51 protein-coding genes (1 of these 51 cut by a window edge) are annotated in these 57,671 nt (G+C 74.2%); 32 read left to right on the top strand and 19 right to left on the bottom strand.

Going from position 1 to position 57,671, the window contains the following annotated elements; genetic code table 11:
- Window positions 1-72 precede the first annotated feature (72 nt).
- The gene (locus tag ACL02T_RS14470) at window positions 73-942 is read left to right on the top strand and encodes a heme o synthase (RefSeq protein ID WP_412831210.1); all 870 of its coding nucleotides are present in this window, start codon (window positions 73-75) and stop codon (window positions 940-942) included.
- A 64-nt stretch (window positions 943-1,006) separates the two neighbouring features.
- On the opposite strand, the gene ACL02T_RS14465 is transcribed toward ACL02T_RS14470, so the two are convergent.
- The 5 genes from ACL02T_RS14465 to mptB all read right to left on the bottom strand — a co-directional run bounded on the left by ACL02T_RS14465 (window position 1,007) and on the right by mptB (window position 7,826).
- On the bottom strand, window positions 1,007-3,049 hold the full coding sequence (locus tag ACL02T_RS14465; RefSeq protein WP_412831209.1) for a S9 family peptidase: 2,043 nt from the start codon (window positions 3,047-3,049) through the stop codon (window positions 1,007-1,009).
- Window positions 3,050-3,493: 444 nt separating this feature from the next.
- Window positions 3,494-4,453, bottom strand: coding sequence for a COX15/CtaA family protein (locus ACL02T_RS14460; protein WP_412831208.1), 960 nt, complete (start codon window positions 4,451-4,453; stop codon window positions 3,494-3,496).
- A 24-nt stretch (window positions 4,454-4,477) separates the two neighbouring features.
- Window positions 4,478-5,194 (bottom strand): ABC transporter permease, encoded by a 717-nt coding sequence (locus tag ACL02T_RS14455; protein ID WP_412831292.1) that lies wholly within the window; start codon window positions 5,192-5,194, stop codon window positions 4,478-4,480.
- A 59-nt stretch (window positions 5,195-5,253) separates the two neighbouring features.
- Window positions 5,254-6,180, bottom strand: coding sequence for an ABC transporter ATP-binding protein (locus ACL02T_RS14450; protein ID WP_412831291.1), 927 nt, complete (start codon window positions 6,178-6,180; stop codon window positions 5,254-5,256).
- Between the two features lie 77 nt (window positions 6,181-6,257).
- Entirely contained in the window at window positions 6,258-7,826 is a 1,569-nt protein-coding gene (mptB, locus tag ACL02T_RS14445) for a polyprenol phosphomannose-dependent alpha 1,6 mannosyltransferase MptB (RefSeq protein ID WP_412831207.1), read from the bottom strand.
- Between the two features lie 229 nt (window positions 7,827-8,055).
- On the opposite strand from mptB, the gene ACL02T_RS14440 reads away from it, so the two are divergent.
- Genes ACL02T_RS14440 through ACL02T_RS14410 form a run of 7 tightly spaced genes read left to right on the top strand, consistent with a single transcriptional unit; the run spans window position 8,056 to window position 14,404 of the window.
- Window positions 8,056-8,826: a helix-turn-helix transcriptional regulator gene (locus ACL02T_RS14440; RefSeq protein ID WP_412831206.1), complete on the top strand. Its 771-nt coding sequence runs from the start codon at window positions 8,056-8,058 to the stop codon at window positions 8,824-8,826.
- Window positions 8,823-10,259 (top strand): Fe-S cluster assembly protein SufB, encoded by a 1,437-nt coding sequence (gene sufB, locus ACL02T_RS14435; RefSeq protein ID WP_412831205.1) that lies wholly within the window; start codon window positions 8,823-8,825, stop codon window positions 10,257-10,259. Before ACL02T_RS14440 ends, sufB begins: the two co-directional genes overlap by 4 nt.
- Entirely contained in the window at window positions 10,256-11,461 is a 1,206-nt protein-coding gene (sufD, locus tag ACL02T_RS14430) for a Fe-S cluster assembly protein SufD (RefSeq protein ID WP_412831204.1), read from the top strand. The genes sufB and sufD overlap by 4 nt, the downstream gene beginning before the upstream one ends.
- A 20-nt stretch (window positions 11,462-11,481) precedes the next feature.
- Complete coding sequence (sufC, locus tag ACL02T_RS14425; RefSeq protein ID WP_412831203.1) at window positions 11,482-12,246, top strand: Fe-S cluster assembly ATPase SufC; 765 nt, start codon at window positions 11,482-11,484, stop codon at window positions 12,244-12,246.
- Entirely contained in the window at window positions 12,243-13,562 is a 1,320-nt protein-coding gene (locus tag ACL02T_RS14420) for a cysteine desulfurase (RefSeq protein WP_412831202.1), read from the top strand. Before sufC ends, ACL02T_RS14420 begins: the two co-directional genes overlap by 4 nt.
- Window positions 13,563-14,003 carry a Fe-S cluster assembly sulfur transfer protein SufU gene (gene sufU, locus ACL02T_RS14415; RefSeq protein ID WP_412831201.1) on the top strand — a complete coding sequence of 147 codons (441 nt, stop codon included), beginning with the start codon at window positions 13,563-13,565 and terminating at the stop codon, window positions 14,001-14,003.
- Complete coding sequence (locus ACL02T_RS14410) at window positions 14,000-14,404, top strand: metal-sulfur cluster assembly factor (protein ID WP_412831200.1); 405 nt, start codon at window positions 14,000-14,002, stop codon at window positions 14,402-14,404. The genes sufU and ACL02T_RS14410 overlap by 4 nt, the downstream gene beginning before the upstream one ends.
- A 155-nt stretch (window positions 14,405-14,559) precedes the next feature.
- On the opposite strand, the gene ACL02T_RS14405 is transcribed toward ACL02T_RS14410, so the two are convergent.
- The 3 genes from ACL02T_RS14405 to ACL02T_RS14395 form a co-directional block, all read right to left on the bottom strand.
- Entirely contained in the window at window positions 14,560-15,009 is a 450-nt protein-coding gene (locus tag ACL02T_RS14405; RefSeq protein ID WP_412831199.1) for a universal stress protein, read from the bottom strand.
- 82 nt (window positions 15,010-15,091) lie between these two features.
- Window positions 15,092-16,240 (bottom strand): lycopene cyclase family protein, encoded by a 1,149-nt coding sequence (locus ACL02T_RS14400; RefSeq protein ID WP_412831198.1) that lies wholly within the window; start codon window positions 16,238-16,240, stop codon window positions 15,092-15,094.
- 47 nt (window positions 16,241-16,287) lie between these two features.
- The gene (locus ACL02T_RS14395) at window positions 16,288-16,641 is read right to left on the bottom strand and encodes an SDR family NAD(P)-dependent oxidoreductase (RefSeq protein ID WP_412831197.1); all 354 of its coding nucleotides are present in this window, start codon (window positions 16,639-16,641) and stop codon (window positions 16,288-16,290) included.
- Window positions 16,642-16,798: 157 nt separating this feature from the next.
- Between ACL02T_RS14395 and ACL02T_RS14390 the strand changes: the two genes are divergently transcribed.
- From ACL02T_RS14390 to ACL02T_RS14370, 5 genes are all read left to right on the top strand, one after another.
- On the top strand, window positions 16,799-18,421 hold the full coding sequence (locus ACL02T_RS14390; protein WP_412831196.1) for an ABC-F family ATP-binding cassette domain-containing protein: 1,623 nt from the start codon (window positions 16,799-16,801) through the stop codon (window positions 18,419-18,421).
- Window positions 18,422-18,640: 219 nt separating this feature from the next.
- Window positions 18,641-18,850, top strand: coding sequence for a helix-turn-helix domain-containing protein (locus ACL02T_RS14385; protein WP_028932228.1), 210 nt, complete (start codon window positions 18,641-18,643; stop codon window positions 18,848-18,850).
- 225 nt (window positions 18,851-19,075) lie between these two features.
- Window positions 19,076-20,989: an ABC transporter ATP-binding protein gene (locus ACL02T_RS14380; protein WP_412831290.1), complete on the top strand. Its 1,914-nt coding sequence runs from the start codon at window positions 19,076-19,078 to the stop codon at window positions 20,987-20,989.
- 64 nt (window positions 20,990-21,053) lie between these two features.
- Window positions 21,054-22,499 carry an MFS transporter gene (locus ACL02T_RS14375; RefSeq protein ID WP_412831195.1) on the top strand — a complete coding sequence of 482 codons (1,446 nt, stop codon included), beginning with the start codon at window positions 21,054-21,056 and terminating at the stop codon, window positions 22,497-22,499.
- Window positions 22,496-22,960 carry a MarR family winged helix-turn-helix transcriptional regulator gene (locus ACL02T_RS14370; protein WP_412831194.1) on the top strand — a complete coding sequence of 155 codons (465 nt, stop codon included), beginning with the start codon at window positions 22,496-22,498 and terminating at the stop codon, window positions 22,958-22,960. Before ACL02T_RS14375 ends, ACL02T_RS14370 begins: the two co-directional genes overlap by 4 nt.
- An 83-nt stretch (window positions 22,961-23,043) precedes the next feature.
- Here ACL02T_RS14370 and ACL02T_RS14365 read toward each other — a convergent pair whose 3' ends face one another.
- Window positions 23,044-24,012 carry an AraC-like ligand-binding domain-containing protein gene (locus tag ACL02T_RS14365; protein WP_412831193.1) on the bottom strand — a complete coding sequence of 323 codons (969 nt, stop codon included), beginning with the start codon at window positions 24,010-24,012 and terminating at the stop codon, window positions 23,044-23,046.
- A gap of 241 nt (window positions 24,013-24,253) precedes the next feature.
- Here ACL02T_RS14365 and ACL02T_RS14360 point away from each other — a divergent pair, with 241 nt between their 5' ends.
- The gene (locus ACL02T_RS14360; protein WP_412831192.1) at window positions 24,254-26,383 is read left to right on the top strand and encodes a molybdopterin-containing oxidoreductase family protein; all 2,130 of its coding nucleotides are present in this window, start codon (window positions 24,254-24,256) and stop codon (window positions 26,381-26,383) included.
- A gap of 70 nt (window positions 26,384-26,453) precedes the next feature.
- On the opposite strand, the gene ACL02T_RS14355 is transcribed toward ACL02T_RS14360, so the two are convergent.
- A complete protein-coding gene (locus ACL02T_RS14355) occupies window positions 26,454-27,062 on the bottom strand; it encodes a TetR/AcrR family transcriptional regulator (protein WP_412831191.1) in 609 nt (202 codons plus the stop codon).
- A gap of 107 nt (window positions 27,063-27,169) precedes the next feature.
- Here ACL02T_RS14355 and egtA point away from each other — a divergent pair, with 107 nt between their 5' ends.
- The 5 genes from egtA (at window position 27,170) to ggh (ending at window position 33,553) form a co-directional block, all read left to right on the top strand.
- Window positions 27,170-28,555, top strand: coding sequence for an ergothioneine biosynthesis glutamate--cysteine ligase EgtA (gene egtA / locus ACL02T_RS14350; protein ID WP_412831190.1), 1,386 nt, complete (start codon window positions 27,170-27,172; stop codon window positions 28,553-28,555).
- A gap of 2 nt (window positions 28,556-28,557) precedes the next feature.
- Window positions 28,558-29,907 carry an ergothioneine biosynthesis protein EgtB gene (egtB, locus tag ACL02T_RS14345; RefSeq protein WP_412831289.1) on the top strand — a complete coding sequence of 450 codons (1,350 nt, stop codon included), beginning with the start codon at window positions 28,558-28,560 and terminating at the stop codon, window positions 29,905-29,907.
- A 2-nt stretch (window positions 29,908-29,909) separates the two neighbouring features.
- On the top strand, window positions 29,910-30,740 hold the full coding sequence (egtC, locus tag ACL02T_RS14340; RefSeq protein WP_412831189.1) for an ergothioneine biosynthesis protein EgtC: 831 nt from the start codon (window positions 29,910-29,912) through the stop codon (window positions 30,738-30,740).
- A gap of 50 nt (window positions 30,741-30,790) precedes the next feature.
- Window positions 30,791-31,777 (top strand): L-histidine N(alpha)-methyltransferase, encoded by a 987-nt coding sequence (gene egtD / locus ACL02T_RS14335; RefSeq protein WP_412831188.1) that lies wholly within the window; start codon window positions 30,791-30,793, stop codon window positions 31,775-31,777.
- A gap of 357 nt (window positions 31,778-32,134) precedes the next feature.
- Window positions 32,135-33,553 carry a glucosylglycerate hydrolase gene (gene ggh / locus ACL02T_RS14330; protein WP_412831187.1) on the top strand — a complete coding sequence of 473 codons (1,419 nt, stop codon included), beginning with the start codon at window positions 32,135-32,137 and terminating at the stop codon, window positions 33,551-33,553.
- Between the two features lie 63 nt (window positions 33,554-33,616).
- On the opposite strand, the gene ACL02T_RS14325 is transcribed toward ggh, so the two are convergent.
- The 3 genes from ACL02T_RS14325 to ACL02T_RS14315 form a co-directional block, all read right to left on the bottom strand.
- Window positions 33,617-34,327, bottom strand: a complete 711-nt coding sequence (locus tag ACL02T_RS14325; protein ID WP_412831186.1) for a TSUP family transporter — start codon at window positions 34,325-34,327, stop codon at window positions 33,617-33,619.
- Between the two features lie 325 nt (window positions 34,328-34,652).
- Window positions 34,653-37,499, bottom strand: a complete 2,847-nt coding sequence (locus tag ACL02T_RS14320) for an aconitate hydratase (RefSeq protein ID WP_412831185.1) — start codon at window positions 37,497-37,499, stop codon at window positions 34,653-34,655.
- Window positions 37,500-37,767: 268 nt separating this feature from the next.
- Window positions 37,768-39,207, bottom strand: a complete 1,440-nt coding sequence (locus ACL02T_RS14315) for a flagellar basal body protein FliL (RefSeq protein WP_412831184.1) — start codon at window positions 39,205-39,207, stop codon at window positions 37,768-37,770.
- A gap of 253 nt (window positions 39,208-39,460) precedes the next feature.
- Between ACL02T_RS14315 and ACL02T_RS14310 the strand changes: the two genes are divergently transcribed.
- The 8 genes from ACL02T_RS14310 to ACL02T_RS14275 all read left to right on the top strand — a co-directional run bounded on the left by ACL02T_RS14310 (window position 39,461) and on the right by ACL02T_RS14275 (window position 48,210).
- Window positions 39,461-40,777, top strand: a complete 1,317-nt coding sequence (locus ACL02T_RS14310) for an NlpC/P60 family protein (protein ID WP_412831183.1) — start codon at window positions 39,461-39,463, stop codon at window positions 40,775-40,777.
- Between the two features lie 77 nt (window positions 40,778-40,854).
- The gene (locus ACL02T_RS14305) at window positions 40,855-41,949 is read left to right on the top strand and encodes an AAA family ATPase (RefSeq protein ID WP_412831288.1); all 1,095 of its coding nucleotides are present in this window, start codon (window positions 40,855-40,857) and stop codon (window positions 41,947-41,949) included.
- Complete coding sequence (locus ACL02T_RS14300) at window positions 41,946-42,884, top strand: DUF58 domain-containing protein (RefSeq protein ID WP_412831182.1); 939 nt, start codon at window positions 41,946-41,948, stop codon at window positions 42,882-42,884. Before ACL02T_RS14305 ends, ACL02T_RS14300 begins: the two co-directional genes overlap by 4 nt.
- Window positions 42,881-43,876: a VWA domain-containing protein gene (locus ACL02T_RS14295; protein WP_412831181.1), complete on the top strand. Its 996-nt coding sequence runs from the start codon at window positions 42,881-42,883 to the stop codon at window positions 43,874-43,876. Before ACL02T_RS14300 ends, ACL02T_RS14295 begins: the two co-directional genes overlap by 4 nt.
- Window positions 43,877-43,922: 46 nt before the next feature.
- The gene (gene fabG, locus ACL02T_RS14290) at window positions 43,923-44,633 is read left to right on the top strand and encodes a 3-oxoacyl-ACP reductase FabG (RefSeq protein ID WP_412831180.1); all 711 of its coding nucleotides are present in this window, start codon (window positions 43,923-43,925) and stop codon (window positions 44,631-44,633) included.
- Between the two features lie 32 nt (window positions 44,634-44,665).
- Window positions 44,666-45,454, top strand: a complete 789-nt coding sequence (fabI, locus tag ACL02T_RS14285) for an enoyl-ACP reductase FabI (RefSeq protein WP_412831179.1) — start codon at window positions 44,666-44,668, stop codon at window positions 45,452-45,454.
- Between the two features lie 36 nt (window positions 45,455-45,490).
- Window positions 45,491-46,528 carry a ferrochelatase gene (locus ACL02T_RS14280; protein WP_412831178.1) on the top strand — a complete coding sequence of 346 codons (1,038 nt, stop codon included), beginning with the start codon at window positions 45,491-45,493 and terminating at the stop codon, window positions 46,526-46,528.
- Between the two features lie 104 nt (window positions 46,529-46,632).
- Window positions 46,633-48,210, top strand: a complete 1,578-nt coding sequence (locus ACL02T_RS14275) for an alanine/glycine:cation symporter family protein (RefSeq protein WP_412831287.1) — start codon at window positions 46,633-46,635, stop codon at window positions 48,208-48,210.
- A gap of 4 nt (window positions 48,211-48,214) precedes the next feature.
- Here ACL02T_RS14275 and ACL02T_RS14270 read toward each other — a convergent pair whose 3' ends face one another.
- Window positions 48,215-49,036: an Rv1486c family protein gene (locus ACL02T_RS14270; RefSeq protein WP_412831177.1), complete on the bottom strand. Its 822-nt coding sequence runs from the start codon at window positions 49,034-49,036 to the stop codon at window positions 48,215-48,217.
- Window positions 49,037-49,205: 169 nt separating this feature from the next.
- Here ACL02T_RS14270 and ACL02T_RS14265 point away from each other — a divergent pair, with 169 nt between their 5' ends.
- The 3 genes from ACL02T_RS14265 (at window position 49,206) to ACL02T_RS14255 (ending at window position 51,892) form a co-directional block, all read left to right on the top strand.
- Window positions 49,206-50,039 (top strand): DUF3097 domain-containing protein, encoded by an 834-nt coding sequence (locus tag ACL02T_RS14265; protein WP_412831176.1) that lies wholly within the window; start codon window positions 49,206-49,208, stop codon window positions 50,037-50,039.
- A 69-nt stretch (window positions 50,040-50,108) separates the two neighbouring features.
- On the top strand, window positions 50,109-50,540 hold the full coding sequence (locus tag ACL02T_RS14260) for an NfeD family protein (RefSeq protein ID WP_412831175.1): 432 nt from the start codon (window positions 50,109-50,111) through the stop codon (window positions 50,538-50,540).
- Between the two features lie 11 nt (window positions 50,541-50,551).
- Window positions 50,552-51,892 (top strand): SPFH domain-containing protein, encoded by a 1,341-nt coding sequence (locus ACL02T_RS14255; protein ID WP_412831174.1) that lies wholly within the window; start codon window positions 50,552-50,554, stop codon window positions 51,890-51,892.
- 184 nt (window positions 51,893-52,076) lie between these two features.
- Here ACL02T_RS14255 and ACL02T_RS14250 read toward each other — a convergent pair whose 3' ends face one another.
- From ACL02T_RS14250 to ACL02T_RS14230, 5 genes are all read right to left on the bottom strand, one after another.
- The gene (locus tag ACL02T_RS14250; protein ID WP_412831173.1) at window positions 52,077-52,853 is read right to left on the bottom strand and encodes an energy-coupling factor ABC transporter ATP-binding protein; all 777 of its coding nucleotides are present in this window, start codon (window positions 52,851-52,853) and stop codon (window positions 52,077-52,079) included.
- On the bottom strand, window positions 52,850-53,614 hold the full coding sequence (gene cbiQ / locus ACL02T_RS14245; protein WP_412831172.1) for a cobalt ECF transporter T component CbiQ: 765 nt from the start codon (window positions 53,612-53,614) through the stop codon (window positions 52,850-52,852). Before cbiQ ends, ACL02T_RS14250 begins: the two co-directional genes overlap by 4 nt.
- Before the next feature lies 1 nt (window position 53,615).
- Complete coding sequence (locus ACL02T_RS14240; protein WP_412831171.1) at window positions 53,616-53,993, bottom strand: PDGLE domain-containing protein; 378 nt, start codon at window positions 53,991-53,993, stop codon at window positions 53,616-53,618.
- Window positions 53,990-54,679 (bottom strand): energy-coupling factor ABC transporter permease, encoded by a 690-nt coding sequence (locus tag ACL02T_RS14235; RefSeq protein ID WP_412831170.1) that lies wholly within the window; start codon window positions 54,677-54,679, stop codon window positions 53,990-53,992. Before ACL02T_RS14235 ends, ACL02T_RS14240 begins: the two co-directional genes overlap by 4 nt.
- Window positions 54,680-54,834: 155 nt before the next feature.
- Window positions 54,835-55,728, bottom strand: a complete 894-nt coding sequence (locus ACL02T_RS14230; RefSeq protein ID WP_412831169.1) for a glycosyltransferase family 2 protein — start codon at window positions 55,726-55,728, stop codon at window positions 54,835-54,837.
- 371 nt (window positions 55,729-56,099) lie between these two features.
- Here ACL02T_RS14230 and ACL02T_RS14225 point away from each other — a divergent pair, with 371 nt between their 5' ends.
- Window positions 56,100-57,395, top strand: coding sequence for a glycosyltransferase family 2 protein (locus ACL02T_RS14225; RefSeq protein WP_412831168.1), 1,296 nt, complete (start codon window positions 56,100-56,102; stop codon window positions 57,393-57,395).
- A 184-nt stretch (window positions 57,396-57,579) separates the two neighbouring features.
- Window positions 57,580-57,671 carry the 5' portion of a hypothetical protein gene (locus ACL02T_RS14220; protein ID WP_412831167.1) on the top strand. 286 nt of this gene lie beyond the right edge of the window, so the window shows 92 of its 378 coding nt (coding positions 1-92); the start codon lies at window positions 57,580-57,582; the stop codon falls past the right edge of the window.

Genomic DNA, 57,671 nt, shown 5'->3' with positions numbered 1-57,671 from the left:
CCCGACCGGACGGGACCCCCGGGGTCGGCGGGCGCACCCGCTCGCGGGCGGCTCGCGCGGTGGCGGGAGACGGTGCGGGCCTATCTGGGGCTCACCAAGACGCGGATCATCGAGCAGCTGCTCGTGGTCACGGTGCCGGCGATGATCCTCGCCGAACGGGCGATCCCGTCCGTGTGGCTGATCCTCGCCACCCTCGTCGGCGGGGCGATGGCCGCGGCCAGCGCGCACGCCCTCAACTGCGTGGCCGACGCGGACATCGACGCCAAGATGAAGCGCACGTCACGGCGGCCCACCGCCCGCGGCGAGGTGCCCCGGCGCAACGCGCTGATCTTCGGCCTGGTGCTCGGGGCGCTGTCGGCGGCCTGGTTGTGGGCCACGACGAACCTGCTGTCCGCGGTGCTGTCGGTGGCCGCGATCGCCTTCTACGTGCTGGTCTACACGCTGGTGCTCAAGCGGCGGACCTCGCAGAACATCGTGTGGGGCGGCGCCGCCGGCTGCATGCCGGTGGTCATCGGCTGGTCCGCGGTCACCGGCACGGTCGGCTGGCCGGCCCTGGTGATGTTCGGCGTGATCTTCTTCTGGACGCCGCCGCACTTCTGGGCGCTGGCCATGAAGTACCGGGACGACTACGCGGCCGCCGAGGTGCCGATGCTGCCGGTCGTGGCCACGCCGCGGCAGGTGTCGGTCCGGATCGTCGCCTACTCCTGGGTGATGGCGGCCTGGAGCTTCCTGCTGCTGCCCGTCACGTCCTGGATCTACACGGCGTTCGCCCTGGTGGGCGGGGTCTACTTCGTGGTCATGGCGCACCGGCTGCACGCCGGGGTGAAGGCGGGCCGGGAGGTGGCGCCGATGCGGTTGTTCCACCTGTCCAACCTCTACCTCTGCGGTCTCTTCCTGGCCATCGCCGTCGACGCCGCGATCGGCCTGCCCACCGTCCTCTAGCGGCCCCGCCGTCCGTGCGTGGTCGGTGGTGCTCCGAGCACCGCCGACCACGCACGGGCACGCGTCAGCGCAGCAGGTCGGGCGTCTGCCAGGGCTCGCCGAGGACGTGGTGGGCGAGGAAGGCATGGACCGTCTCGTACCAGATCACGGCGTGCTGCGGCGTGAGCACCCAGTGGTTCTCGTCCGGGAAGTACAGGAACCGGTGCGGATTCGCGGCCGGGTCGGTCACGCGGGACTGCAGGTCCCACCACAGCCGCAGGCCCTCGCCGATCGGCACCCGGTAGTCCTTGTCGCCGTGGATCACCAGCATCGGCGTGGTGATCGCGTCGGCGTGCCGGTGGGGGCTGTTCTCCGCGGCCATCTCCGCCGTCATCTCGGTGAGCCAGTAGTCCGCGAAGTCCGTGGTCGGGCCGAACTGGTCGAGCGCCCAGAGACTCGCGTGCGTGACGACCGCCCGGAAGCGGTCGGTGTGCCCGGCGATCCAGTTGGCCATGTAGCCGCCGAAGGAGCCCCCCATGGCCGCGGTGCGCGAGGCGTCGACCTCGGGCAGCGTCTCCGCGGCGTCGGTGAGCGCCATCAGGTCGGTGTAGGGCGGACCGCCCCACGCGCCCCAGCCGCGCTGCACGAACGCCTGGCCGTAACCGGTGGACAACGCGGGGTCGGGCAGCAGCACGGCGTACCCCCGGGCCGCCATCAACCACGGGTTCCACCGCCACTGCCAGGCGTTCCAGCTGTTCAGCGGGCCACCGTGCACCCACAGCAGCAGTGGGACGGGGTCCGTCGACGTCGCCGACGCGGGCAGCACCAGCCACGCGCGCAGCGGCCCGCCGTCCTCGGCGGTCGTCGTGACCTCGGTGAGCGTGCCCGGCAGCGCCGGTGGCTCGGCCGGACCGGGCAGCGCGGTGGGCTGCTGGCCGGGGGTGTGGGCGTCGAGCCGAACCGGCGCCGGCGGGCTGTCCACCGCCGAGCGCAGCGCGTAGACGTGGCCGCCGTCGGGCGCGACGACCGGATCGGTGTAGGCGCCGTGGTCGCCGGTCAAACGGGTGACCGAACCCGAGCCGGTCTCGATCCGGAACAGCGGGCCGCGGCCCTGCTCGTCGGCCACCACGACCAGTGCGGACGAGTCCGGCGTCCAGGCCAGGTCCACCGGCCAGCGGTCCCAGTCGCCGGCGAGCTCGCGGGGCCCTCGGTCGGGCCCGTCGCCGGCGAGCGGCACGAGCACCAGGGTCGGGCGGGGGGCGCGGTCGGGCGTCGAGCGGCGCGTGCGGACGGCGGCGACGGTCCGGCCGTCGGGGCTGACCCGCGGGGAGCCGTAGTCGTGGTCGGCGTCGTCGAGCAGCGTGCGGCGCTCCCCGGTCGCCGTGTCGAACGCGACCACGACCGCGCGGGAGACGCCGTGGCCGTCGGACACGGTCCACCCGCTGACAGCGGTCCGCCCGTCGGGCGCGATGTCCGCCGTGGTGTCCACGAGCGCGCGGCCCGGTGCCGGGGTGAGGTCGGTCCACGGCTCGCCGGGGCGGGCGGTCAGCAGGCGGGCCTCGTCGGGCCCCAGGTCGTGGTCCCAGAACCGGACCGGGTAGCCCGCGTGCAGGATCGCCGAGATCTTGTTCTCGCGGCGTGCCCGGCGCCGGGCGGCGTCGTCCTCGCCGGTCACGGCGCCGGGCAGGGTCGCCGAGGTCACGAGCAGCGTGCCCGCCTCGCGGGCGACGTGCGGGGCGGAGATCCCGCCGGGCCGGGTCCGGACGACGTGGGCCTCGCCGCCACCGGCCGGCAGCGACCACAGGGCCGCGGCCTCCGGGGCGTCGGGGGCCGCGTCGGGGTCGGCGCGGGCGGAGACGAAGAGGAGGTCGCCCGCCGGGGTGAAGACCGGTGCGGACTCGCCCGTGGCGCCGCGCGTGAGCCGGCGGGCCGGTGCCTCACCGTTCGGGTCGATCTCCCAGAGCGCGGGGCGCCACGCCGTCCGCTCGCGGTCCAGGGCCGCCACGGTGGTGACGAGCCGGGACCCGTCGGGGGAGAGGGCGAGCCCGGCGAGGCGGGGGAGCGCGACGAACGCCTGCAGGTCGTCGGTGAGGGGGGTGGCGGACGGGTCCGTGAGGGGATCGGGCACGTGCCATACCTACACCGTCCCCCTCCGTCGGGAGGGGAGGGTTCCGCGGCCCTGCGGTGTCGGCACGGACAATGGGCGGGCAGGAGCGGGACGTGACACGGCGGAGGGGACTCGGGTGGGACCAGTGACCGCGGCGGCCGGGAGGGCGGCACGGCCGGTGACGAGCAATGCTGGGCCTGGGCCTGGGCCTGGGGCTGGGCCTGGGGCTGGGCCTGGGCGCGGCACGGTGGTCGCGACGTTCTTCCTGGTCCTCTACGTGGCGATCTCGCTGCCCTGATCGGTGTCGGCGCGGCGGCACGGGCCTTCGGGCTGGTTCCGGCCGGCGTGGTGTTCTCCGGGATCGTGGCGGCGCTGGCGCTGGTCGCGCTGGTGCTGACCGTCCGGGCGAGCCGCCGGGCGGCGTGAGCTCCCGCTCGCCGCCCGTCGGGCGAGGGCCGCCGCCGGTCAGCGGCTCGCGGCGAGCGTGGGCTCCGAGGAGGCCGGCGACGCGACCGGCGACGGGGCGGGTGCGCGGTGGCTGGTGGCCGTCCACACGGCCGCGGCGGCGGCGGTGGTCAGCGCCGCACCGAGGACGTGCAGGGCCACCAGCACCTCGGGGACACCGAGCGCGTACTGGACCCCGCCCAGCGCGCCCTGGGCCAGCACGACGGTGACGAGCACGGCGTAGCGGCGCTTCAGCCGGGCGTCGGCACCGGCCGTCCACAGCGCGAAGCCGAGGCCGACGAGCAGGCCGAGGTAGGCGAACAGCAGGTCCGCGTGCAGCTGGGCCAGCACGGGCACGCCGATGCCCAGGCGCGGGGTGGCCGCGTCGCCCGCGTGCGGGCCCGCGGCCGTCACGAGCGTGCCGGCGACCAGCAGCGCGCCGAGCACCACGCTGGCGACCAGGGTGAGCATCCGGACGGGCCGCGGGACGGTCCGCGTCACCGGGCCGCCGCCCGTGGCCTCGTCGACCAGCTCGACGGCCAGCCACACCAGGATCGTCGAGGCCAGGAAGTGCGGCATCACGCTCCACCACACCAGGCCCGCGAGCACCGTGAACCCGCCGATGACGGCCTGTGCGACCACCCCGAGCGGCATGGCGAGCGCCAGCCAGGTGAGCCGGCGGCGGCGGGGCCGCACGTTCAGCGCGGCGAGGAGGGTCAACCCGGCCACGACCACGAGGAACACCGACAGCAGCCGGTTGCCGAACTCGACCCACTGGGTGAGCGGCGCGATCTCGGGGTGCGGTTCGGGGACGAGCGAGCCGGGGAAGCAGTTCGGCCAGGTGGGGCAGCCCAGGCCGGAGCCGGTCACCCGGACCACGGCGCCGGTGACCATGATCCCGGCCTGCCCGAGGAGCGACAGGATCGCCAGCCGCCGCATCCACCGCGGGGACGTCGCCGGCACGCGCCGCAGGAGGTTCACACTACAGATGGTAGAAGATGCGGCTCAGCGCAGGCGGACGGCCTTCACCGCCACCCCGCCGGCCACGACGGCCCACCCGACCAGCACCAGCACCGGGCCGATCCCCGGGGCGGTCCCGGCCACGAGCGGCGCACGCAGCCCCTCGGCCAGGGCGCCCGACGGCAGGGCGGCGGCCACCGCGGCGATCCCGCCGGGCAGCTGGTCGAGCGGGATCACGATGCCGCCGCCGAGCAGCAGCACGAACCACACGAGGTTGGCCACGGCCAGCACGATGTCGGCCCGCAGCGTGCCGCCGAGCAGGATCCCGAGGGCACCGAACGCCGCGCAGCCGAGCAGCAGCATCAGCAGGGCCCAGCCCAGACCGGCCGCGCCGGGCCGCCAGCCGAGGAACGCCGCGACGGCGCCGAGGATCACCAGCTGCACCACGACGACGGCCAGGACGGCCGCGAGCCGCCCGGCGACCAGCAGCCAGCGGGGGAGTGCGGTGGCGGCGAGCCGCCGGATCACGCCGTAGCGACGGTCGAAGCCCAGCGCGATGGCCTGGCTGGTGAAGGCCGTCGACATCACGGCGAGGGCCAGCACGGCCGGTACCACCGACGCCACCCGCGGCTCGGGCAGCGGGACCACCCGCAGCACGGTGAGCCCGACGAGCAGCACGACGGGGATGAGCAGGGTGAGCAGCACCTGCTCGCCGTTGCGCAGCGCCAACCGGGTCTCGGTGGCCGCCTGGACCAGCAGCATCCGGCCGAGCCGGCCCCGGCCCGGCGCCGGGGTGAAGGTCCCGGGCGCGAAGAGTTCGTTCACGACCGCAGCTCCCGTCCGGTCAGGTCCAGGAAGACGTCCTCGAGGCTGCGCCGGGCGACCTGGACGTCGTCGGCGAGGGCACCCTGGCCCGCACACCAGCCGGTGATCGCGGACAGGACGTGCGGGTCGATGCGCCCGCGGACGACGTAGCGCCCCGCGACCGTCTCGGCCGCGCGGTAGCCCGCGGGCAGTGCGGCGGCGAGGGCCGCGACATCCATCCCCGTGCGGGCGCGGAACCGCAGCTCCTGCTCGTCGCCGCCGGCGGTGAGCTCCGCCGGGCTGCCGGCCGCGACGACCGCGCCACGGTCGACGATGACGACCTCGTCGGCGAGCGCCTCGGCCTCTTCCATCAGGTGCGTGGTCAGCAGCACCGCGACCCCGTCCCGGCGCAGCGCGGAGACGAGCTCCCACACGACCCGGCGGGCCTGCGGGTCCAGGCCCGCGGTCGGCTCGTCGAGCACCACCAGCTCGGGCCGTCCGACGATGGCGCACGCGAGCGCGAGCCGCTGCTGCTGGCCGCCGGAGAGCCGCTTGTAGGGGGTGCGGGTGGCGCCTGCGAGCCCCAGCACGTCGATCAGCCAGGTGGGGTCGAGCGGGTTCGCGGCACAGGCGGCGACGAGCCGCAGCATCTCGCCGGCCTTGACCCCGGGGTAGGCGCCGCCGCCCTGCGGCATGATGCCGATCCGCGCGCGCAGCGCGTCAGGGGCGCCCGCCGGGTCGAGCCCGAGCACCCGGACCTCGCCCGAGTCGGCGCGCAGGAAACCGGTGCAGACCTCGATGGTGGTCGTCTTGCCGGCGCCGTTCGGGCCGAGCAGCGCGAGGACCGTGCCGCGGCGCAGCGTCAGGTCGAGTCCCGCGACGGCGGTCGTGGCGCCGAAGCGCTTGACCAGCCCACGTACGGACACGGCGGTGGCCGCAGGCACCTCCGCGGCGGGCGCGGCGGCGTCCGAGGCGGCCTCGTCCGACCGGGCCGACGGGGGGATCTGCACAGCGGTCGAGTCTAGGCAGGGGTCCGGGAGGCGGGCGCGGCGCCCGGATCCCGGGCCGCCTCGCGGCGCAGCGCGTGCCGGACCAGCGCCAGCCCGACGAGCAGGATCACCGCACCCGCCACGATCCCGAACGGGAGCTGGTAGGCGCGGAAGCTGAAGTCGGCCCCGGTGGGCGGGACCATCACGGCGATCACCGCCGACGCGGCCAGCGCGACCCGCCGGTAGCGCGGCATCCCCCGGGTGGCGGCGAGCGGGATCGCGGCCCACAGCAGGTACCAGGGGTGCACCACCGGCCCCAGGAGCACCACGGCACCCAGGCCGGCACCCACGCCCGTCACCGGGTCGACCCGGCCCCGCAGGCACAGCCACAGCAGCCAGCCGCAGGCCGCCGCCGCGGCGAGACCGCCCAGCCCGCGGGTGAGGGTGAGGGTGGTGTCGGTGTGGTCGCCGAGCCCGGCGAGGATGCCGATCTGCCCCGACAGCTGGCCCAGGTCGGTGGACAGCGACATCCAGCTGCGGATGGTGTTGGCCGTGCCCTGCGTGGACACCCAGCCGAAGCCCAGGCCGGTGCCGAGGCCGATGGCGGCGTAGACCGCGACGGCCACCCCGGTGAGGGCGGCGGCCGCGGCCACGACGTCCCAGGCCCGGCCGCCCCACCGCCGGGCGAGGTCCGTCCCGAGGAACCCGAGCGCGAGCAGCGCGGGCAGCTTCACCGAGGCGCCCAGCGTGATCAGCACCGCCCCCGCGACCCAGCGCGGCCACGGGACGGCTTCCTCCCGGTCGCCGAGCGCCAGGTGCAGGCCCGCCAGCAGCAGGCCGAGCATCAGCGCCTCGTTGTGGATGCCGCTGACCAGGTGGAACAGCACCAGTGGGTTGGCCGCACCGAGCCACAGCGCGAGCCCCGGTTCGACGCCGCAGCGGCGGGCCAGCTTCGGCAGCGCCCAGAGGACCAGGGCGACGCCGCCCAGTGCCAGCATCCGGTGGGCCAGGACGCCGAACACGACGTCGTTGCCGGTCAGCGCGGTGATCCCACGCCCCACGACGAGGAACAGCGGCCCGTACGGCGCCGGCGTGTCCCGCCAGATGGTCGGGATCGTGCGGGTCAGCGGGTCGTCGACGCCGAGCGCCTGTGCGGGTCCGAGGACGTACGGGTCCAGCCCCCGGGCGACGATCGCCGACTGGGCGAGGTAGCTGTAGACGTCCTTGGAGAACATCGGCGGCGCGAGCGCCAGCGGCAACGCCCACAGGATCCCGGCGCGGCCGAGCGAGAGCCGGTCCGGCGCGGGCGGCACCGCCCCGCGCGCCGAGAGCATCCGCCCGATCCACAGCCAGGCGAGCACGAGCATGCCCATGCCCGCGTAGGTCAGGGCGAGGGCGAGGGTGGCGTTGCGGGCGGGAAGCCCGATCAGCCGCAGGCCGTTGAGCGGATTGGGGACGGGCAGCGCCCCGGCGCCCAGGGCGCCGACGGCCATGAGCAGGGCCCCGGCCAGCCCGAGCCGCCGGGCGAGCCGGGCCGGATCGGCCGCGACGGCCCGGTCCACCGGCGGTGACCCGGTGGGGTCCAGGGCGGGGGCGGCCATGCCCGCGAGCGTATCGACCGGCCGCACGGCGGCCGTCCGGAGCCGGGATCCCGCACTGCGGGCGGCTCCGTACGGGCCGACGAACGGCGCCCGTCCGGCGGTGGTGGTGAGTCCGGTCACCCCCCGGGGGGCCGCCTTTGCCGACGCGGGGCATATACGCAACACTGGTGTTGTGAAAACAGCCGGACCGAGCATCGCGACCCGGGCGCCTCAGGCGTCCGCCGTCGCCGTGCCCGGCGCACCGGCGGGGCACCCGGGGTCCGTTCCCGCTCAGCACGAGGGCCGGACGCGGCTCGCCGTCGCCCGGCTCCTGCTGGAGCAGGGGCCCGTGACGGCCGCGGAGGTCGCCGCCGAGCTGGAGCTCTCGGCCGCCGCCGTGCGCCGGCACCTGGACGCCCTGATCGCCGACGGCGAGGCGGAGACCCGGGACGCGCCGCGCCGTACCCGGCGCTCGCGCGGCCGTCCGGCCAGGCACTTCCTGCTCACCGACGCGGGCCGGGTCCGCTTCGGGCACGGGTACGACGACCTGGCCACCTCGGCGTTGCGGTTCCTCGCGGCACACGCGGGGGAGCAGGCCGTCGGCGAGTTCGCCCGGTCCCGGGTGCACGACCTGCTCGGCGGCGCCGAGGACGAGATCCACGCGGCGGGCTCGCCGGAGGAGCGGGCCGAGGCGCTCGCGCGGGTGCTCACCTCGCGCGGGTACGCCGCGGCGGCCCGCGAGGCCGGGCACGGCGTGCAGCTGTGCCAGCACCACTGCCCGGTGGCCCACGTCGCGGCCGAGTTCCCGGAGCTGTGCGAGGCCGAGACCGCGGCCTTCGCGGAGGTCCTCGGCACGCACGTGCAACGCTTGGCCACCATCGCGCGCGGCGACTCCGCGTGCACCACCCACGTCCCCACCGTGTTCCCGGAGGCTCCCGAACGCCTCCGTACCGGGCAGCGCCCGGGAGCGTTGGGACAGCAAGCGACCACCACGTCCCCGAGAGGGAGGCAGTCTTCATGACGACCACTCCTGAGGTGAAGCCAGGGCTCACGCAGGAGGAGACGCTCGCGACGCTCGGCCGGTACGACTTCGGCTGGTCGGACCCGGACGTCGCCGGCGCGTCCGCCCGTCGCGGCTTGTCCGCCGACGTGGTGGCCGACATCTCCCGCCTCAAGAACGAGCCGCAGTGGATGCTCGACTTCCGGCTCAAGGCGCTGGACCTGTTCGAGCGCAAGCCGATGCCGCGCTGGGGTTCCGACCTCTCCGGCATCGACTTCGACAACATCAAGTACTTCGTGCGGTCCACGGAGAAGCAGGCCTCCAACTGGGAGGACCTGCCCGAGGACATCAAGAACACCTACGACAAGCTGGGCATCCCGGAGGCCGAGAAGGCCCGCCTGGTCGCCGGCGTCGCCGCGCAGTACGAGTCGGAGGTCGTCTACCACCAGATCCGCGAGGACCTGGAGGAGCAGGGCGTCATCTTCCTGGACACCGACACGGGGCTGCGCGAGCACCCGGAGCTGTTCCGGGAGTACTTCGGCTCGGTGATCCCGAGCGGTGACAACAAGTTCTCGGCGCTGAACTCCGCCGTGTGGTCGGGCGGCTCGTTCATCTACGTGCCGCCGGGCGTGCACGTCGAGATCCCGCTGCAGGCCTACTTCCGGATCAACACCGAGAACATGGGCCAGTTCGAGCGGACGCTGATCATCGCGGACGAGGGCTCGTACGTGCACTACGTCGAGGGCTGCACCGCGCCGATCTACAAGTCGGACTCGCTGCACTCCGCGGTCGTCGAGATCGTCGTCAAGAAGAACGCCCGGGTCCGGTACACGACCATCCAGAACTGGTCGAACAACGTGTACAACCTGGTCACCAAGCGGGCCAAGGCCGAAGAGGGCGCCACCATGGAGTGGGTCGACGGCAACCTCGGTTCCAAGGTGACCATGAAGTACCCGGCCGTGATGCTGATGGGCGAGCACGCCAAGGGCGAGGTCCTGTCCATCGCGTTCGCCGGCGAGGGCCAGCACCAGGACGCGGGCGCGAAGATGACGCACCTGGCGCCCAACACGTCGTCGACGATCATCTCGAAGTCGGTCGCGCGCGGCGGCGGCCGGACCTCGTACCGCGGCCTGATCCGGGTCAACCCGCGGGCCAAGAACTCGAAGAGCACGGTCAAGTGCGACGCGCTGCTGGTCGACACGATCAGCCGCAGCGACACCTACCCGTACGTCGACATCCGCACGGACGACGTGCAGATGGGGCACGAGGCCACCGTCTCGAAGGTCTCGGACGACCAGCTCTTCTACCTGATGAGCCGCGGTCTCACCGAGGACGAGGCCATGGCGATGGTCGTGCGCGGGTTCGTCGAGCCCATCGCGCGCGAGCTCCCCATGGAGTACGCCCTCGAGCTGAACCGCCTGATCGAGCTGCAGATGGAGGGTTCCGTCGGATGACGACCCCGGAAGTCGCGGGGCTCGCCCCCGAGCTGGCCGGCGCGAAGGAGGGGCAGGGCGAGAAGCCCGTCCTCTCCGCCGGCGAGCGTTTCACCTCCTACGACGTCGACGCCTTCGAGGTGCCGGGCGGTCGTGAGGAGAACTGGCGGTTCACCCCGCTCAAGCGCCTCAAGGGCCTGCACGACGGCTCCGCGGACCTGAGCGGCACCGTGCGGGTCACCGTGACGGGGGCCGGGGCCGATTCGGTGACCGTCGAGACCGTCGGTCGGGACGACCCGCGGATCGGCGCGGGCGGCACCCCCGCGGACCGCGTGGCCGCCCAGGCCTGGAGCGCGTTCCGCGAGGCCACGATCGTCACGCTGGACGGCACCCCCGACCCGGTGACGATCGCGGTCGAGGGTCCGGGCGCCGGTGCGGCGGCCGCCGGGCACCTGCAGCTGCGCACCACCACGCACGCCGAGGCGACCGTGGTGCTCGAGCACCGCGGGTCGGGCGTGCTGGCGGACAACCTGGAGGTCGTGCTCGCCGACGCCTCCCGGCTGACGCTGGTGGTCACCGAGGAGTGGGCGGACGACGCGGTGCACGTGTCCGCGCAGCATCTGTCGATCGGGCGGGACGCGACCCTCAAGGTGGTGTCCGTGTCGCTCGGCGGGGACCTCGTCCGGGTCAGCCCCACGGTGACCTACCGGGCCCCGGGCGGCGACGTCGACCTCGTCGGGCTGGGCTACGCGGACGCCGGGCAGCACCTCGAGCAGCGCCTGCTGGTCGACCACGCGGTGCCGCACTGCACGTCCAACGTGCTCTACAAGAACGCCCTGCAGGGCAAGGAGGGCACGCCGGACGCGCACACCGTGTGGATCGGCGACGTGCTGATCCAGGCCGCGGCGGAGAACACCGAGACCTTCGAGTTCAACCGCAACCTGGTACTCACCGAGCACGCCCGCGCGGACTCGGTCCCGAACCTGGAGATCGAGACCGGCGAGATCGTCTCCGCCGGGCACGCTTCGGCGACCGGCCGGTTCGACGACGAGCAGCTGTTCTACCTGCAGAGCCGCGGCATCCCCGAGGACGCGGCCCGCCGGCTGGTCGTCCGGGCGTTCTTCGGCGAGATCCTGCAGCGCATCCCGAACACCACCCTCCCCGAGCTGCGTGAGCGGCTGGAGCAGGCCATCGAGGCCGAGCTCGCCGTGACCGGCGTCTGACCCACCACAGGAGTTACGAAGTGGCCACCCTGGAGATCAAGGACCTGCACGCGTCGGTGAGCACCGACGACGGGCCCAAGCCGATCCTGCGCGGCGTCGACCTGACCGTGAAGGCCGGCGAGACCCACGCGATCATGGGGCCGAACGGCTCCGGCAAGTCGACCCTGGCCTACGCGATCGCGGGCCACCCGAAGTACGAGATCACCTCCGGTGAGGTGCTGCTCGACGGCGAGTCCGTGCTGGACATGACCGTGGACGAGCGCGCCCGCGCGGGCCTGTTCCTCGCCATGCAGTACCCGGTCGAGGTCCCCGGCGTGTCCATGGCGAACTTCCTGCGCTCGGCGGCCACCGCCGTCCGCGGCGAGGCGCCGAAGCTGCGCACCTGGGTCAAGGAGGTCAAGGGCGCCATGGCCGACCTCGACATCTCCGAGGAGTTCGCCGACCGCTCGGTCAACGAGGGCTTCTCCGGCGGTGAGAAGAAGCGCCACGAGGTGCTGCAGCTCGCGCTCCTGAACCCGAAGATCGCGATCCTCGACGAGACCGACTCCGGACTCGACGTCGACGCCCTCCGGGTCGTGTCCGAGGGCGTCAACCGCTTCCGCAGCAGCGAGAACGGCGTCCTGCTGATCACGCACTACACGCGGATCCTGCAGCACATCACCCCGGACCACGTGCACGTGTTCGCGGGCGGCCGGGTCGTCGAGTCGGGCGGCCCCGAGCTGGCCGACGACCTCGAGAAGAACGGCTACGAGCGGTTCGTCCGGGAAGCGGCGGCGGCGTCGTGACCGCCGTCCAGGCCCCCCAGGGTCTGGACCTCGCCGCGATCCGCGACGACTTCCCGATCCTGTCGCGCACCGTCCGCGAGGGGCGCCCGCTGGTCTACCTGGACTCGGGAGCCACCTCGCAGCGCCCGCGCCAGGTGCTCGACGCCGAGCGGGCCTTCCTCGAGACGCACAACGCCGCCGTGCACCGCGGCGCGCACCAGCTCGCGGAGGAGGCCACGGACGACTACGAGGCCGCGCGGTCGAAGATCGCCGTCTTCACGGGGGCCGAGCCCGAGGAGCTGGTGTTCACCAAGAACGCCACCGAGGCGATCAACCTCGTGGCGTACGCGATGAGCAACTCCTCGGTCCGCACGGGCCTCGGGCCGGAGTCGGAGCGGTTCGCGGTCGGGCCGGGGGACGAGATCGTCGTCACCGAGCTGGAGCATCACGCCAACCTGGTGCCCTGGCAGGAGCTGTGCCGGCGGACCGGAGCGACCCTGCGCTGGTACTCGGTCACTGAGGACGGCCGGATCGACCTCGACTCGCTGGAGCTCTCGGAGCGGACCAAGGTCGTCGCGTTCGCCCACCAGTCCAACGTCCTGGGCACGATCGCCCCGGTCGAGGGGCTGGTCCGGCGGGCCCGGGCCGTCGGCGCTCTCACCGTGCTCGACGCGTGCCAGTCGGTGCCGCACATGCCGGTCAACCTGACTGCGCTCGGCGTCGACTTCGCCGCGTTCTCCGGGCACAAGATGCTCGGCCCGTCGGGGGTCGGCGTGCTCTACGGCCGCACCGAGCTGCTCGACGCGATGCCGCCCTTCCTCAGCGGCGGATCGATGATCGAGATGGTGCGGATGGAGGCCTCGACCTACGCCCCGCCGCCGCAGCGGTTCGAGGCCGGTGTGCCCATGACCTCCCAGGCCGTGGGCCTGGGCGCCGCGGTGGACTACCTGTCCGCGATCGGCATGGACCGGGTCTTCGCCCACGAGCAGGAGCTCACGCGGGTCGCGCTGGACACGCTGCGCGAGGTCGAGGGCGTGCGGATCGTCGGCCCGGACTCGCTCGAGCAGCGGGGCGGCGCCGTGTCGTTCGTGGTCGACGGGGTGCACGCGCACGACGTCGGGCAGGTGCTCGACGACCGGGGCATCGCCGTGCGGGTCGGGCACCACTGCGCCTGGCCGTTGCACCGACGGTTCGGGATCGCGGCGACCGTCCGAGCGTCCTTCCACGTGTACACCACGCCTGCGGAGGTGGCCCAGCTCGCCGACGGCGTGCGGGCCGCCCGGGCGTTCTTCGGAGTCGACGCTCCCTCCGGCAGGCCCGCGGGAGGTGTCGGGTAGGTGCAGCTCGAGCAGATGTACCAGGAGATCATCCTGGACCACTACCGGCAGCCGCACGGCGCGGGCCTGCGGGAACCGTTCGACGCCGAGACCCACCACGTCAACCCCACCTGTGGGGACGAGGTGACCCTGCGGGTCAAGCTGGACGGGGAGAACGTCGAGGACGTCTCGTACGAGTCGCTGGGCTGCTCGATCAGCCAGGCGTCGACGTCGGTCCTCACCGACCTGGTGGTCGGCAGGAGCGTCGACGAGGCGTTCCGCATCCTGGAGTCCTTCCAGGAGATGGCGCAGAGCCGCGGGAAGATCCCGGGCGACGAGGCGGTCATCGGCGACGGGATCGCGTTCGCCGGGGTCGCCAAGTACCCGGCGCGCGTCAAGTGTGCTCTGCTGGGCTGGATGGCGTTCAAGGACGCGGTCGCGCGGGTGAAGGAGGAGGCATGAGCGACAACACCACCGGGACGACCGACACGGAGGTCGTCCGGGGGGCCGCCGGGATGCCGGAGCCGCCGGCCGCCGGCGAGGGCCCCTCGCTCGACGACCTCGAGGAGGCCATGCGGGACGTGGTCGACCCCGAGCTGGGCATCAACGTCGTCGATCTCGGCCTGGTCTACGGGATGAAGGTCGAGGACAACACGGCGGTCATCGACATGACCCTGACCTCGGCGGCCTGTCCGCTGACGGACGTGATCGAGGAGCAGGCCCGCTCGGCCCTGACCGGCCCGAGCAACGGCGGCCTGGTCGAGGACATCACGATCAACTGGGTCTGGATGCCGCCGTGGGGTCCGGAGAAGATCACCGAGGACGGCCGCGAGCAACTGCGCGCCCTCGGCTTCCGCGTCTGACCCAGCGCAGTACGGAACCATGATGCGCTGAGCCGACCGTCAGTTGCGCATCATGGTTCCATGATGCGCTGAAGCGGCCGTCAATCACGCATCATGGTTCCATGACGCGCTGAAGCGGCCGCCGAATGCGCGTCGGCCCTCGCCCACGGGCCCGCTCAGGTCGTGTGCACGATCAGGACGTCGACGCCGGAGCGGCGGGCGACGTCGGACGGCACCGAGCCGAGGATGCGGCCGCTGAGGGTGTTGAGGCCCTTGTTGCCCACCACGAGCAGGTCGGCGTTGCGCTCGGTGACGGCCTTGCGCAGCACGTCGGCCGGTGCGCCGTCCTCGGCGACCTTGCTGATCTTCGTGGCACCGGCCGCGGCGGCCTTGTCCTCGGCGGTGCGCAGCACCTCCTCGGCGGGCGTCCAGCCGCGGACCTGGTAGGCCTCGTCGCCGAGGGCGTCCTCGGCCTCCAGGGTCTCCTCGCGCGAGGCGGGCGTGTAGGCGGAGACCAGGACGAGCTCGGCGTCCGAGTCGCGCGCGACGGCGGCCGCGCGCTCCACGGCGAGGTACGAGGTCGCGGACCCGTCCGTGCCGACGACGACGGTGGTGTAGGCGGACATGTGACCTCCGGGGGACCGGTCGCACGATGGTGCCGGCAGATTACCGACGGGTAGCCTGCTGAGCTGCGCCGGCTCGCGCGAATCACCTGGTCGTGGCGGGGCGGGCCCGGGGCAGCAGGGCCGGACCCACGAGCCGGGCGCGCAGCGGCCAGTCCGCGCGGGCCCACAGTGCCCGCATCGCCGCGGCGGTGCCGGGCAGGTCGGCGCGACCGGTGAGGTAGGCCCAACGATGGGGGGCGGGCAGGCCCAGGAACACCTCGAAGAAGGCCGGCACCTGCTCCGGCGGCATGCGGAGCAGGGCCTCCAGGCCGCGGTGCCGCAGCGCGTGTACCGCCCGTGCCCGTGCCGGCCAGACGACGGAGCGCGCCGCGCGCCGGGGCGCCGGGCCGGCGAGCGCCTCCGCGAGCCGCGGCGCCAGCCGCAACGCGGTCGCGACCGAGAACCCGGTGGCGGGGTGGACCAGCGCGCCCGCGGCACCGAACGCGGGGCCGGGAGCCAGTGACGCGCCGATCGGGCCCTCGACGGGGAACCGGACGCGTTCCTCCTCGGCGTCGGCGGGCGGGCGCACCCCGTGCCGGGTGAGTCGGGCGTGCAGCCGCTCGCGCAGCTCGGGCAGCGGCAGGCCGGGCCGGCGCGCCAGCGAGGTCTCCTCGAGCAGCACCCGCCCGCCGCCCAGCGGCACGGCGTAGAGGAAGGTCGGCCAGCCGGTGCCGCCGTGCTGCTGCCGCCAGTCCATGAACAGCGCCTCGCCCGCCGCCACGACCGGGGCGGCCGTGGCCGCGTCGACGACCAGCCCGTACGCGGTCTGCTCCGCGGCGGGCCGCCGATCCCGGGCCGGCCGGTGCCCCGTGGCGTCCACGACCAGGCGTGCGGGGATCCGCCCGTCGGCGAGCAGGGCGTACCCGGGCTCGCTGCCCACCACCTTCGCCCGGTGGACGGTGACCCCGGCCAGCCCTGCGTCGAGGTGGGCCCGCAGGGCCGCGGTGTCGAGGACCGCGTACTCCCAGCCCAGCCGGTGCTCGGTGAGCGCGACGGCCCGGCCGCTCGCGCGGGCGGCCACGACCGCGGCCGGGACGTCGGGGGGCAGCTCGCCGGTCCAGGCCGCGTACGTCGCCCGCCAGGGGCGGTCCGGGGCGGGGTCGGCCAGTGCGGTGCGCAGCCCGATCCGCGCGCAGGCGGCCGCCAGCGCGCGACCGGCCGGGCCGCCGCCGGCGACCAGCACGTCGGTCACGCCGGGGTGCGGGGTCGCCGTACCCCGGGTGGCGGGGTCCCGGACGTTCAGGCGTTCCTCCCGGAGGCCAGGGCGCCGCCGTCGATCCGGACGGTCTCGCCGGTGATCCAGCCCGACGTCACCAGGATCGCGAGGTTGCCGACCTCCTCGACGGTGCGGGCGACCCCCTCCTCGCGGTGGGCGGCGTCGCCGGCGTTGCCCGCCACGGTCAGCACGCGGCCGGGGGCACCGAGCTCCGTGGCCGCGGCCTCGAGGTCGGGCTGCTTGCGGCCGGTGATCGCGACGGAGGCCCCGCGGGCCAGCAGCTCCGCGGCGACGGCGAGCCCGGTCCCGCGGCCGGCTCCCGTGACGAGCGCCGCCCGACCGGCCAGATCACCCGTGGCGTCGGTGACTTCGGTCATGACGGTGACCCTACGGGGCGAAACGAGATGCGCGGACCGGTAGCCTGGAGTCGTGATCCTGATCGAGTAGGCGCCGCGCCGCGGGACACCCACGAGGATCGGGTGGCGCCCGCAGGTCGCCCCTCTCGTCGTCGACCCCGTCCCCGGAGTCCCCTTCATGATCACCGCCACCGATCTCGAGCTGCGCGCCGGCTCCCGCATCCTGCTGTCCGGCGCCACGCTGCGCGTCCAGCCCGGGGACCGGATCGGCCTCGTCGGCCGCAACGGTGCCGGCAAGACCACCTCCATGCGCGTCCTGGCGGGGGAGGGCGAGCCCTACGGCGGCGCCGTCTCCGCGAACTCGCCCGTCGGCTACCTGCCCCAGGACCCCCGCGAGGGCGACCTCTCCGTCACCGCGAAGGACCGGGTCCTGTCCGCACGCGGGCTCGACGAGCTGCTGCGCAAGCTGGAGAAGGTCCAGACCGCGATGGCCGAGCTGGTCGACGGACCGGAGAACGAGAGGGCCGTCCGCGAGTACGGGCGGCTGGAGGAGCGCTTCGCCGCGCTCGGCGGGTACGCCGCCGAGAGCGAGGCCGCCCGGATCTGCACCAACCTCGGCCTTCCGGAGCGGGTGCTGAACCAGCGGATCGCCACGCTGTCCGGCGGCCAGCGCCGGCGCGTGGAGCTGGCTCGGATCCTGTTCGCGGCGTCGGACGGCGGCTCGCAGAGCGCCACGACGCTGCTGCTCGACGAGCCGACCAACCACCTCGACGCCGACTCGATCACCTGGCTGCGCGGGTTCCTGCAGGCGCACGAGGGCGGCCTCGTGGTGATCAGCCACGACACCGACCTGCTGGCCGCCGTGGTGAACAAGGTGTGGTTCCTCGACGCCACCCGCGGCGAGGTCGACCAGTACAACATGAACTGGAAGCGCTACCTCGAGGCGCGGGCCACGGACGAGAAGCGCCGCCGCCGCGAGCGGGCCAACGCCGAGAAGAAGGCCTCGGCCCTGCATGCGCAGGCCGCCAAGATGGGCGCGAAGGCCACCAAGGCCGTCGCCGCCAAGAACATGGCGCGCCGGGCCGACGAGCTGCTGGCCGGGCTGGAGCCCGAGCGGCAGGCCGATCGTGTCGCGCGGATCCGCTTCCCCACGCCGGCCCCGTGCGGGCGCACCCCGCTGACCGCGGAGAACCTGTCGAAGGCCTACGGGTCGCTGGAGGTGTTCACCGGCGTCGACCTGGCCGTCGACCGCGGCACGAAGGTCGTGGTGCTGGGTCTCAACGGCGCGGGCAAGACCACCCTGCTGCGGCTGCTGGCGGGGACCGAGTTGTCCGACTCGGGCGAGGTCGTGCCCGGCCACGGCCTGCGCACCGGGTACTTCGCGCAGGAGCACGACACGCTCGACATGGACGCCAGCGTGTGGGAGAACATCCGGCACGCCTCGCCCGACGCCCCGGAGCAGCAGCTGCGCACCGTCCTGGGTTCGTTCATGTTCTCGGGCGAGCAGTTGGAGCAGCCGGCGGGCACGCTCTCCGGCGGCGAACGGACCCGGCTCGCCATGGCCGGGCTCGTGTCGAGCGCGGCCAACGTGCTGCTCCTCGACGAGCCCACCAACAACCTCGACCCGGCCAGCCGCGAACAGGTGCTCGACGCCCTGCGCCGCTTCGAGGGGGCCGTCGTGCTGGTCACCCACGATCCCGGCGCCGTCGAGGCCCTCGAACCCGACAAGGTGATCGTGCTTCCGGACGGTACCGAGGACCACTGGTCCGCGGACTACCTGGAACTCGTCCAGCTGGCGTAGGCCACGCGCCCGTGACGGCGAGGTGACCGACGCGTGACTTCCGGGTCCACCTCGATCACCCGTCCGCGTGATCCGAACGGGCGAACCGTTCACCGATCATGCGGGATGTTGCGCTGGCCACATCCCCGCAGAAGGATCATCATGGCTCGCACCGACGAGCCGACGGGCGGCTCCGGTCCGCGGACGGGGGTCCGCGATGGGCAGAGGAGGTCAACTGTCGTGGCCGACCTGAAGAAGGGCGCCCGGATCACGGGCACCCAGCGGGACAAACTCGCCACCGACCTGAAGAAGAAGTACGAGAAGGGCGCCAGCATCCGGGCCCTGGCCGAGCAGACCGGGAGGTCGTACGGCTTCGTGCACCGCGTGCTCAGCGAGACCGGGGTGACCCTGCGCGGCCGGGGCGGTGCCACCCGCACCAAGAAGAAGTAGGGACCACCGCACTCGACGGCGAACGCGCACCCGCCACCGTGACCGGCGCACGGCGGCGGGTCGGCGCGCGTCCAGCCGGACCCGGGCGCATCATGGACCCGACAACGACGCGCATCGGGCGGTCGGAACGCATCGTGGAGCCGTGATCCGCCGCGGGCCCGCCCGTACGCACGACGGCTCCATGACGCGGTTCGGGTGAGGTGTGTGGACAGGCCGTTCACGATCATGCGCGGGATGACGCGGGCGGCGGACGCCCCGCGCACCCTCGCGCCGGGCACCGTCGCGCGGATCTGGCGTTTCGCCCGCCCCTACCGGCTCTGGCTGCTGGCGTTCCTGCTGCTCACGACGGGAACGGCGATCATCGGCGTGCTGACCCCGATCCTCGCCGGCCGGGTCGTCAACGCGATCGTGGCGGGCGGCAGCGGCGCCGGGCGGCAGGTCGTCACCCTCGCCCTGGCCATCGCCGCCCTCGCCGTGGGCGAGGCACTGATCGGGCTCGCCGCGCGGTGGTTCTCCTCGCGGATCGGCGAGGGCCTGATCGTCGACCTGCGCACCGCCGTGTTCACGCACGTCCAGCGGATGCCGATCGCGTTCTTCACCCGCACGCGCACGGGCGCGCTGGTGAGCCGGCTGAACAACGACGTCATCGGGGCGCAGTCGGCGATCACCACCACGCTCGCGAGCGTGCTGTCCAACGTCATCCAGCTCACCCTGGCCCTCGCCGTGATGATCGGGCTGGCGTGGCAGGTCACCGTGCTCGCCTTGCTCCTGCTGCCGATCTTCGTGGTGCCCGCCCGGCGGATGGGGCGGCGCATCGCCGACCTGCGGCGGGACTCGGCCGACCTCAACGCCGCGATGAGCACGCAGATGACCGAGCGGTTCTCCGCAGCGGGTGCCACGCTCGTCAAGCTGTTCGGGCGGCCGCGGGAGGAGGCGCGGGAGTTCGGTGAGCGCGCCGAGCGGGTCCGCGACATCGGCGTGCGGACGGCGATGGTCTCCCGGGTCTTCGTCACGTCCCTGTCCCTGGTCTCGGCGCTGGCCCAGGCGCTGGTCTACGGGCTCGGCGGCTGGATGGCCGTGACCGGGCGGATCGAGCCGGGCACCGTGGTCACCCTGGCCCTGCTGCTCACCCGGCTGTACACGCCGATGACCGCGCTGGCCAACGCCCGGGTGGACGTCATGACCGCGCTGGTGGCCTTCGAGCGGGTCTTCGAGGTCCTCGACCTGCGGCCGATGATCTCCGAGCGGCCGGACGCCCGCGGCCTGCCGGCGGGGCCCGTCTCGGTGCGGTTGCGGGACGTGCGCTTCTCCTACCCGACGGCCGAGCAGGTCTCGCTCGCCTCGCTCGAGGACGTCGCCGTGCTGGACCGCCGCGCGCCGGGGGAGGTGCTGCACGGTGTGGACCTGCACGTGCCCGCGGGCTCGCTGCTGGCGCTGGTGGGGCCGTCCGGGGCGGGGAAGTCGACCATCGCGTCGCTGCTCCCGCGCCTCTACGACGTCGACTCCGGCGCCGTCGAGCTCTCCGGCGTCGACGTCCGGGACCTGACCTTCGATGCCCTGCGCGGTGCCGTCGGCGTCGTCACGCAGGACGGGCACCTCTTCCACGACACCATCGCGGCGAACCTGCGCTACGCCCGGCCGGGGGCGAGCGACGACGAGCTGCGCGAGGCCCTGCACCGCGCCCGGCTCGGCGAACTGCTCGACCAACTGCCCGACGGGCTGGAGACGGTCGTGGGGGAGCGTGGCTACCGGCTGTCCGGCGGGGAGCGGCAGCGGCTCACCATCGCCCGGCTGCTGCTGGCCCGGCCCCCGGTCGTCGTGCTCGACGAGGCCACCGCCCACCTGGACTCGGAGTCCGAGGCCGCCGTGCAGGAGGCGCTGGCCGAGGCGCTGGCCGGGCGCACCGCGATCGTCATCGCGCACCGGCTCTCCACCGTGCGGGCGGCGGACGCGATCGCGGTCGTCGAGGCCGGGCGCATCACCGAGCAGGGGACCCACGCGGAGCTGCTGGCGGCGGAGGGTCGCTACGCCACGCTGCACCGCACCCAGTTCGCCGCCTCCGAGGTCTCCGACGCCGCCTGCCTCGTGCCCGGGTGCACGCACACCCACGAGCAGGGCGATCTGCCTCTCAGCCGCTGACACGCCCCGCGAACCGTTGTATCGTGCTAACGATTGTGTCGGCGCAACTTTCGCGGAGCGGCCCGTGCCCGAGCTCGACCGCAGGCACCGCCTGCTGGTGCTGGTGATCTGCTGTTCCAGCCTGTTCGTGGTCAGCCTGGACGCGACGATCGTCAACCTGGCGCTGCCGTCGATCCAGGCCGACCTGTCGGCGTCGGTCACCTCGCTGCAGTGGACCATCGACGCCTACACGCTCACCCTCGCGAGCCTGCTCATGCTGGCCGGGTCGACCGCGGACCGGGTGGGGCGCAAGCGGGTCTTCCGCATCGGCCTGGTGCTGTTCGGCCTGGGCTCGCTGCTGTGCAGCATCGCCCCGACCGCGGGCGCGCTCGTCGGCTTCCGGATCGTGCAGGCGCTGGGTGGCGCGATGCTCAACCCCGTCGCGATGTCGATCATCGTCAACGTCTTCACCGACCCCCGCGAGCGTGCCCGCGCCATCGGGGTGTGGGGCAGCGTGGTCGGGCTGAGCATGGCGCTGGGCCCGCTCGTCGGCGGCGCGCTCGTCGACCTCGTCGGCTGGCGCTCGGTGTTCTGGGTCAACGTGCCGGTGGTCGCCGTGGCCGTCGTGCTGGCGACCCGGTTCGTGCCGGAGTCCCGCGCACCCCGCCCGCGGCGGCTCGACCCGCTCGGCCAGCTGCTGATCGCGGTCCTGCTGGGCGGCGCCACGTTCGCCATCATCGAGGGCCCGGTGCAGGGCTGGACCTCGCCGTGGGTCCTCGGCTGCGCGGTCGCCGCGGTCGCGGCGCTGGCGGCCCTGCTGCCGTGGGAGCGGCGTCTGCCGGAGCCGCTGCTCGATCCACGCTTCTTCCGCAGCGCCCCCTTCGCCGGGGCCGCGGTGATCGCGGTCTGCGCCTTCGCCGCCCTGGCCGGCTTCCTCTTCGTCAACTCCCTCTACCTGCAGACCGCCCGCGGTTACTCACCGCTGCACGCCGGGCTGCTCACGCTGCCGATGGCCGCGATGGCGGCGGCGCTGCCCACCGTGTCGGGGCGGCTGGTCGCCACCCGCGGCGCCCGCATCCCGCTCCTCGTCGGCGGGCTCGGGATCACGCTGTCCGGCGTGCTGCTGCTCGGGCTGCGGACCGACTCGCCGCTCTGGCTGCCGATCACGGCGTACCTGCTGTTCGGGATCGGGTTCGGCATGATCAACGCCCCGATCACCAACACGGCCGTCTCCGGGATGCCCGCCGCGCAGGCCGGGGTGGCCTCGGCGGTGGCGTCGACCAGCCGGCAGGTGGGCACCGCGCTGGGCGTCGCGGTGATCGGGTCGGCGGTCACCGCCTCGGTCGTCGGGCCGCTGCCGACGGGGCTCGCGGCGGCCACCCACGTCGGCTGGGCGGTCCAGATCGGTTGCGGCCTCGCGGTGCTGGTCCTCGGCCTCGTCACGACGACGGCCTGGGCGCGGCGCACCGCCACCCGGACCGCGGAGCTGTTCGCCGCCCCCGGCGCGCCGAGCCCGGCGGGTGTGCGGTGACGGGCGCGAGGAGCGCCCCCGGGGTCGACCCGGTGACCGGCCCGCGGGACCCGGACGTCAGCGAGGACCCGGCGGCGCGGGCCTGGGGCCGCATGCGGGCACTCGTCCTGGACCAGCACGACCGGCGGCGGGAGGCGTGCGAGGCGGTCGGGCTGAGCTTCGTGCGGGTCAAGGCGCTGCTGGAGGTGGCGCGCGCCCCCGGGACGCTGTCCGAGCTGGCCGACCGGCTCTCGGTCGACCGGCCCTACGCCACGGTCGTGGTCGACGATCTGCAGAGACGCGGCCTGGTCGGCCGGGAGCACCACCCGGAGGACCGGCGCTGCAAGATCGTCAGCGCGACGGCCGAGGGGGAGCGGGCCGCCGCCACGGCGCGTGCCATCCTGGGCGACCCGCCGCCCGCCCTGCGCGCCCTCCCGCCCGGGGACCTCGCCCACCTCGACCGGATCCTCGCCGCCCTCTGACTTCCCGCGAGTCGGGAGTTCCGGCAGCGCGAGCGGGGGCTCCGGCAGCGCGAGCGGGGGTTCCGGCAGCGCGAGTCGTGAGGTCAGGGGACGAGATGCCGGGCCCGGTAGGTGCTGGGCGAGACCCCGTGGGCGCCCCGGAAGGCGCGGCTGAAGGTCGCGAGGTCCGGGAAGCCCCAGCGCCGCGCGATCTCCGTGACCGGCTCACCCGCCCGCCGGCGGTCGGCCAGCTCCCGGCGGGAGTGCTCGAGCCGCAGCCGCCGGATCCGCCGGTTCACCGTCTCCCCGGTCGTCGCGAAGAGCCGGTGCACCTGGCGCACCGACACGAAGTGCGCCCGCGCCACCGCGGCCGGGCCCAGGCCGGGGTCGGCCAGGTGCGCGTCGACGTAGGTGCACATCTCCCGGAGCAGTGCCTGCTGCGGGCGGTCGACGGCCATCGGCCCGGCGAGCTGCTCCACGGCCAGCGTGGTGACCAGGTCGCCCGTCTCGTCGGCCACCCGGGCGGCCCCGGCGGGGGTCAGTCGTGGCGGGGCGGCGAGCAGCCCGCGCAGCAGGCCGCCGACGATCCCGGACAGGCCCACGCGGCCGTCCATCCGCAGGGCGGTGACCCGCGTGGACTCGCCGGCGTCGAGCCCGACGGAGGCGCGGGGCCAGGTGAAGACGTCGAGGCGCCAGTCCCCGCCCAACCGCCAGCGGAACGGCCGGCCGGTCTCGTAGATCGCGAAGTCGCCGGTGGCGAGCGCGGCGCGGCGGCCGTCCTGCTCCACCACCCCGGTGCCCCGGGTGATCATGCCGATCTGCAGGAACTCCCGGTCGTCGGCGGCGGCGAGGGAGGGCGTGCGCCGGCACACCTGGTCGACCGAGCAGACCTCCGACACCTGCAGGTGGGCCACGGTCGCGCTGCGCACGGTCCCGCTGAAGGTGCCGACCCGGCCGTCGGCGGCGATGTCGAGGGCGACGAAGTCGTGCCGGATGGCCTCCCGCCACTCGTCGAAGCGGCGGGTGGCGCGCGTGTCCGTGCCGCCGGGCGCGGATCCCGGTGCGAGGACCACGGTCACCTCCTGTGCTCGCGGCGGCGGCTCCCCACCGGCCCGACCCGGAGGGAACCAGACGCAGGTTCGCAGCGTGTTGCGGGCGCGTCAACGCCTCCCCGCGCCGCCGCGCCCGCCCACATCCGTCGCCGGTTGCCGCCCTCCGGTCACTCGCTGCCCACCTCCGGTCGCTCGGCGCCAACCCGGGACGGCCCGCGGCGACCGAGGATGGATCACCCACCACGATCCGGGAGCGACCGCGATGACCCTCGCCGACCTGCCCCTCCTCGCCGTCGGGGAGACGGGCACCCACCGCGCCATCTGCCCGCACGACTGCCCCGACGGCTGCTCGATGCTCGTCTCGGTCGAGGACGGGCGGGCGACCGGGGTGCGCGGCGACCCCGACCACCCCTTCACCCGGGGCGGGCTGTGCGTGAAGGTCAACAACTACGTCGACCGGGTCTACAGCCCGGAGCGGGTGACGACCCCGCTGCGCCGCACGGGGCCGAAGGGTTCCGGCCGGTTCGAGCCGATCGGCTGGGACGACGCGATCGCGGAGATCACCGCCCGCTTCCGCGGCGTGGTCGCCGAGCACGGCGCCGAGGCGATCATGCCCGTGAGCTACCTGGGCACCCAGGGCACGCTCAACGGGCTCAACGTCGGCGACCCGTTCTTCAACAAGCTGGGCGCGACCGTCGCCGAGCGCACCTTCTGCGACTCCGGTGCGTCGACGGCGTACGTCATGAGCCTGGGCCCGACGGCCGGTGTCGACCCCGAGAGCCTGGTGCACTCGCGGTACATCGTGATCTGGGCCTGCAACATGGTCTCGACCAACCTGCACCTGTGGCCGTTCGTGGCCGAGGCGCAGAAGCGGGGCGCCAAGGTCGTCGTCATCGACCCGGTGCGGCACCGCACCGCGAAGCGTGCCGACTGGCACATCCCGATCCGCCCGGGCACGGACGGCGCGCTGGCCCTCGCCCTGATCCACGTCATCCTCGCCGAGGGCCTGACGGACGCGGAGTACGTCGCCGAGCACACCGTCGGCGTCGAGGAACTGGCCGAGCGGGTCCGCGACCGCACGCCGGAGTGGGCCTCCGCGGAGACCGGCATCCCGGCCGAGGACATCCGGACGCTCGCCCGCGAGTACGCCGCCGGGCAGCCGTCGATGATCCGGATCGGCGTGGCGATCGAGCGGCACTCCGGCGGCGGGCAGACCGTGCGGGCGATCTCGTGCCTGCCCGGCCTGGTGGGTGCCTGGCGCCGGCCCGGCGGCGGGCTGCTGGCGCTGCCGCTCTGGGCCTTCCCGGTGAACTGGGACGCGCTGTCGCAGCCGCAGCTGCGGCCCGAGGGCACGCGCGTGGTCAACCAGTACCTGCTCGGCAAGGCGCTGACCGGGGAGCTGGGGCTCGACCCCGGGATCCACGCGCTGATGGTCTACAACGCCAATCCGATGATCGTCTGCCCGGACCAGGAGAGGGTGGTCGCCGGGCTGTCCCGCGAGGACCTGTTCACCGTGGTCAGTGAGCAGTTCCTCACCGACACCGCGCAGTACGCGGACCTCGTGCTGCCGGCCACCACGCAGCTCGAGCAGCTCGACGTCATGTTTTCGTGGGGGCATTTCTACATCGGGCTCAACCGGCCCTCGATCGCACCCGTGGGCGAGGCGGTCCCCAACACGGAGCTGTTCCGGCGGCTGGCCGTGGCGATGGGGTTCGACGACGAGTGCTTCGGGATGACCGACGAGGAGCTGATCGAGCAGGCCTACGACTGGGGCGCGCCCGCGCTGCAGGGGATCACGCCGAAGTCGCTGGCGAAGACGGGCTGGGCGCGGCTGACCCTGCCCGACGCCGACCACTACGCCCCGCACGACATCGGCGACTTCCCGACGCCGTCGGGCAAGCAGGAGTTCGTGTCCGCCGCGGCGGCGGGCGGGAACTTCGTGCTCCCGCTGTTCCGGCAGGGCAGCAACGAGGCCCAGCCCGGCGGCGAGGTGGACCCGTTGCCGCACTACATCCCGCCGGCGCGCAGTGACTACCCGCTGCACCTGGTCTCGCCCAAGGCGCACGCGTTCCTCAACTCGTCGTACGGGAATCTCGGCGCCCAGCAGCGGGTGCAGGGCGAGCCGTCGGCGATCGTGCACCCGGCCGACGCGGAGACCCGCGGGATCGCCGAGGGCTCGCTGATCCGGGTCTTCAACGAGCGCGGGGAGTTCCTCGTCACGGTGAAGGTGTCCGACGAGGTGGCCCGCGGCGTCGTCCTGGCGCCGATGGGGCAGTGGCGGTCGCGGGCCAAGGGGCCGGCCACCGTCAACGCCGTCAACCCCACCGAGTTCGCCGACCTCGGCAACGCGCCCACCTTCTCCGACACCCGGGTCGAGGTCGAGCCCGCCTGATCCGTCCGCTCCCGACCCGCCCGCCGGCCCCACACCCCCTCCGGGGCCGGCGGGTTTCCGTCGTCCGGGGTCAGCGGCGCAGGGTGCGCACGCTCTGCTCGACCAGGTCGAGCACGCCGTCGAGCGCGTCGGCCGGCAGGCCCATGGCCAGGTGCGAGACCAGCCCCTCCAGCACCAGCTCCAGGTACTGGGCCAGCACGGGGACCGGGACGTCGTCGCGCAGGGCCCCGGCCGCGGCCTGCCGCTCGAGCCGCTCCCGGGTGGCCGCGGTGAGCTCGGCGGAGTGCGCCTGCCAGCGCTCGCGGAAGTCCGGGTCGGTGCGCAGCCGCCGGGACACCTCCAGCCGGGTGCCGAGCCAGCTGCGGTCGCCGTCGGGGTCCGGTGCGGCGCCGTCCGTACCGTCCCCGCGGGCGCCGTCCAGCAGGTCCCGCATGACCTGGACCAGGCCCTGGTCGGCGACGACGTCGGCCATCCGGCGCGCGTCCTGCTCGGCGAGGGCGAGGAACAGCGCGTCCTTGTCCCGGAAGTAGTGGAAGATCGCGCCGCGGGAGAGCCCGGTGCTCTGCTCGAGCCGTCGGACCGTCGCCCCCTCGTACCCGTGCGCGGCGAAGCACCGCCGGGCGCCGTCGAGGATGTGCTGGCGCCGGGCGGCGAGCTGGTCGGTACTCACACGGGGCACCGGTCCAGTATCCCGTACGTACGTCTTGTGGCGCAGGACGCGGCCGCGTCGGGACGGGCCGGGAGAAGGACCTGCAACTGTCGGACCCCGCGGGTAGCGTTCGATCCGTGCTTCCAGACGCGGGGACCGTGCCCGCCGTCCCGGGGCCGGAGGGCGGACCGTCCTTCGGCACGTCGGGCGTGGTGGGCCAGGTGTCGGAGCTGCCCGCGGACAGCGCCGAGCTGCGCACCCGCGCGGAGGCCGAGGCCTACGTCGCCTCGGTCTGCTTCAAGCACGGCCCCCCGCGGTACGTGGGCGTGGAGCTCGAATGGCTCCTGCGCCCCGCCGACCCCGCCCGGTCCGCCGAGCTCGCCGACCTGCTCGGTGCGCTCGGGCCGCACGCTCCCGCCCCGCTCGTCCCCGGTTCCCCGGCCGCCCCGCTGCCGCACCGGTCGGTCGTCACCGTCGAACCCGGCGGTCAGATCGAGCTCGCCAGCCCCCCGACGGAGGGCCTCGGCGCCCTGGTCGCCGCCGTCGAGGGCGACGCCGCCGCCCTCCACGCCCGGCTCGCCGCCCGCGGCCTCACCCCCGAACCCCGCGCCGCCGACCCGGTCCGGCCCGCGCGCCGGCTGCTGCAGCTCCCGCGCTACCGCGCCATGGAGCGCGCCTTCGACCGGAACGGCCCGCACGGCCGCAGCGGCATGTGCTCCACCTCGGCCGTCCAGGTCGCGCTCGACGCCGGGGAACGCGCCGACCTCCCCGCCCGCTGGGCGGCGCTCCACGACCTCGGCCCGGTCCTCGTGGCCGCCTTCGCCAACTCCCCACTGCTGCACGGGCGGCGCACCGGCTGGAAGTCCAGCCGCCTGGCCGCCTGGCTGGCGCTGGACCCGGCGCGCACCGCCCCGCCGACGTCGGTCGACGGCGACCCGGCCCGGGCCTGGGCCGAACGCGCGGTCGGGACACCCCTGCTGTGCGTGCGCGGCGCGGGGGAGTGGTCCACCCCGGAGGGCGTGACCTTTGCCGACTGGGTGGCGGGCCGGCTGCCCGGCCGCCGGCCGACGGTCGCCGACCTCGACTACCACATCTCCACCCTGTTCCCGCCCGTCCGGCCCCGCGGGTTCCTCGAGGTCCGGTACGTCGACGGGCAGCAGGGCGCGGACTGGGCGCTGCCGGTCGCCGTGCTCGCGGCGCTCACCGCCCGGCCGGCCGTCGTGGACCGGGTGCGCGAGATCTGCGCGCCGGCCCGGCTGCGCTGGACCTCCGCGGCCCGGCACGGCCTGGAGGACCGGGTCCTCGCCGCGGCCGCGGTCGAGGTGTTCTCCCTGGCCTGCGCCGAACTGCCCGCCCTCGCCCCGCCGCCCGCCCTGCTCGCGCGGCTCGTGGAGGTCACCGAGCGCCGGGTGGCCGCGGGCCGCTGTCCCGCCGACGAGCCGCTGCCCGGGGAGCCGCCCGCCGGCGTCCCCCTCGAGACCCTCGAGATCATCCCGTCCCCGACGGAGGGAGCCTTCCCGTGACGATCACGCCCGAGACCGACCTCGTCGCCGACCCGGAGCAGCTCCGCAGCCACGTCGCGGCCCTGCTGGAGCGGTCCCGCGTCCGGAGCACCGGGCTCACCGACGCGGTCGACGAGACCGACCTGGTCGCCCAGCACTCGCCGCTGATGTCCCCGCTGGTCTGGGACCTCGCGCACATCGGCAGCCAGGAGGAGCTCTGGCTGGTCCGGGACGTCGGCGGACGCGAGCCGTTGCGGCCGGAGATCGACGGGCTGTACGACGCGTTCCGACACAGCCGGGCCAGCCGCGTCGAGCTGCCCCTGCTCACCCCGCCCGAGGCCCGCCGGTACGTCGCCGAGGTGCGCGAGAAGGCGCTCGACGCGCTGGAGCGCAGCCCGCTGCGGGGTCGCCGGCTGGAACACGAGGGCTTCGCCTTCGGCATGATCGTCCAGCACGAGCAGCAGCACGACGAGACCATGCTCGCCACCCACCAGCTGCGGACCGGGGCGCCGGTGCTGCACGCGCCCGAACCACCCGCGGGTCGCCGGCTCGCCGCCCGCGAGGTGCTGGTGCCCGCCGGCGAGTTCACCCGGGGCACGTCCGCCGAGCCGTGGGCGCTGGACAACGAGCGCCCGGCGCACCCGATCACGCTGCCGGCCTTCTGGATCGACACCCACCCGGTGACCAACGGCGAGTACGCCGAGTTCGTCGAGGCCGGCGGCTACACCGACCCGCGCTGGTGGAGCGCGGAGGGCTGGCGGCACCGCACCGCCGAGGGGCTGGCCGCTCCGCAGTTCTGGGAGCGGGACCCGGCGGGCGAGTGGTGGCGGCGCCGGTTCGGCGTCGTCGAGCGCGTGCCGGCGGACGAGCCGGTGGTGCACGTCTGCTTCCACGAGGCGGCGGCCTACGCCCGCTGGGCCGGGAAACGGCTGCCCACGGAGGCGGAGTGGGAGAAGGCCGCCCGCTTCGACCCGGCCACCGGGCGCAGCCGGCGCTACCCGTGGGGGGACGAGGGGCCCACCGAGCGGCACGCCAACCTCGGCCAGCGCCACCTGCGCCCCGCCCCGGTCGGCGCGTACCCCGCGGGGGCGTCGCCGCTCGGCGTCGAGCAGCTGATCGGCGACGTCTGGGAGTGGTGCGACTCGGGCTGGCACCCCTACCCCGGTTTCCGGGCGTTCCCGTACCGCGAGTACTCCGAGGTCTTCTTCGGCGGCGACTACCGGGTCCTGCGGGGCGGCTCCTTCGGCACCGACCCCTCGGCGATCCGCGGCACCTTCCGCAACTGGGACCACCCGGTCCGCCGGCAGATCTTCTCCGGGTTCCGCTGCGCACGGGACGCCTCGCCGGCCGACGTCGCGGACGTCCGTCCCTGACCGTGTGCCGCCACCTGGCCCATCTCGGCCCGCCGACGACGCTGTCCGCGCTGCTGCTGGAGCCGCCGCACGGGCTGCTGCACCAGTCCTACGCCCCCGCCGACATGCGCGGCGGGGGCACGGTCAACGCGGACGGGTTCGGCGCGGGCTGGTACCCGTCGGCCGGCCCGAGCGGGAACGGCCGGTGGCCCGAGCCGGCCCGGTACCGCTCCGCCCAGCCGATCTGGGCGGACGACTCGTTCGCCTCCCTGGCCGCGGCCACCCGCAGCGCCGCCGTGCTCGCCGCCGTCCGGTCGGCGACGACGGGCATGCCGGTCACCCTCACCGCGGCGGCCCCGTTCACGGAGGGTCCGTGGCTGTTCAGCCACAACGGCGTGGTCCGCGGCTGGCCCGGCTCGGTCGCCGCCCTGGCCGGCGAGCTGCCCGTCGTCGACCTGCTGACCCTCGACGCCCCGACGGACGCGGCGCTGCTCTGGGCGCTCGTCCGGCACCGGCTGCGCGCGGGGGAGGACCCGGCGCAGGTGCTGGCCGGGACCGTCCTCGCCGTCGAGGCCGCCGCGCCGGGCTCCCGGCTCAACCTGCTGCTGACGGACGGCAGCACGATCTGGGGCACGGCCTGGGACCACGCGCTGTCGGTCCGGGTGGCCGCGGAGGTGGCCACGGTCGCGTCCGAGCCGACCGACGCGGGGCCGGGCTGGGAGCCGGTCCCGGACCGGCACCTCGTCGTCGCGGCGCCGGGCCGGCTGGACCGGCGGCCGATCGGACCCCCGAGCACCGTGCCGCCCACCGACACCGGGATCCCGGACCGCGGGACCCGCGCGCCCCACCCCTGAGCAGGTCCCCTGCTCGACCGGGTCCGCCCGGACGCACCGCGAGGAGCACGATGATGACCCGGACGAACCGGCCGACCGAGCTCGACGTCCACCTCACCGCGGCCGACGCCGAGGCGGCGCTGCGGGCGGACGCCCGGGTCGGGCTCACCGCCCACCCCAAGGAGCTCCCGCCCAAGTACTTCTACGACGCCCGCGGGAGCGAGCTGTTCGAGAAGATCACCGAGCTCCCCGAGTACTACCCGACGCGCACCGAGCGGGCGCTGCTCGAGGAGTCGGTCGGCGCGATCGCCGAGGCCTCCCGGGCCGACACCGTCGTCGAGCTGGGCTCGGGCTCCTCGGCGAAGACGCGGCTGCTGCTCGACGCATTCGGCGCGGCCGGCACGCTGCGCCGGTACGTCCCGCAGGACGTCAGCGAGGCGGCGCTGCGCGGGGCGCTCGACACCCTCGCGGCGGAGTACCGGCACCTGGAGCTGCACGGCGTGGTCGGCGACTTCACCAAGGACCTCACCGCGCTGCCCGCCGGTGGCCGCCGGATGATCGCCTTCCTCGGCGGCACGATCGGCAACTTGCGCCCCGCCGAGCGGGCGGCGTTCCTCGCCCACGTCCGGTCGGTCCTCGAACCGGGCGAACAGCTGCTGCTGGGTACCGGCCTGGTGATCGACGAGGAGACGCTGGTCGCCGCCTACGACGACGCCGCGGGCGTCACCGCCGAGTTCAACCGCAACGTGCTGCACGTGCTGAACCGGGAGCTGAGCGCCGACTTCGTGCCCGAGGCGTTCGCGCACGTCGCGGCGTGGGACGCGGCGAACGAGTGGATCGAGATGCGGTTGCGGGCGGAGAAGGACATGCGGGTCCGGGTGGCGGGGCTCGATCTCGAGGTGGAGTTCGCCGAGGGCGAGGAGATGCGCACGGAGATCTCGGCGAAGTTCCGGCCCGCGGGCGTGCGCCGGATGCTGGCCGAGGCGGGCTTCGACCTGGTGCGCTGGTGGGCCGACGAGGGCCGCCGCTTCGCCCTCTCCCTGGCCACCGCCGTGTGAAGCGTGCCGAGGGCGCCCTCGACCGCGCCGACGCCGCCGTGAGCAGCGGCTGAACATCCTTCTCCGGTGGTGTCCACACCGGCCCGACCTCCCGTAACGCGGGGGAACGGTCCGCCGAAAGACCCGGGGAACGACCGTCCCTGCCGGCGCGGGCGGATCCCCGCCGCAGGTGGACGCATCGTCGCGCCGTCATGCGCGTTGACGACCCGAACCGGTGACCCCGGCGGCGTCACGCCTCGGCGACCCGATGGAGCGACCGGCGAGGTATTGAGCCGACGGATACTCGTTGTTACTCTAGAGTTAAGTACTGCGGATACCGATCAGGCGTTGAGTTGCGCCGGAAGGAAGCACATCCCCGTGAGCACGGAGTCCGACACCGACCATCGCTCGATCCCCTCCACCGCTCCGGCCCCCGGCCCCGCGCCGGTGACGCACCCCGCCTACGGCACCGCGCTCACCGACACCGGGCTCGGCGCCCACGCGGCCGAGGTGCTCCGGACGAACGACATGGGCGGCTGGACGAAGGCGGCGCCGCTGCTCTACCCGCACCAGTGGAGCTGGGACAGCGCGTTCGTCTCCATCGGGTGGGCGCAGGTCGACGCGCGGCGGGCGATGACCGAGCAGCAGCGGCTGTTCGAGGCGCAGTGGGGCAACGGGATGGTGCCCCAGATCGTGTTCAACCCGCTGGCCGGGCCGGAGTCGTACTTCCCGGACCCCGCGCGCTGGGCGGTGGAGGTGTCTCCGGAGGCTCCCGTGGGGGTCGCCGAGACCAGTGGCATCTGCCAGCCGCCGGTGCACGCCATCGCCGTGGCGCGGATCTGGGAGGTCGCCGCCGGCACGGAGGCGGAGGCGGACGTCCGCACGGAGCTGCGCAGCCTCTTCCCGAAGCTGCTCGCCTGGCACCGGTACCTGGCCGAGAACCGCGACCCGTCGGCGACGGGTCTGGTCACGACCTATCACCCGTGGGAGGGCATCGACAACTCCCCGCGCTGGGACGGCGTGCTCGGCCGGCTCGAGGTCGGCGAGGTCCCGCCCTACACCCGCCGGGATGTCCAGCATGTCGCCGACGCGGGGCAGCGGCCCACCGACGCCCACTACGACCGCTTCCTCTGGCTGCTCGAGCTGCTCAAGCGGTACCGCTACGACGACACCGTGATCCACGAGCGGTACCCCTTCCTGGTCAAGGACGTGTTCTTCAGCTCGGTGCTGATCATGGCGAACCGGGCGCTGTTGGAGGTCGCCGACGTCGTCGGGGCCGCCCATGCCGACCGGGGCACCATCCAGGGCTGGATCGACCGGGCCCGCGCGGGCGTGGCGGCGGCGACCGACGCCGCGAGCGGCATGGTCTACGACCTCGACCTGGGCGCGGACGCGCCGATCGAGGTCGCGACCTTCGCCGGCATGGCCCCGCTGCTCGACGCCGACGCCCCGACGGCGGACCGCGCCCGGGCGCGCGCGCTGTTCGACTCCGAGGCCTTCGCCGGCCACCCGGACCTGCGCTGGGCGATGCTGCCGAGCACCAGCCCGCGCGAGGAGTGCTTCGACCCGCGCAACTACTGGCGCGGCCCGGTCTGGCCGGTCGTCAACTGGCTGTACTGGAAGGGTCTGCGGGACGGCGGCGACACCGCCCGCGCGGCCGCCCTCCGGGAGGCCTCGCTGGCCTCGCTGCGCCACGTCGGCTTCGCCGAGTACTTCGACCCGATGACCGGCGAGGCCCTCGGATCGGCGATGCAGTCCTGGACCGCCGCCGTGGCCCTGGACTGGCTGGCCTCCTGACCCTGTGAGTGCCCACTGCCCCGAGAACGGCAGTAGGTACTCACGACGAGGTCCGGCCTGCGGCTACGCGAACTGTGCCTGGACCAGCAGGGCGAGGGCGGAGGCCGCGGCCAGGCCGAGGACGGCCGGTCGGGTCCAGCCGCGGTCCAGGGTCCGGCGCAGCGGGTTCGACAACAGGAAGCCGGCGATCATGAAGGGGATCAGCACCGCGCCCTGCAGCAGATGCGCCCCGTCGACCTGACCCCCGGCGGCGAGGACGCCGAGCGACAGCAGAGTGCCGAGCGCGAAGTAGGCGCCGAGGGTCGCGCGGACCGTCGCGCCGTGCTCGTTCTGGTACAGCAGCGCGACCGGCGGGCCACCGATCCCGGCCGCCGTGCCCGACACCCCGCTCACGGCTCCGGCCACCAGCAGGGCGGGCCGCGTCGGCCGCAGGTTCAGCCGCACCAGCGACAACGCCACACACACCAGCACGGCGGCGGCCACGAAGCTCGCGAACTCGCGGTAGGGCAGCAGCGCCACCACCGTCACGCCGAGCACCGCGCCCGGGAGGCGCCCGACCAACGCCCATGCCACGCCGCGCCAGTCGGCGTCGTGCCACTCCCGCACCAGCGCGAGCACCGCGTGCGCTCCCGCGAGCACGATCAACGGAACCGGCACGTACGCCGAGTCGAGCAGCGCCAGCAGCGGCGCCGCGACGAGCGCCATCCCGAACCCGACCGTCCCCTGGGTCACCGCGCCCGCCGCCACCACGAGCCCGGCCCACAGCACCACCACCGCTCGACAGTAGGCGGCACGGCCGGCGTCGGCCGACGACCCCCGGCGTTGTGATCGTCGTCCGGGTGCGGTCAGGGTAGTGCCGCCAGCCGCCACCGCACGCGATCACAGCGGTGCGAGGTTGAGGCGGACGACCGGTGATCGTTGTGTGCGTGCGCTCAGGGCTGCCCGACCGGCCGTCACTGCACGGCGATGGTGATCACGGGTGTGCGCGGGCCGAGAACGAACGAAGCCCCGCACCGGACTGGTGCGGGGCCCGTTCTCACAGCTCAGAGGCGGTCGCGCCGGGTGAGTGACCCTTCAGGGGCAGCCGCCACGCACAGGGTCAGGAGTTCAGCATGCCGCGGAGCACGTACTGCAGGATGCCGCCGTTGCGGTAGTAGTCCGCCTCGCCGGGTGTGTCGATGCGGACGACCGCGTCGAACTCCACCTTCCCGCCGTCCGCCTTCGTCGCGGTGACCTTCACGGTGCGCGGGGTGGTGCCCTCGTTCAGCTCGGTGATGCCCGCGATGTCGAAGGTCTCGGTGCCGTCGAGGCCCAGGGACGCGGCCGACTCGCCCGCCGGGAACTGCAGCGGGATCACGCCCATGCCGATGAGGTTCGAGCGGTGGATGCGCTCGAAGGACTCGACGATCACGGCCTTGACACCCAGCAGCGCGGTGCCCTTGGCCGCCCAGTCGCGCGACGAGCCGGAGCCGTACTCCTTGCCGCCCAGCACGACCAGCGGGGTGCCCGCGGCCGCGTAGTTCTGCGCGGCGTCGTAGATGAACGCCTGGGGCGCGCCGTCCTGGGTGAAGTCGCGGGTGTAGCCGCCGGAGACCCCGCCGCTGACGATGGCGTCGAGCAGCTGGTTGCGCAGCCGGATGTTCGCGAACGTGCCGCGGATCATCACCTCGTGGTTGCCGCGCCGCGAGCCGAAGGAGTTGTAGTCCTTGCGCTCCACGCCGTGCTCGTCGAGGTACTGCGCGGCCGGCGTGCCCGGCTTGATCGCACCGGCGGGGGAGATGTGGTCGGTGGTGACCGAGTCCCCGAGCAGCGCGAGCACGCGGGCACCCGAGATGTCCTCGACCGGCGCGGGCTCCGACGCCATGCCCTCGAAGTACGGGGGCTTGCGGACGTAGGTGGACTCCTGGTCCCACTCGAAGGTCTGGCCCTCCGGCGTGGGCAGCGAGCGCCACCGCTCGTCGCCGCGGAAGACGTCCGCGTAGTCCTTGGCGAACATCTCCTCGGTGATGGCGCCGTCGATCGTCGCCTGGACGTCCTCGGCGGACGGCCAGATGTCGCGGAGGTAGACGTCCGTGCCGTCCGTGTCCTTGCCCAGCGCCTGGGACTCGAAGTCGAAGTCCATCGTGCCGGCGAGGGCGTACGCGATGACCAGCGGCGGGGACGCCAGGTAGTTCATCTTGACGTCCGGGTTGATCCGGCCCTCGAAGTTCCGGTTGCCGGACAGCACCGAGACGACGGCGAGATCGGCGTCGTTGACCGCCGCCGAGACCTCCTCGGGCAGCGGGCCCGAGTTGCCGATGCAGGTGGTGCAGCCGTAGCCGACCAGGTGGTAGCCGAGCTTCTCGAGGTACGGCCAGAGGCCGGCCTTCTCGTAGTAGTCGGTGACGACCTGCGAGCCCGGCGCCATCGAGGTCTTGACCCACGGCTTGACCGCGAGGCCCTTGTCGACGGCGTTCTTGGCCAGCAGGGCCGCGCCCAGCATGACCGACGGGTTCGACGTGTTGGTGCAGGAGGTGATCGAGGCGATCACGACGGCGCCGTGGTCGATCTCGAACTCCGCCCCGCCCATGCTGACCGTGGTCGGCTTGCTGACGCGCCCGCCGGAACCGGCCGCGGCGGAGATCGGCGCGTGCGGCTTGCCGGCGTCGCCGTTGCCGTCGTGTGCCGGCGAGGCGGGGTCGCTGGCCGGGAACGACTCCTCGCCGGCCTCGTCGACCGTGGAGCCCGACGACGCGGCGTCGTCCGGGTCGGTCTGGTCCGGCGTGGAGGCGTAGTCCACCAGGGACGAGCGGAAGGCCTCCTTGGCCTGCGACAGCTCGATGCGGTCCTGCGGGCGCTTCGGGCCGGCGATCGACGGGACGACCGTCGACAGGTCCAGCTCGAGGGTCTCGGAGTACCGCGGCTCGGCCTTCGGGTCGTGCCAGAGGCCCTGCTCCTTGGCGTAGGCCTCGACCAGGGCGACCTGCTCGGCGGAGCGGCCGGTGAGCTTGAGGTACCGGACGGTCTCGTCGTCGATCGGGAAGATCGCGGCGGTGGAGCCGAACTCCGGGCTCATGTTGCCGATGGTGGCGCGGTTGGCCAGCGGCACGGCGCCGACGCCCTCGCCGTAGAACTCGACGAACTTGCCGACCACGCCCTGCTTGCGCAGCATCTCGGTGATCGTGAGCACCACGTCCGTGGCGGTGGCACCCGGCGGGATCTCGCCGGTGAGCTTGAAGCCCAGCACCTTCGGGATGAGCATCGACACCGGCTGGCCGAGCATCGCGGCCTCGGCCTCGATGCCGCCGACGCCCCACCCCAGCACGCCCAGGCCGTTGACCATCGTGGTGTGCGAGTCGGTGCCGACCAGGGTGTCCGGGTAGGCCTGGCCGCCGCGGGCCATCACGGTGCGGGCCAGGTGCTCGATGTTGACCTGGTGCACGATGCCGGTGCCCGGCGGGACGACCTTGAACTCGTCGAACGCCCCCTGGCCCCAGCGCAGGAACTGGTAGCGCTCCTTGTTGCGCTCGTACTCGAACTCGACGTTGCGCTCGAAGGCGTCCGGCCGGCCGAAGACGTCGATGATCACCGAGTGGTCGATGACCAGCTCGGCGGGCGCGAGCGGGTTGACCTTCGAGGGGTCGCCGCCCATCTCGGTCACGGCCTCGCGCATGGTCGCCAGGTCGACGACGCACGGGACGCCGGTGAAGTCCTGCATGATCACGCGCGCGGGCGTGAACTGGATCTCGGTGTCGGGCTCGGCCTTCGGGTCCCAGTTCGCCAGTGCGCGGATGTGGTCGGCGGTGACGTTGGCACCGTCCTCCGTGCGCAGCAGGTTCTCCAGCAGCACCTTGAGGCTGTAGGGCAGTTTCTCCGAGCCCTCGACGGCCGAAAGCCGGAAGATCTCGTACTCGCTGCCCCCGACCCCGAGGGTCCCCTTGGCTCCGAAGCTGTCGGTACTGGCCACTGTCGGCTCTCCTCCTGGTGGCGTGGTGGGCGCGTCTTCTCGGGTGTCCCGCGGGAGTCTCGCGCACCGTGGGCTCCACGGCAGGGCGACCCCCGTCCCGCCCCAAACAGTACGCCTGTCCTATATACGCGGTCGAGGCAGGGGGTCGCAGGTCACGGGCGTACCCCGAAACCGGCCCGGGAAAGACCGGTGGACGCGCGACGGCCGGCGCCGCGGGAGGCGCCGCGGGCCGGCGGGCCGGGCGGGCTCGGCAGGGGTGGGCCGGGCGTCAGCCGCCGGCGATCAGGGCGTCGAGGTCGCCGGGCCGCAGGGCGCCGAGGAGGTCCGTGGAGAGCCGCACCACGGTCCGGCCGGGGGCGACGTACCAGGACCCGCCGTCCTCGGTGGTCACCACCTTGACGTCGAGCACCGCGGTGGCCAGCCGCGGGACCAGCTGCCGGACCGCGGGCGAGGTGCCCACCTGGGCGCCGACGAGCCAGCCGAGCTGGTTCGCGCACAGTCGGGGCGGGGCGCCCGCGACCCCGCTGATCGTCAGGCAGTCGCCGGTGCGGGTCAGGGTGACCCGGGTGCCGGCGCCGTCGTCGACGGTCAGGCTCGCCAGCGAGAGCGCGGTGCGGCCGCGGACGTCGGTCTCGGTGGTCTGCAGGTCGACGATCCGCGCACCGGTCGACCGGGAGCCGGCCGCGCCGTCGACGAGGGCGGGCCCGGCATCGTGCAGGGCGGCCATCTCGACCGGGTCGGTCAGCTCGATCACGCGGCGGAGGTCGGCGTCGAGCGCGGCCTGCAGCAGACCGCGGACGGCCTCCCCGGCGCTGCCGGCGCCCCGGGCGTCGATCGACGTCGTGGGCCAGGGCTCCCCGGCGTCCTGCAGCGCGTGGTCGGCCGCGGTGTACAGACCGCTGACGTACCACTCGCCCTCGACCCGCACGGTGGCGATCCGGATCGGTCCACCCTGTTCGCGCACCACCTGGGCGATGTCGATCGTCTGCGGGAGGCCCGAGGGCGGGGTGCCGCCCGGGTGGACCTTCGCCGTGAAGGAGTCGGTGAACGGCAGGTCCGCCGGGTCCCGGGTGGTCGTGATCGTGCCCGCGACCAGCTTGGTGATCGTCACGTCCGGGCGGACCTGCTCGGCGGCCGCCTCGTCGAAGCGCAGCCCGGAGAAGGTCACCGCGTCGAGGGTCGCATCGGCCCGGATGCCGGGGCGCAGGACGTCGAGGCGCTGCAGTTCGGAGGTGAGCACCGAGCCGAGGTCGGTGAGCAGGGTGGCCTCGTTCGGTGCGATCCGGGTGTAGGCGCGCAGGTGGTCGCGGCCCTCCAGGTCCTCGGCCAGCGCCGTGACGACGCCGTTCGGGCTGCTCGCGCCGCCGCTGCCGCCGAGCAGTGCCCACGCGGCCACGCCGCCGGCCAGCAGCACCAGCACCAGTACCGCGACGATCGCGGTGACCAGCGGCCGGCGGCGCCTCCGGCGTGGCGCGCCACCGGCTTCCCGACCCGGCGGTGGGCCCCACGCCCGCGGCTGCCCGGCGCCGCCGTACGGACCGTCCGGGTACTGCTGGGCCTGCGGGTACTGGTGGGCCTGCGGGTACTGGTCGGCCCGCGGGTACTGCTGGGTCTGCGGGTACTGCGGGGCCGGGTACTGCGGGGCCGGGTGCCGCCCGGCCGGATCCCCGGAACCCGGCGCGACCGGCCGGTGTCCGCCGTCGCTCACTGTTCCCACCCCTCGTCGGGCACCCCGGGACCGGATGCATCGGCGAGGATCATGGTGGATGCGCCGGCATCCGAACAGGGTGGAGCACCGGGACGGGCTCCTCCGTCCGGAGCAGTGCCCGGCCCGGACAGCACGCCCGCCGTCCTCCGAGTGGTGGAAGTTGCCCCGGGGTACCGGCGTGGCGACCGGGCGTGACGACCCGGCGCTGCCAAGGTGCCCGACGACGTAGTCGATCACCGGTGGGAGGCGAGCGGTGCGGTTCGCGCGGGGACTCCTGCTCGTCCTGCTCGTCACCCTGCTCGCGGCCACGTCGGTGGCGACCGCCGGCGCTGCGCCCGACCCGACCCCGCCGCCGAACCCGAGCAACGAGGACCTCCGGCGCAGCCGGGACGCGGTGGACGACCGGGCCGCGGAGGTCGCCCGGTTGACCCGGCGGCTCGGCGAGCTCCGGGCCGAGGCGGAGGAGCTGCAGATCCAGGTGGCGGAGCAGCACGAGTCCGCCAACCAGGCGCTCGACGTGCTCACCGCCGCCCGGACCGAGGCGGACGCCGCCGCGGACCGGGCGAGAACGGCCCGCGCCCGGACCGACGCGGCGGGCAAGGCCGTCGACGCCGCGCGCACCCGGCTCGACGACTTCGTGGCCGGCACCTACTCCCAGGGCCTCGACCTCGGGCCGATCGGGCTGCTCACGACCGCGACCGGGCCCCAGGACCTCGTCGACCGGGCCCAGCTCACCGACGCGCTCGCCCAGCAGCAGGCGTCCGCGCTCGACGGGCTGGAGCGGGCGCGCGTGCAGCAGGCCAATGCCGACTCCCTCGCGCGGAAGGCGCAGGACGAGGCCGAGGAGCGCCGGCGGGCGGCCGCCGACGCCAAGGTCGCCGCCGACCGGGCCCTCGCCGGGGCGCAGCAGGCGGCGAGCGAGCAGGCGCAGCGGTTGCAGGCGGTCGCCGCGGAGCAGGCGGACGTCCAGGCCCGGCTCGACGCCGCGGAGAACGCCGACGCCGGCCTGCGCGCCCAGCGGCAGCGGTTCCAGGACTGGCAGCGCGCGCAGGCGGCGGCCGAGGCCGCCCGGCAGCGCGCCGCCCGCGAGGAGGCGGCGGCCCGGGCCGCCGCGGCGGCGCCGCCCTCGGCGCGCCGCACCGGCACCGCGTCCGCGCAGACGGTGATCGACCGGGCCATGTCGCAGCTCGGCGTGACCTACGCCTGGGGCGGCGGCACGGCCCGCGGCCCGTCGCGCGGGATCCGCGACGGCGGCGTCGCCGACAGCTACGGCGACTACCGCAAGGTGGGCTTCGACTGCTCGGGGCTGATGCTCTACGCCTTCGCCGGCGTCGGGGTGAACCTGCCACGCTACAGCGGCAACCAGCACGCCTACGGCCAGCAGGTCCCGCTCGCCCGGATGCGGCCCGGCGACATGCTGTCCTGGGCCCGCAACGGCCGCGTCTACCACATCGCCCTCTACATCGGGAACGGGAGGATGATCGAGGCGCCGTACTCCGGTGCCTCGGTGAAGATCTCCCCGGTGCGGTACTCGGGCGGGCTCCTGCCCACCGTCTCCCGGGTGATCTAGGCCGGCCGTCTCGCCGGCTCCCGCCCACCCCGCTCACCGGTAGTTCACGGACCGTCCGGTGTGATGGGGCGGTGAGCGTGCAGCCTTCCCCCGACCCGACGCCGCCGTCCGGTACCCCCGCAGCTCCCGTACCGACGCCGAAGGACGACGCGGAGCTCCTCGAGCGCGCGGTCTTCGAGATCAAGCGGGTCATCGTGGGCCAGGACCGGCTGGTCGAGCGCATGCTCGTCGGGCTGCTCGCGAAGGGTCACCTGCTGCTGGAGGGTGTCCCGGGCGTGGCGAAGACCCTCGCCGTGGAGACCGTCGCCACGGTCGTCGGCGGCACGTTCGCGCGCCTGCAGTTCACCCCGGACCTGGTCCCCTCGGACATCCTCGGCACCCGGATCTACCGGCAGGGCCGCGAGGAGTTCGACGTCGAGCTGGGCCCGGTCGTCGCCAACTTCGTGCTGGCGGACGAGATCAACCGCGCCCCGGCGAAGGTCCAGTCGGCGATGCTCGAGGTCATGGCCGAGCGGCACCTGTCGATCGGCGGCCGCACCTTCCCGATGCCCGACCCCTTCCTGGTCCTGGCCACCCAGAACCCGATCGAGAACGAGGGCGTCTACCCGCTGCCCGAGGCGCAGCGGGACCGGTTCCTCTTCAAGATCATCGTGGAGTACCCGGGGGTCGAGGAGGAGCGCGAGATCGTCTACCGGATGGGCGCGGTGCCGCCGGTGGCCGAGCAGGTCATGGAGCCGGCGGAGCTGGTCCGCCTGCAGGGCGCGGCCTCGCAGGTCTTCGTGCACCACGCCCTCGTCGACTACGTGGTGCGGCTGGTGGTGGCCACCCGTACCCCGGCCGACCACGGGCTGGCCGACATCGCGGGCTGGGTCTCCTACGGCGCGTCCCCGCGCGCGACACTCGGCACCGTGGCCGCCGCCCGCGCTCTCGCCCTGGTCCGCGGCCGGGACTACGTGCTCCCGCAGGACGTCCTCGACGTCGCACCGGACGTGCTGCGGCACCGCCTCGTGCTGTCCTACGACGCCGTCGCCGACCAGGTGCCGATGGACCACATCCTGCAGCGCGTGCTGCAGACCGTGCCCCTGCCGCAGGTCACCGCCCGTCCGCAGGTCCAGCCGTCCGCCCCGGCGGCCCCGAGCGCCGCCTACCCGCCGGCGCCCGGTCCGTCGTGACCGCCCCCGCGCGCCCGGGACACCCCGGCCCGCCGTCCTTGCGCGGGGGCAACCTCGAGGCGGCCCTGCGCAGCCTCGAGCTCAGCGTCCGCGGCCGGCTCGACGGGCTGTTGCAGGGCAACCACCTCGGCCTGCTGCCCGGGCCCGGGTCGGAACCCGCGGAGGCACGGCCCTACCGGGCGGGCGACGACGTCCGGCGGATGGACTGGGCGGTCACCGCGCGGACCACCGAGCCCCACGTCCGCGAGACCGTCGCCGACCGCGAGCTGGAGACCTGGGTCGTCGTCGACCTGTCGCCGAGCCTGGACTTCGGCACCGCGACCTGCGAGAAGCGCGACCTGGCGGTGGCCGCGCTGGCCGCGGTCGCCCACCTGACCCGCGGGGGCGGGAACCGGATCGGCGCGATCGTCTCCACCGGCGCGCAGACCGTGCGGATCCCGGCGCGCGGCGGGCTCGCGCACACCCGCAGCGTGGTGCGCCGCGTCGCCGAGGTGCCCCGGGCGGGCGACGGCACCCGCGGCGACCTCACCGCCGCCCTCGAGCAGCTGCGCCGGCCGCCGCGGCGGCGCGGCCTGGCCGTGGTGGTCTCGGACTTCCTGGGCGAGCCGGAGTGGGAGCGGTCGCTGCGCGGCCTCGGGGCCCGGCACGACCTGCTCGCCGTCGAGGTGCTCGACCCGCGCGAGCTGGACCTGCCCGACGTCGGCACGGTCGTCCTCGCCGACCCGGAGACCGGCCGGCAGCGCGAGGTCGAGACCACGCCGCTGCTGCGCCGCGAGTACGCCGCGGCCGCCTCGGCGCACCGGGACCGGGTCGCCGAGGCGCTGCGCCGCTGCGGGGCCGGCCACCTGCGGCTGCGCACGGACTCGGACTGGATCTCCGACGTCGTCCGGTTCGCGCTGGCCCGCAAGCGGACCTGGTCGGGAGGCGGGCGGTGACCTTCGCGTCCCCGTGGTGGCTGCTCGGGCTGCTCGTCGTGGCCGCGCTGGTGGCCGGGTACCTCCTGCTGCAGCGCCGCCGGCGCCGGGACGTCGTGCGGTTCACCAACCTCGAACTGCTGGAGAAGGTCGCCCCGAAGCGGCCCGGCTGGTACCGCCACCTGCCCGCGGCGGCGCTGATCACCGCGCTCGCGGTGCTGACCGTCGCCCTGGCCGGCCCGCAGGCGGAGGCCAAGGTGCCGCGCAACCGGGCGACCGTGATGCTGGTGATCGACGTGTCGCTGTCGATGCAGGCCACGGACGTCGAGCCCACCCGGCTCGCGGCCGCGCAGGCCGCCGCCAAGGCGTTCGCCGACCAGCTGACGCCCGGGATCAACCTCGGGCTCGTCTCGTTCGCGGGCACCGCCGCGGTGCTCGTCTCGCCGACCACGGACCGCCTCGCCGTCAAGCGCGCGGTGGACGGCCTGAAGCTGTCCGAGTCCACCGCGACCGGCGAGGCGATCTTCGCGTCGATGCAGTCGATCGAGTCGTTCTCCCGGTCGGTGGCGGCGACGGGGGGCGCCGGTCCGGAGGAGGCGCCCCCGCCCGCTCGCGTCGTGCTGATGAGCGACGGTAAGCAGACCGTGCCCGGCCCGGACGGGGAGAACGAGCCGCGCGGCGCCTTCACCGCCGCCCGGCAGGCCGCCGAGGCCGAGATCCCGGTCTCGACGATCTCGTTCGGCACCGAGTACGGGACGATCGACATCGAGGGCGGCCGCACCCGCGTCGCCGTCGACGACGCCTCGATGAAGCAGATCGCCGACCTCTCCGGCGGGCAGTTCTTCACCGCGGCGAGCGAGGACGAGCTGCGCCGGGTCTACGACGACCTGTCCGAGCAGATCGGCTACGAGGTGCGCCGGGTCGACACCAGCAAGCCCTGGCTCGCCGGCGGGGCGCTGCTGCTCGTGGTCGGCCTGGGCAGCGGGCTGCTGCTGGGGCGCCGGCTGCCGTGACGCGTGCCGCGGGCCCCGGTGGGCGCGTGCACTAGGTTCTGAGCCCGTGGGTAGGAGCGTGCTGGTCACCGGAGGAAACCGCGGCATCGGCCTGGCGATCGCGGAGGCGTTCGCGGCCCAGGGGGACCAGGTGGCGGTGACGTACCGCAGCTCGGCGGAGGGGCTCCCGGGGGAGCTGCTGCCGGTGCAGTGCGACGTCACGGACGCCGCCGCCGTCGACGCCGCGTTCACGACCGTCGAGGAGAAGCACGGGCCGGTCCAGGTCCTCGTCTCCAACGCCGGGATCACGGACGACGGTCTGCTGATGCGGATGAGCGAGGACTCGTTCACCTCGGTGCTCGACGCGAACCTCACCGCCGCCTACCGGGTCGCGAAGCGCGCCTCCCGCGGGATGCTCAAGGCCAGGGGCGGACGGATGATCTTCATCTCGTCGGTGGTCGGCCTGCTGGGCAGCGCGGGCCAGGTCAACTACGCAGCGTCGAAGGCGGGCCTGGTCGGGCTGGCCCGTTCGGTCGCGCGCGAGCTGGGCTCGCGCGGCATCACCGCCAACGTCGTCGCCCCCGGCTTCGTCGACACCGAGATGACCCGCGCGCTGTCCGACGAGCGGCGGGCGGAGATCACCACGCAGGTCCCACTGGGCCGGTACGCCTCCGTCGAGGAGATCGCCTCGGCCGTCACCTGGCTCGGCTCGGAGCAGGCCGGCTACGTCACCGGGGCGGTCATCCCGGTCGACGGCGGCCTCGGCATGGGCCACTAGAACTCCCCGACACACGCGAGGAAAGGGTCCTGATGGGACTGCTCGAGGGCAAGAAGCTGCTGGTCACCGGCGTGATCACGGACGCGTCGCTGGCGTTCCACGCGGCGAAGATCGCGCAGGAGCAGGGCGCGGAGGTCGTGCTCACCGGCTTCGGCCGGATGCGGCTGGTGGAGCGGATCGCGCAGCGACTGCCGAAGCCCGCCCCGGTCGTCGAACTCGACGTGAGCAACCAGGAGCAGCTGGACTCCCTGGTCGAGCGGGTGTCCCCGCACCTCGCCGCGACCGGGGGGGACTCGCCGAAGCTCGACGGCGTGCTGCACTCGATCGGCTTCGCCCCGGCCTCCTGCCTGGGTGAGGGCGCCTTCCTCACCGCGCCGTGGGAGGACGTCGCCACGACGATCCAGGTCAGCGCCTACTCGTTCAAGTCGCTGTCGACGGCACTGCTGCCGCTGCTCGGACCGGGCGCGTCGATCGTCGGGATGGACTTCGACAACCGGCAGGCCTGGCCGGCCTACGACTGGATGGGCGTCGCCAAGTCCACGCTCGAGTCCGTCACCCGCTACCTCGCCCGGGACCTCGGTCCGAAGGGCATCCGGGTCAACCTGGTCGCAGCCGGGCCGGTGAAGACGATGGCCGCCAAGTCCATCCCGGGCTTCGCCGCGTTCGAGGACAACTGGGACGGGCGCGCCCCACTGGGCTGGGACGTCTCCGACCCCGTGCCGGTCGCCAAGACGATCTGCGCGCTGCTCTCGGACTGGCTGCCCGCCACCACCGGATCCATGGTCTGGGCGGACGGCGGGTTCCACGCCATCGGGGTGTGACGGGCGGGGCCACGGCGCCCACGGTTGAATGACGCCGTGAGTTCCTCGACCGCACCGTACGACGCGCTGCTCCTGCTCTCCTTCGGCGGCCCCGAGGGGCCGGCGGAGGTGCGCCCCTTCCTCGAGAACGTGGTGCGCGGGCGCGGGGTGCCGCCGGAGCGGCTCGACGCCGTCGAGGAGCACTACCGGCACTTCGGCGGCGTCTCGCCGATCAACGCCCGCAACCGCGAGCTGATCGCGGCGATCCGCGAGCGGACCGACCTGCCGGTGTACTTCGGCAACCGCAACTGGCACCCGATGGTCGAGGACACCGTCGCCGAGATGACCCGCGACGGGGTGCGCAACGCGCTGGTCTTCGCCACCAGCGCCTACGGCGGCTACTCGGCCTGCCGGCAGTACGACGACGACATCGCCCGCGCCCGCGCCGCCGTCGGCGAGGGGGCGCCGCACCTCACCAAGCTGCGGCACTTCTTCGACCACCCGCTGTTCGTGCGGGCCAACGCCGACGCCGTGCGCGCCGCGCTGGCGACGGTCCCCGAGGGAGCCCGGGTCGTGTTCACCGCGCACTCCGTCCCGGTGGCCGCCGACGCCGCAGCCGGCGTGCCGGAGGAGGGCGGGCACCGCTACTCGCGGCAGGTCGCGGAGGTGGCCCGGCTGGTCGCGGCGGAGCTGGGCCTCGGCGAGTACGACGTCGTGTGGCAGTCCCGCTCCGGACCGCCGCAGGTGCCGTGGCTGGAACCCGACGTCGTCGACCACGTCGAGGCCCTGCACGCCAAGGGCATCGACGGCGTGGTCGTGGCGCCCGTCGGGTTCGTCTCCGACCACGTCGAGGTCGTCTGGGACCTGGACAACGAGGCCGCGGCGAAGGCGGGGGAGCTGGGCATGGCCTTCGCCCGCGCCGCCACCGCCGGGCCGGACCCGCGGTTCGCGGACATGGTGGTCGAGCTCATGGCCGAGCACCTCGACGGGTCCCCTGCCCGGGGACTGGGATCGGTTCCCCGCGCGGGCTGCACGGTCGACGGCGCGCCCTGCGCGGTGGACTGCTGCGCGCCCGTCCGACGCTCGACGCGCTAGACCGGACGGTCGAACCTTCCCGATTTCACCCGCCGGGGACGATGCGGACCCCGCTTCCGTTTGCCGGTCCGTCCCGTTCTCGCCACCGTACCGATATGACCGGGATGCTCCTCGCCCAGCCCACCGACCCTCCGGGCGGCGCGATCGAATCGCTCGAGAACGCGATCAACGCCGTGTTCGACCCGGTCGCCGCGGGGTTGTCGTCGTTCGTGTTCGCCGAGGTCACGATCGGGGACGTCTCGTTCCCGTGGATCGTGGCCTGGCTCGTCGTCGCGGCGGCGATCTTCACGGTCTACTTCGGGTTCGTGCAGTTCCGTTCCCTGCGGCTGTCCATGAAGCTGTTGCGCGGCAAGTACACCCGCGACGACGACCCGGGCGAGATCACCCACTTCCAGGCGCTCAGCTCGGCCGTGTCCGGCACCGTGGGGCTGGGCAACATCGCCGGCGTGGGCGTGGCGGTCACCATCGGCGGGGCGGGGGCGACGTTCTGGATGATCGTCGCCGGCCTGCTCGGGATGTGCACGAAGTTCGTCGAGTGCACGCTCGGCGTGAAGTACCGCGACGTGCACCCGGACGGCACCGTGTCCGGCGGCCCGATGCACTACCTGCGCAAGGGGGTCGCGGAGCGGTTCCCCGGCGTGACCGGCAAGGTCGTCGGGCGGGTCCTCGCCGCCGGCGCCGCCGCGATGATCCTGTTCTTCGGGGTCGCGGGCGGGAACATGTTCCAGGCGAACCAGACCTTCGCGCAGCTGCAGTCGGTGACCGGCGGTGACGACGGCGCGCTCGGGTCGGCCACCGCCTCGTTCACCTTCGGCATCGTGCTGGCGCTCGTCGTCGGGCTGGTCGTGTTCGGCGGCGTCACGATGATCGGGCGGGTGACCAGCCGGCTCGTCCCGGCCATGGCCATCATCTACGTCGCCGCGTGCCTGGTGGTCATCGTCGTCAACATCACCCAGGTGCCGGCGGCCATCGCGGCGATCTTCGCCGGCGCCTTCAGCCCGGAGGGGGTCGTCGGCGGCGCGATCGGCGCCCTGATCGTCGGCTTCCAGCGGGCCGCGTTCTCCAACGAGGCGGGCCTCGGCTCGGCGCCGATCGCGCACTCCGCGGTCAAGACCCGTCACCCGGTGACCGAGGGTTTCGTCGCGCTCGTCGAGCCGTTCGTGGACACCGTCGTCATCTGCACGATGACCGCGCTGACGATCGTCATCGCCGGCACGCCGTACTGGCGGGACGCGCAGGCCACGGCCTTCGCCAGCGGCGGCGAGGAGACCCCGGACGGCGTCCTGGTCACCTCGAACGCCTTCGAGACCGTCATCCCCTGGTTCCCCTACGTACTCACGCTGGCGGTCGCGCTGTTCGCGATCTCCACGATCATCACGTGGGGCTACTACGGGCAGAAGGCCTGGACCTACCTGTTCGGGCGCAGCACCGTCAGCGAGCGGCTCTACCAGGTGGTCTTCACCCTGTTCGTCGTGGCCGGCTCGGTGCTCACCCTCGGCGCGGTGCTCGACTTCGCCGACGCGGTGCTCTTCCTGCTCGCGCTGTTCAACATCGCGGGCCTCTACCTGCTGGCCCCGGTGGTGAAGCGGGAGGTGAAGGACTTCCGGGCGAAGCTGCGGTCCGGTGAGATCAGCGAGGTGGCGCCGGCCGGTGCCGCCCGGAGCGAGGAGCACCGGACGTGAGTGGTCACGGGGTGGGGGCGTAGGTGCGGACGGCCTCGGCGACCGCGGCGCGGCGGGCGACCCGGACCGCGGAGTCCAACGGGCGCAGGGCCTCCCGGCGGGCGGTGGCGGCGGAGGCCGACAGCGCGCCGCCGGGCTCGTCGGCGGAGGCCGCGACGAGGATCGCCTCCACCTCGTCGGCCTGCTGCAGCACCCGCAGCGCGCGCCCCGGCATCCCCGCCGGCCAGTGCGCCACCGGGCGGGCGCGCAGGGCGGCGGCGATCTCCTCACGGACCCCGGGCCGGTGCCGCGCGACGCCGAGATCGGTGAGGATCGACGCCGACTCCCGCACCTGCGACCGCAGCTCCCGCTCGGCCTCGGCCAGCGGCACGTACTCGGCGGGCGGCACCGGGGCCGGGACCGTGTGCACGGTCCAGCGCAGCACGCCGTCGGCGATCGGGCTGGGCACCACGCCCAGCCCCGCCTCGGGGTAGAGCACCCCCTCGCCGGCGGTGAGGGCGGCCCGGCTGAAGGCGCCCGGGCCGGGCAGGCCGCGGACGTCTCCGGGTGCCGGCAGCACGAGTCGGCCCGCGCCGCGCGGGCCACGGCGCAGGGCCGCGAGCAGGAAGGTCGGCGACGAGACGGGGGACCCCGGGGCGGGGAGGTCCGTGGCGGCGGCGGTGGCCTCGTCGGCGGCGACGACGTCGTGCGCCTCGGCCCACGGCGTGAGCGCGTCGAGCACGTCGTCGGCGGCGGCGGACCCGGCCAGCCAGGCGGACGACCACACGGCGAACGTGGCGGAGGAGCCCGGGGGCGGAGCCTGGGGAGCCGGCCATGAGGAGGACACGACCGCCAGGCTAACCACGGCCGAACCGAACCCGGCCTCTGCCGTGCGGGTGACGCTGCGTGACATTCGGTGAACGGTCCCGGGTCGGCGGCACCCGGGCTGCACTCTTCGGGGGCCACCTCCGCGTGTCGGCGGCGACCCCGCGTGGGCCCTGGGATACAACGCGGACATGTCCCGCACGCACGACTACCGCGGCGCGTTCGGCGCCGACGGGACCCGCATCCGCTCGCGCAAGGAGATCCCGGAGGTCCCCGCCGAGCCCGGGCTCGTGGTGGAGGACCCCGCGACCGGCTTCTGCGGCGCGGTGGTGCGCGTCGACACCCGCGAGGTCACCCTCGAGGACCGGTTCGGCGCGCGCCGCGTGTTCCCGCTGCGGCCCGCCGCCTTCCTGTACGAAGGTCGCCCGGCCACCCTCGTGAAGCCCGCCGCCGCGCCGAAGGGCCCCGCCCGCTCCGCGTCGGGATCGGTGCGGGTGGAGAACCTCACGGCGCGCACCGCCCGGGCGGCCCGGATCTGGGTCGAGGGCATCCACGACGCCGCCCTGCTCGAGACCGTGTGGGGCCACGACCTGCGGGTCGAGGGCATCGTCGTCGAGCCGCTGCACGGGGTGCACGACCTCGCCGCCGCGGTCCGCGAGTTCGGTCCCGCGCCGCACCGCAGGCTCGGGATCCTGGTCGACCACCTCGTCGCGGGCAGCATGGAGACCCGGCAGGCCGCGTCCGTGATGAACGATCTGGCCGCCGCACCGAACGTCCTGGTGACCGGCCATCCGTTCGTCGACGTGTGGGAGGCCGTCAGGCCGGCGGCGGTCGGGATCCGGGCGTGGCCGACGATCCCGCGCGGCACCGACTGGAAGACCGGTGTGTGCCGCGCGCTGCGCTGGGGCGAGCCCGCCGACGGCGCGCGCCGGGTGCTCGGCGCCGTGAGGTCCTTCCGCGACCTGGACTCCTCGCTGATCGGCGCCGTCGAGCAGTTGATCGACTTCGTCACCCAGGAGGGCTGACGGGACCGTTGTGCGACCGAAATGATCGTTTCGGCCACGACGGTCGGTGATCTCTGCCATCCTGGGGTCATGGTTCCGCTGATCTGGTTGATCGCCGGGATCGCCCTGCTCGCCGGCGAGATGCTGGCGGGCGAGTTCGTGCTGCTGATGCTGGGCGGCGGGGCACTCGTCGCGGCGGGTGGCTCGGCGTTGTTCGGCCTCGGCTGGCTGGGCAGCACGCTGCTGTTCGCGATCGCCTCGGTGCTGCTCCTCGCGGGGGTGCGGCCGGTGCTGCGGCGCAAGGCGCAGACGTCGATCGAGGGCTACGTGCACCACACCGACCGGATCGTCGGGGGGACCGCCGTGGTGTCCCGGCGGGTCGACGGGCACGGCGGCCGGGTGCGGATCGGGCCGGACGAGTGGTCGGCCCGCGCCTTCGACGGCGAGCAGGTCATGGAGCCCGGCGAACGGGTCACGGTGGTGCGCATCGAGGGCGCCACCGTGCTCGTGCTCGCCGAGTAAGGGGAAGGGGTATGGAGACGGTGAACGTCGGACTGCTCGTCGTGATCGTGGTGATCGTGCTGTTCGTGATCGTCGCGCTCGTCAAGGCGGTGCTGATCATCCCGCAGGCCACGGCCGCGGTGATCGAGCGGCTGGGCCGGTACAAGACCACGCAGGACCCCGGGCTGGCGTTCCTGGTGCCGTTCGTCGACCGGGTCCGGGAGCGGATCGACCTGCGTGAGCAGGTCGTGTCCTTCCCGCCGCAGCCGGTGATCACGCAGGACAACCTGACGGTGAACATCGACACGGTCGTCTACTTCCGGGTCACGGACCCGAAGTCCGCGGTCTACGAGATCTCGAACTACATCACCGGCGTCGAGCAGATCACCACGACCACGCTGCGCAACGTCGTCGGTGGCATGACGCTGGAGGAGACGCTGACCTCCCGCGACCAGATCAACACGGTGCTGCGCGGTGAGCTCGACGACGCGACCGGTCGGTGGGGCATCCGCGTCGAGCGGGTGGAGATCAAGGCCATCGACCCGCCGCCGTCGATCCAGGAGTCGATGGAGCGGCAGATGAAGGCGGACCGCGAGAAGCGGGCCACCATCCTCACCGCCGAGGGCCAACGCGAGTCGGCGATCCGCAGCGCCGAGGGCCAGAAGCAGGCCCAGATCCTCACCGCGGAGGGGGCCAAGCAGGCGGCGATCCTCAACGCCGAGGCCGAGCGGCAGTCGCAGATCCTGCGGGCCCAGGGTGACCGGGCGTCGCAGTACCTGCGGGCGCAGGGTGAGGCGAAGGCGATCGAGAAGCGCTTCGCGGCGATCAAGGCGGGGCGGCCGACGCCCGAGCTGCTGGCCTACCAGTACCTGCAGACCCTGCCCGAGATGGCCAAGGGCGAGGCGAGCAAGGTCTGGCTGGTGCCGTCGGACTTCGGCAAGGCGCTCGAGGGCTTCACCAAGATGCTCGGCGCGCCCGGCGAGGACGGGGTCTTCAAGTACGCCCCCTCGCCCGACGACGGCGTGCGCTCGGTTCCCGAGGAGGACGAGGAGTCCGTCCGGAACTGGTTCGACACGACCGGCGACCCGGAGATCGCGCGGCAGGTGGCGGCGGCGACGGCCGAGGCCACCCAGGAGGTGCCGCCGATCGGCGAGGCGGCCGCGCACCGCGGGCCGGCCGCGCTGGGCCCGGGCGACGTCGACACCGGGCAGGGCAGCGTCGACACCGGCCAGGGCAGGGTCGACACCGGGCAGGGCAGGGTCGACACCGGGCAGGGCAGGGTCGACACGGGCTCGCGGGGCGCCGACGCGGGCGTGGCGCCCAACGGCGTCCCGGCCCGCGGTGACTGGCACGAGGAGGCCCCGCCCCGCTGACCCGACCCGCTGGATCGCACTGCTGGATCGCACTGCTGGATCGCACTGCTGGATCGCACTGCTGGATCGCACTGTGGAACCGCACTGCGCGGTGGGCTGGTGGACGTGCGCAGTGCGGTTCCACGACGCGACGACGCCCGCTCGAGAGTTGCGTGGCAGTTGCCTCGGTGGTTCCCGACCGCGATCAGGTCAGCGTGAAGCCGTAGGGGAGCTCCAGGCGGTGCCGCTCCAGGAGGGCGCGGTCGCCGAGCAGCTCGCGGGTGGGCCCGTCGGCCACGACCACGCCGTCGTCCAGGATCACGCTGCGGGGGCAGAGCTGCAGGGCGTAGGGCAGGTCGTGGGTGACCATCAGCATGGTCCGGCCCAGCCCGAGGAGCACCTCCGCGAGCTCGCGGCGGGCCACCGGATCGAGGTTCGACGACGGCTCGTCGAGCACCAGGATCTCGGGATCGCAGGCCAGCACCGTGGCCAGCGCGACCCGGCGCCGCTGCCCGCCGGACAGGTGCAGCGGGGAACGGTCGGCGAGCCCGGACATCCCGACCGCCGCCAGCGCCCCGTCGACCCGCTCGACCAGTGCCGGTCCGCTCAGCCCGAAGTTGGCCGGGCCGAAGGCGACGTCCTCGCGGACGGACGGCATGAACAGCTGGTCGTCGGGGTCCTGGAAGACGATCCCGACGCGGCGGCGGATCTCCTGCACGTGGTGTCTGGTCACGGGTAGCCCGGCGACCTCCACGGCACCCTCGCCGGGGGTGAGGATCCCGTTGAGGTGCAGCACCAGCGTGGTCTTGCCCGCGCCGTTGGGGCCGAGCAGCGCGACCCGCTCGCCCGGCTCGATCCGCAGGTCCACGCCGTGCAACGCCTGGTGGCCGTCCGGGTAGGCGTACAGCAGATCGCGCACGAGCAGGGACGGCGGGGTGCGGGCCGCGTCGTCGGCGCCACGCAGCCGTTCGGGGAGGGTCATGCGATCACCCATCCGGTCACGGCGAGCGCCGCGGCGGCGGCGACCGGAGTCAGCCCGGCGACCCAGTCCCGGCGGGTCGTGCGGTTCTCGGTGAGGACCGGCATGGCCCCGGTCCAGCCGCGGGACAGCATCGCCAGGTGCACCCGCTCGCCCCGCTCGTAGGAGCGGATGAACAGCGCGCCGACGCCGCGGGCCGTGGCCCCCACCTGCCAGAGGAACCGCGGGTCGTGCCCGCGGGCGATGCGGGCCAGCCGCATCCGCCGTGCCTCGGCGGCGATGACGTCGACGTAGCGCAGCATGAGCGTGGCGATCGTGGTGACCATCGCCGGGGCGTGCAGGCGCTGGAGCCCTACCAGCAGGTCCCGCATCGGTGTGGTCGCCGCGAGGGTCAGCGAGGTGAGGACCCCGAGCGTGCCCTTGACCAGGATGTTCCACGCCCCGAGCAGGCCGGTCTCGGAGAGGGAGAGCCCCAGCCACTCGATCCGCGGGTCCGGCCCGGTGACCGGCAGCAGCACGGCCAGCACCACGAACGGGAGCTCGATCACCGAGCGGCGCAGGATCCAGCCGACCGGGATCCCGGCCGCGACCCAGACGCCGAGGAGGAGCACCAGGTAGCCCGCGAACACGGGGAAGGCCTCGCGCGGGGTGGCGACCACGCACACGACGCCGAGGAAGGCGGCGACGATCTTCACCTGCGGGGGCAGGCGGTGGACGGGGGAGTCCCGGTGCAGGTGCAGCGGATGCGCGTGGCCCGCGCCCATCTCAGTCGTCCCCCGAGCCGGAGGACCGGGCCGAGCCGGCCGAGCGCGCCGCCGTCCGTCGGCCCAGCAGCCAGAACAACCCGCCCGCGACCCCGAGGGTGACGAGCACACCCACGACACCCGCGATCCCGACCGTGCCGTCGCCGCCGGACACCGAGTAGTCGGCCAACGGCGACCCGGCCGTCGCGTGCTCGCCGGCGTGCTGCGCGATGCACGTGCCGTCGAGCTGCTCGCCGGCCCCGGTCCCGGTGACCTCGCAACCGTGCAGCGCGACCGTGTCCAGCCCGTCGGGGCTCGAGCTGGCGAAGGAGGAGAGCACGCCGGCGACGAGCAGGGCGACCGCCAGGAAGCCGAGGAGGAACCCACGCCGCCCGTTCACGCCGCACCCCCGGCCGTCGGGGCCGACCTGCGGACCAGCGGCGTCCCCGTCCCCCGCAGCAGGTACACGAGGTCCGGCCGGGCGGCGGCGACGGCGCCGACGGTCGCCGCGGTGATCACGCCCTCGCCCACGCCGATCAGTGCGTGCAGGCCGACCATCAGCACGAACACGGTGCCGAGCGACGCCCCGCCGCTGCCGCCGATCGCGTACTGGAGGACGAAGCCCAGCGAGGCGATCACGGTGTTGGCGAACGCGGCGACGAAGGCCGTCGCGATCAGCCCGCCGCGGCTGCTCCGGGCGAACCGGCGCAGCAGCACGGCCACCCCGTACCCGGTGAACACACCGATGAGCGCCATGTTGGTGATGTTGGTGCCGAGCGCGGTGAGCCCGCCGTCGGCGAACAGCAGTGCCTGCACGAGCAGCACGATGGCGATGCACACCGCGCCCACCCACGGCCCGACGAGGATCGCGACGAGGGCGCCGCCGAGCAGGTGCCCGCTCGCCCCCGGGAGGATCGGGAAGTTGATCATCTGCACGGCGAAGACGAACGCCGTGACGAGGCCGGCCATCGGTGCGGTGCGTTCGTCGAGGTCCGCGCGGGCGCGGATCAGACACAGGACGAGGCCGACGACGGCCACGGCCCCGAAGAGGAGCGCGGTCGGTGCGTTCACCAGTCCGTCGCTCATGTGCATGGCGGCGACCATTGGGCGGCCTCCCGGATTCGAGGGGTGCGCCGGGGACGCGGCGCGCACCCATCTCAACGCGTTCGCGTGGCAATCGCAAACAATGTGCGGGAGCGCGGTGGGCGACCCTCCGATCGGAGAGGCCCGAGGCCCGTCGATCAGCCCACGGCGAGGGCCCGCTCCCGCTCCCGCTCGTCGCGCTTCGCCGAGCGCCCCGCCAGCATCGCCAGCCCCGCCCGCCGCATCGCGCCCACCGGGGCGAGGGCCGCACCGAGCAGCCGGTCGACCGCACGGACCTCGTAGGCCGGGGAGTCGCCGAGCTCGGCGACGATCGCCGTGTGCTCGCCGCGCACCCGCTCGGCATAGCCCGGCTGCCGCGGCGAACCCGTGATGCGCACGGCGGCGAGCGGCTCGGGCCTGCCGAGGAAGTCGCCGTGGTGCAGCAGGCGCAGCCAGCAGTCCAGGTCGAGCAGCTCGTCCCGGCGGCCGCGCCAGCCACCGGCCGCCGCGAAGCTCTCCCGGCGGAAGGTGACGTTGCACGCGTCGCCGACGAGGTTGCTCCGGCTGCGGACGATCTTGCGGGCGACCTCGTCCCCGCTGCGGGTGCCGATCAGCCCGTTCAGCCCCCGGCGGGGGACCAGGACCCGGCTCTTGTCGTCGACGACGTGCCGGCGGGCTGCGACGAGCGTGAGGCCCGGATCGTCGAGCAGCGGCTGGGCCTGCAGCTCGAGACAGCGGGGGTGGAGGACGTCGCCGTCCGTGACGGTCTTCACCAGCGGTGCGCGGCCCAGCCAGATCGCGCGGTTGCGGGCCTCGGCGCGCGGGAGCCGTTCGGCCGTGCGCTCGACCCGGACGCGGGGGTCGGCGAAGGACCGCATGATCTCGTGGGTCGCGTCGGTGCTCCCGTTGTCGAGGAGCACGAGCTCGAACTCGGGCTCGGTCTGCTCCAGCACCGAGCCGATCGTCTCGGCGAGGTGACGCTCGCCGTCCGTGACGGCCGCGACCACGGAGACGGTGGCCTGGTAGCCGCCCGGGAAGCCGGCCGCGGTCACCGGGCGCCCGGTTCCCGCTGCTCCGCCGCGTGCGCGCGGCGGTCCGTGGTGACCATGGCGGGCACTCTACCGAGCACCCCGGACGGGCCCCGGTCGGCGGCGTGTTCGCACCGTCCGTAAGGTTCGGGCCGTGAACCGGAGCAGGCTCGGGCCCGCGGAATGTTGCGGAGCGCGGCGGCCCAGGACACGAACGGGGGGCGGCGCGGGGCGTGTGCGCGCGGTCGGGGGAACGCCCCGTCACGTAACGCATCGACGATGCCGACAGATAAGCGAAGCGATGACGAAGCACCGGGTGACATCTCGACCTGCAGGAGTCGGGCGCCGACACAGCGGCGTGACAACCCAGGACGTGCGACGAGGGGGAGACTGCGATGCAGCGCAGTGACGGGCCCAGCGACCGGCCGGCCGATCGGCTGAGCGAGCTGCGCAGGGTTCGACGCACCGAGGATCCGACCGTGTCCGTGGTGGTGCCCACCCGGAACGAGGCCCGCAACCTGCAGGTGGTGCTGCCGGCCATCGCGGCCGTGCGGCCCGCGGTCCACGAGGTGATCGTCGTCGACGGCAACTCCGTCGACGGCACCGTCGAGACCGCGCGGCGCGTGCTGCCGTGGGTCCGCGTCGTGGAGCAGACGCGCAAGGGCAAGGGCAACGCGATGGCGTGCGGGTTCGCCGCCGCCACCGGCGACATCGTCGTGATGTTCGACGCGGACGGCTCGGCCGACCCGGCCGAGATCCCGGCGTTCGTCGCGGCTCTGAAGGCCGGCGCCGACTTCGCCAAGGGCAGCCGCTTCACCCGCGGCGGCGGCAGCGACGACATCACGCTCCTGCGCCGGACCGGCAACGCCGGCCTCAACGGCGTCGCCAACGTGCTGTTCGGCACCCGGCACTCGGATCTCTGCTACGGCTACAACGCCTTCTGGGCCGACCTGTTGCCCCTGCTGGAACTGCCGGCGGTGGACGCTCCCGCACCGGACGACGGGTCGATGCTCTGGGGCGACGGCTTCGAGATCGAGACGGTCCTCGCCTGCCGGGTGGCCGCGGCCGGCCTGCGGGTCACCGAGGTGCCCTCCTACGAGCGCGAGCGCCTCTTCGGCGACACCAACCTGCGGACCTTCGCCGACGGCACCCGGGTCCTGCGCACCCTCGCCGCCGAGCGCCGGCGGGCCGTCCACCAGCATCGTGCGGAGCCACCGGCGGTGGCGGCTCCCACGCCCCCGGCGGCCCCGGCGGCCCCGACCGCCCCGGCGGCGGCGCGCTACGGCACGTCGCTCGACGGTGCCCTCCCGGTCAACGGTCCCGCGTACGCGGGTCACGGGCAGAACGGCTTCGGCGGCCGGAACGGTTCCGGTGTGCTCCACGGCCACCCGGGCCCGAACGGTGCCGGCGAGGACGCCGGGCAGAACGGCCACGCCGTCCGCAACGGACACGGCAACGGGCACGCGAACGGCCGGGGCCCCGCGACCGCTGACACGCTGCCGGTCCCCCCGACCTCCGAGCCGGTCGAGGTGATCGCGCCGGCCGCGCCCGCGACCACGGCGACGCCCCCGCCCCGCCCCTCGCCGCGCCCGGGCAACCGTTCGGCGGGCGAGCGTCCCGCGTCCCCGCGGGCGGCAGCGCAGCGCGAGGCGCTCGACGCGCGGTACGCCCTCGAGGAGGAGGCCTCCTGAGGGGGCGCCTCCTGCAGATCACCGGCGCCCGGCATACTCCTGTCGGGCGCCGGGGTTTGTCGGGCGCCGGGTGGTGCGTGGCGGGGCCTGCGCGCACCGGCGCGCCCCGCGCCGAGCAGGGGAACGGTGTCGACCGCGGACCGTCCACCACGGACCGGGAACGGCGGAGGAACGGAGTGACGCGGTGAGCATGCCCTCCGCGGCGGAACTGACGCGCGCCCGCACCGCGCGCCGCGGTGTCGCGCTGATGCTCGTCGTCGCCGGGGTGGCGGCCTG

This window comes from Pseudonocardia oceanicola (genome assembly GCF_047200735.1).
Classification (GTDB): domain Bacteria; phylum Actinomycetota; class Actinomycetes; order Mycobacteriales; family Pseudonocardiaceae; genus Pseudonocardia.
The sequence above is the reverse complement of the archived record's forward strand: the minus strand, read 5'-3'. Positions and strand labels throughout refer to the sequence as shown.

What these genes read in the sequence shown, in the direction of transcription:
- ACL02T_RS14395 (WP_412831197.1), bottom strand. Translation starts at nt 16,641, where the DNA reads ATGACCGAAGTCACCGACGCCACGGGTGATCTGGCCGGTCGGGCGGCG.
- fabI (WP_412831179.1), top strand. Translation starts at nt 44,666, where the DNA reads ATGGGACTGCTCGAGGGCAAGAAGCTGCTGGTCACCGGCGTGATCACG.
- ACL02T_RS14265 (WP_412831176.1), top strand. Translation starts at nt 49,206, where the DNA reads ATGTCCCGCACGCACGACTACCGCGGCGCGTTCGGCGCCGACGGGACC.
- ACL02T_RS14390 (WP_412831196.1), top strand. Translation starts at nt 16,799, where the DNA reads ATGATCACCGCCACCGATCTCGAGCTGCGCGCCGGCTCCCGCATCCTG.
- ACL02T_RS14360 (WP_412831192.1), top strand. Translation starts at nt 24,254, where the DNA reads ATGACCCTCGCCGACCTGCCCCTCCTCGCCGTCGGGGAGACGGGCACC.
- ACL02T_RS14405 (WP_412831199.1), bottom strand. Translation starts at nt 15,009, where the DNA reads ATGTCCGCCTACACCACCGTCGTCGTCGGCACGGACGGGTCCGCGACC.
- mptB (WP_412831207.1), bottom strand. Translation starts at nt 7,826, where the DNA reads ATGGCCGCCCCCGCCCTGGACCCCACCGGGTCACCGCCGGTGGACCGG.
- egtD (WP_412831188.1), top strand. Translation starts at nt 30,791, where the DNA reads ATGATGACCCGGACGAACCGGCCGACCGAGCTCGACGTCCACCTCACC.
- ACL02T_RS14225 (WP_412831168.1), top strand. Translation starts at nt 56,100, where the DNA reads ATGCAGCGCAGTGACGGGCCCAGCGACCGGCCGGCCGATCGGCTGAGC.
- ACL02T_RS14260 (WP_412831175.1), top strand. Translation starts at nt 50,109, where the DNA reads ATGGTTCCGCTGATCTGGTTGATCGCCGGGATCGCCCTGCTCGCCGGC.
- ACL02T_RS14275 (WP_412831287.1), top strand. Translation starts at nt 46,633, where the DNA reads ATGCTCCTCGCCCAGCCCACCGACCCTCCGGGCGGCGCGATCGAATCG.
- ACL02T_RS14250 (WP_412831173.1), bottom strand. Translation starts at nt 52,853, where the DNA reads ATGACCCTCCCCGAACGGCTGCGTGGCGCCGACGACGCGGCCCGCACC.
- ACL02T_RS14455 (WP_412831292.1), bottom strand. Translation starts at nt 5,194, where the DNA reads ATGCTGCTGGTCCAGGCGGCCACCGAGACCCGGTTGGCGCTGCGCAAC.
- sufD (WP_412831204.1), top strand. Translation starts at nt 10,256, where the DNA reads ATGACGACCCCGGAAGTCGCGGGGCTCGCCCCCGAGCTGGCCGGCGCG.
- ACL02T_RS14255 (WP_412831174.1), top strand. Translation starts at nt 50,552, where the DNA reads ATGGAGACGGTGAACGTCGGACTGCTCGTCGTGATCGTGGTGATCGTG.
- ACL02T_RS14235 (WP_412831170.1), bottom strand. Translation starts at nt 54,679, where the DNA reads ATGAGCGACGGACTGGTGAACGCACCGACCGCGCTCCTCTTCGGGGCC.
- ACL02T_RS14410 (WP_412831200.1), top strand. Translation starts at nt 14,000, where the DNA reads ATGAGCGACAACACCACCGGGACGACCGACACGGAGGTCGTCCGGGGG.
- sufB (WP_412831205.1), top strand. Translation starts at nt 8,823, where the DNA reads ATGACGACCACTCCTGAGGTGAAGCCAGGGCTCACGCAGGAGGAGACG.
- cbiQ (WP_412831172.1), bottom strand. Translation starts at nt 53,614, where the DNA reads ATGGGCGCGGGCCACGCGCATCCGCTGCACCTGCACCGGGACTCCCCC.
- ACL02T_RS14380 (WP_412831290.1), top strand. Translation starts at nt 19,076, where the DNA reads ATGCGCGGGATGACGCGGGCGGCGGACGCCCCGCGCACCCTCGCGCCG.